Raw genomic sequence first — 56,801 nt, forward strand, 5'->3', positions numbered from 1 at the left:
ATATCTGGCGGGCCGAAACGAGAGAATAAGAGAGAGGTCTAGCGTAGGGCAACAGCAAGGGCAAAACCAGGGGCAAAACCAGGGGCAAAACCAGGGGCAAAACCAGGGGCCGCTACCTTCATAACTATTTTGTAGACATGTTGTTTTATAGTGCCTCCTTTCAGTCACCGATTACCCATTTCTGATTACCCGTGAATGCCGCAAAAAGGTGGCTGAAAAAGGCAGTAACGCAATGGGTTACTCGGTACACCTGGAAACAGCAATGAATGGAGCTATTTCGGCCTCCTATTGGGGTGTAATTCGGCGTTCATTTGTCAGCGCCTGCGGAGTCGACCTCCTGAGCGCGTTGCGAAAGCTGTTACGAGTCAAAAAAGCAAGCAGTACCAGAGGTGGACGACCGCGCTTTTTTTGCTATACTGCTGCGATAATGGATGAAATGAGAGCTGACTGGCCATGCAGACCCTTTTTCCACTATTTACCCAAGTAGATAGCCTAAGCACGTCACCCATTAGTTGAAAACGGACTAGTTGCTCCGGTATTCTGCATGCACTTATGCGGACTTATGCGGACTTGCGTGGGCTTATGCGTATTTATGCGGACATTGCAAGTTGTAAAGAAGACTAGTCACTCCGCTACTGGCTGCTTGCAATGAAAAAAGTCATCTCCCACCAGATTTTACGCGCGGCCCTCGATGTGTTCACCACGGAGGGCTTCGCTGGCACCACCGCCCAGATTGCCCACGCTGCCGGCGTAGGAACGGGAACCTTGTTCCGGTATTTTCCCACCAAAGCGGGGCTCACCGCGGCGCTCTTTCAGGAAGTGGAGCAGGGCCTGGAAAATAGACTGGTCCCTGGCCTACCCCACTCTACCCCGCCGGCGTGGCTCACGCATGCCTCCCAGGGCCGGCTCTGGCAATATTGGATGCAAGCAGCCCAGCAAGCGCTGACTTACCCGGCCGCATTCCAGTACTGGGTGCTCTATCGCGCAGACCCGCGGGGGGCGGTGGTGCGCACGCACGCGGCAAACCGCGTAGGCTGGCTGGCCCGGGTGGCCCATGCGCTCACGGAATATCAGGACTGGGGGCAGCCGGACCCCGCGCGGCAGGCTTTGGCCGTGGCCCAGTTTGCCGGGCAGTGGGAAGCCACGCTGCACTACTTACTCACCCGGCCCCCCCTGCCCACCGCTGAACCGGCTCCGGCGGTGCTGGAGCGGGCCTTTCGGAGTTGGTGGCGGGGGCTGGACCTGTAGGATAGAATAGGAAGAGAATAGTGCCAGCATCCCATAGGCTAGCCTCAGCCTTTTCACCCCTTTTTTGTAGTCGCGTGACCCCTTTTTTGTAGTCGTGTAGCACTTGAGTGTAGATATAAAACTCGCATTTCCAACACACTGAAGTCCTTTATCAGTGAATGCGACTACAAAAAAGGGGTCGCGCCCCTCCGAATAAACTGCTGAAATGTAGGACAAACTTCCCCACGACAGCATATTAGCTTGCATTTGTTCTTGTCCAAAATTTTTTCAAAAAAACTGCTTATAAACTAGCTGTTTATTTTCTTTAAAAGCTTTTAGTTAGTTTACTGGTCGCGTAACACTTTGACTTTTAATTCCCCCAGAGCACACGCGACTACAAAAAAGGGGTCACGCGACTACAAAAAAGGGGTCACGCGACTACAAAAAAGGGGTCACGCGACTACAAAAAAGGGGTGAAAAGACTGAAATACGACTACAAAAAAGGGGTCACGCGACTACTTTGTGAAAAAAATGTAGTCGCGAGAGGGCGTAGGTCGTATTTTTGATAGAATTCTACCTTTACTCTCATGGAAGTTCACCCCGCTCTGACTCCGCAACCTTTGGTTGTTCAGCATAATGCGCTAGTCAATGCACGCTTTGACTTGACTACCAATGAAGCCCGTTTGTTCATGGCTTTGCTGTCCCGGGTACAGCGCCATGACACTGCTTTTAGCAAGTGCCAGGTTACGGTGCGAGAGGTGATGGGCGGTACGGCCAGCAAAAACAGTTACGAGCAAATGCGGCGTATGCTCAAGGATTTTGGCGGGCGCACTTTAGTCGTTGAACAGCTAGGACAGGATGGTAAATTGCAGAAGCAACCAAGCTTTACAGTTTTACCACTATTAGCTTATGCTACCTATGTCAAAGGTGAGGGATTAATCGAAGCCCAATTCAACGACTTACTTCTCCCCTACCTGCTGCAGCTACGCGACAACTTCACCAAGGCTCAGCTGACGGAACTGTTAAAGCTTAAAAGCGCCAACTCGTACCGTATTTACTGGCTATTACGCGAATACGCTAGCTTTGGCAAGCGAATCATCAGATTAAGTGAGTTAAAAGCTATTTTAGGATTGGAGCAGGAATACGACCGCTTTAATAACTTTCGGGCTCGGGTCTTGGAGCGTGCCAAAGCGGAGCTGGCGGAGACAGACTTGCCATTCACATACGAGGCAATCAAAGAAGGGCGCGAAGTCGTCGAAATCAAATTTCTTTTTCCTCCTGCTTCTAATCAGGCTATAGCTACTGAGGTATCGGTGCCAGCCTGGCAGTCTGCCCTGCTCTCCATCGGTGTTTCGGTGAAAAGCTTAGCAGCCGTAGAGGCTCGGCTGCAAGCAGGCGAATACGACGAGGGATACGTGCAGTTTGTGCTTGATGCCGTGCGAAAGCAAGTGAAAGCCGGGAAAATTAAAAAGGAGGGTGGCGCCGTTTTTAAAGCCTTGGTGGATGGCTATCTCCTCGACGACTACCGCAAAGCGCAGCAGACACCTGCTTCGGCTATCGTAAAAGCTAGCCCTGTACTCAGCGCTAAGCGGAAAAGACTCCTTAGTGCTCTGGAAGACGCTTATACTAGTCAGAGATTCATTAAAACGGCGGTCATCTACACGGACGAAACCCGGCCAGTGGCTATTGCTGATGTGCAGGCTACCATTGATGAGTTGCAGCGGCAGTTGCAGGCATTGGAGAACTGACCGTACTCAGTTAGTGCAGTGAGCAACGTTCTTATGTGTAACACGAGTAATACCGGTAACACTATTCACGCTTGGTAGCAGGCTCTGCGTTGAATTTGTGAGTGCTTCACCAGCGCTATAGAGTTGCTCTATCGCGCCACTGTCGGGTACAAAGCCAAAGGGCGGTCCGCGTTGAAGATGGCGCCTTCCTTAGTTATGGAGGAAAATTTAGTCACAATGGCGGTTCGTGGCAGTAGTGCTAGTAATACATTATTACTGGTGTTACTAATGTTATGCGATAACATTTACTCGCTGGTACGATAGACTACTATGTGCGAACCGTAATGCTACAAAGACTGGCCATTACACAGTGCAGGCCCAAGCCAACACGCAACTAGATTTGGTTTACTCAATGAAGGTTGCGTGGTAAGGGCCAGCAGAAGTAATAAATGTCCAGCTTTCTCACCAATAGAAAGTAACACTAGTAACATCAGTAATAATGGTAATAATTATAAGTGCTGTAATACAAGTAACACTGATGTGGTGTAGCTTTGCAGTATGGGTAAGATTATCGCTTTTACAAACCAAAAGGGGGGAGTTGGCAAGACCACTTCTGTTGCTAATATTGGAGCCGGGCTAGCACGGGCCGGACACCGGGTATTACTGCTTGACCTAGACCCGCAGGCTAATCTGACGAAAGGCTTAGGAGTGATGGACGCCGAGCAGAACGTGTATGGTGCCTTACTAGGGGAGTACGCATTACGCGCCTACACCCTGCGCGATAACTTGGCTCTGGTTGCTGGCTCACCGGCTCTTTCCGGTTTTGAAAAAGTAAAGGGCAACGACCTAGACCGTGAGTTTTTGCTCAAAGACTTGCTGGCACCCGTCCGGGAGCGGTTTGATTATGTACTGCTCGACTGTCCACCAGCATTAGGTTTGATTACCCTGAATGCTTATGCCTGCGCCGACATGCTGTTCATCCCCCTAGAGGCCCAACTGTATGCGGCCGATGGGCTGGAGAAGGTGCTTGACTTAGTAACCCGAGTGCAGCGTCGGGTCAACCCCGCCCTCACTATCGGAGGCATTTTCTTCACACGCTTTGATGGACGTAAAGTGCTACGACGGGAAACAGCAGAACAACTGCGGGCGCAGTATCCTGGGCTTATCTTACAGCAGGCAGTACGCGAGAGCATTGCGTTGAGCGAGGCTCCGCATTTAGGGCAAGACATTTTTGCCTACGCTCCCGGTAGCGCCGGTGCGGCTGATTACCAGACTCTACTGGAAGAAATACTCACTCGTTAAAAGTATCGTTAGCTATTCAAGCGTTCCGCGACATTCGTTATGGCCAAAACTTTCAAAAACGTAACTCGCCCAGCCGATGCGGCTGAAATAAGCAAACCTATTTCTGAACGGGATTTTTTTGATTTAACCACCGAGCCTATACGAAAGCAGAACCTTGAAGACAAAGAGGATTCGGTAAACACAAGCAATACCCACAACACGGATAATAGTGATAACACCAGTAACACTGGTACGATCACACCTTCTGTGGAAGAATCTGCTGGAGTACGGCAAACTTTCGTGCTGAGTCGTGGGCACTTGGAGCAACTACGCGACTACGTTCATGCCCGCCGAACGCAGGGCGACGTGTACTACTCGCAGAAACAAGCATTGCAAGAGGCACTAGAGTTGCTGTTCGCTACTGCGGCGCCCGCGCCGCCGCGGCCGGCCCAGGCCCGAGCCCGGGAGCAGGAACATCGGGACCGTATTCAGCAAGGACACCGGGGTAAACGCTGACCTGACGCTCGAGGCAGACCGAAGAGGTTCAGTCGTAGCGCCATCTTGCTTTGCAAATTATCTCATCAGCAATGGCAAGCAGAACTGTTTCAATCTATCCCTTTGAGCCATTCTACAATAGCGGGGATTTATCATGCACCGCGAAACCCCATTTTTGTAGTCGTATGGCGTGAAGCCGAGTTGTTGACTCTACCAACCGCACCAATCCTAGTCAGGGTAGAGATGACTTAATTTGCAAGGTAATTCATTGTTTATCAAAATTTTGCATATGGTTGGCATTACTGTTTGACGCTTTCAGATTTTTCAGATACTGATAGCGAATAAAAAATGACTGCTGCATAAAGTAGATTTTTACTTCGAAGGTGTTGCAATTCCCTGAAGTAATTACTGATAATCATTGATTTGTCGTACGCAAGTTTGCCGGGTATCATCCTGCTTGCTACTATAAGACTACAAATTTGGGGTCATCTACTCACGAGGGGAAGCAAGAGGATAGTTATGCGGGGGGGGGGGGGGAGAACGAATGCTATTTATCTCAAGCGGTTGTATAACGCTAGTATTTGCTGCCACTTTCCTTACCTAGGCAAGGAAAGCTTCTCTGTAAGAACTGTTTCACAACTACTTGAACGAACGGAGTAGTATAAAACGAGAGTATAAAAACAGAGGAGAAATTAATAGTAAATAAAAGTATATAATTTCTTAATTTTATACTTTTATTTACTAAATCATGGAGCTAGTATTATGTGCTGCTTATAAGTGATGTGTAGCGTATTGCCACTTATATTTGAAGCTGGTACAACAGTTTCATCCAGCGCTTATGTCTACGACTAGCCGCGTTAGCGGTGTGCAGCTTACGCTTCCCACCGATTTCATTCTAGAAGAGGCTACTGCCTCATCAGCAACGGTACGCCGCTCCCGGCCTGGGCGTGCGTTTGGTCCGGTCCCTATGCCTATGCCAGCGGCTTCCACTGTTCCCGATGCGATGGCGGAAGCATTTGCCCGGCAGGAAATGATTCTGGTAGACCATGTGGCTATCACTTCTCCGCTACCTACTGCCGCCCGGCGCGGGGTAGGGGAGGGGACGCCGACGTTAGAGGTAGTAGTCCCCCTGGCTGAGCAGGAGGATGCGGCCATCCTATTGGAACAGGATGGCTTTTATTCCTGGCATTTCGAGCCGAATCCGGCCGTCGCTTCGCGGCCTGGTCGCCAGCGGGGAGCTTCACCTACGCGTCAGGTGCAGTTGCGCATTCCGCTGAGTGCCGCCTTGCCGGAGGCAGCGCCTGACCAACCCACACGCCGCGGGGTTGTGGGAGACTTCCTGCGCGGCAAAATCAAGGCCTTCATCTACCGCTTTGCGGCCCGCGTCGTGGTGGGCCAGGCCGTCACGTTTCTGGAGCGCAATGTGCGGCGTGGACTGGTGCACATTGCCAGCCTGAACCCGGCGAACTGGACACTGGTGGCCAATCCTGCCGGATTGCCGCTCCCAACTGGGCGACCGGCCCGGATTCTGCTACTTGTACACGGCACGTTTAGCAGTACGGTAGGGGCCTATACGGCGCTAACGGCTACCCCCTGGGGGCAGACCTTTCTGACGGCCGCCCTGAATGACTACGACCTCGTGCTGGGATTTGACCATCCTACCCTTAGTGTGGACCCACTGGAAAATGCCAGTGACCTACTTGCCGCCCTGCAGACTATTACGTGGCCCGCTCCCCCGCGGGTAGACGTGGTTGCCCACAGCCGTGGGGGATTGGTGTTTCGCTGCCTGGTAGAGCACCTGCTGCCGCTGACCAGCTTTACCTGGCAGCTGGGCCGGGTGGTATTTGTGGGAGTGACCAACGCAGGAACCCTGCTGGCCGCCCCAGCGAACTGGCAGGCCCTGGTGGACCTGTACACGAACCTGACCGCCGCCACCTGTCAGCTGCTGCGTTTAATGCCCCAGGCCACGGCCGTAAGTCTCGTGCTGGAAGAGTTGGTGCGCAGCCTGGGCGCCTTCGTGAAGTACTGTGCCACGACTGCCGTCACCGACCGCCTGGCCCCCGGGCTGGCGGCTATGGAGCCAGGAGGAGAGTTCATCACGCGCCTCAACGAGGAACAGCCCCGCCAGCCCACCATTGCGCAGACCGATTACTGCGCCATCACCTCCGATTTTCAGCCCCAGGTGCGCGGCGGCGTGCACGAGCCGCGGGAACTACCCGCTCGCCTGCTCCAGTGGCTGGGCAGCAGTTTTATGGGAGCCCTGATGCAGGAGGCCAATGACCTGGTGGTCCACACTGCCTCCATGACACAGTTGGACGCCAGCGTTGGCACGTATTTCAAGGATGTACTGGCCTTCGGCACCAACCCGCAGGTGTATCACACCAATTATTTCGTGCGCCCGGAGGTGACGAATGCCCTGACGCGCTGGCTGCGCCTGCGTGCTCCCCAGCCCCCACTTACTCCGACTGAGAAGCGTCAACGGAAACCTGCTCCCAAGTCCACTCCCGGGCCGGGCCGCGCCGTCGAGGCTGACCTGCCCGCCTCCGTAGATGTGGATGTTTGTTTGCTGCCCGCCACGCTGCTCGTGCGCGAAGCCCTGCAGCTGGTCCAGACGCAACATCCCAGTTACGTTATCGTGCAGCAATCGATGGACGAGGGCCACCGCGAATTTGCCTTTGCCACTGAGCACTTACTGGCGCTTCCCAAAACGGCAGCGGGTCGTTCGCTGGCCGACGCCCTACACCTGGCACGCACGACCCCTTCACCGGTGCTGACCCCGGGTACTGTTCCCGATACCTTACAGCCCCTGCTGGTTCCGCAGGAGCAAGGCCGACGGCACACTACCGGCCCTGCTCCTGAAGAGCTGCCTATCATTGCGCAGCAGGGCCGCTCAACGGGAGTAGTACCGCCGCTGGCATCAGGGGCCGACGGGCCAGCTTTGGCAGCCCTGGCCCGTAAAGTAGCGTCGCCCCGTCAGGGTGCCGACGAGGTGCTGCGCCGCCGCTTGCTGCCGTCGTTTCTGGCGGAAGAAGCGGGGCAATCCTCTCGGGTGGCCCGCCAGCAGCGGCTGGGTTTCTTCGTGGGGGCCGACCAGGTCGTGGCGGGTGCTGGCAGCGAAGCGCCCGCTACGCCCCGTCCCCGTCCCACCCGGGCTGCCCGCCGCCCCACGCCGATGCCTGCGCCGTGTCATTTCCGCGCCGAGATGGAGCAACAGGTACTGGTCGGCCGACCGGCCGTACTAGAGGTGCTCGTCGCGCGCGAGGCCCTGGCGTCGGTTGGCCACAACGGCGCCGACGCTGCCCAGCTGGACGTGCCAGCCGGCGCCCCGCTCACCGTGCAGATACTTCCCAAGGTGAATTTTGAGTGGGTCGAGCCGGTCGACCAGTACACCCGCACCGTGGAAGCGCCCACACCCGGCGCGCCGCAGTCCCTGTACTTCACCCTGCGGGCGACCCACACGGGCGAAGGAGAGGTTTGGGTGGTCGTGCGCCAGAATCAGGTTCCCCTGCTCACGCTGCACCTGCGGCCGGAAGTAGTTACGGCGCGCAGTACTGCCGCGGGCCGGCGCACCCAGGCCGAAGCCCCCGTTACGCCCGCCGCAGCCCCCACCCCGGCGCTGCACCAACTCGTTATCACTGAGCGCCGCAATGGCAGCCAGCTCAGCTATCACTTCCAGCTGCAGCTGCCCGACCTGGGCGTACTGCAGTGGGGCGAAACCCAACCCTTCGCCGGAGACCGGCAGGCGTACGTGGCCCAGCTCTACCAGGAGATTGAGCAGCGCTGGGTGAGCAGCCACGCCGACGCAACCAATTTTGCCGCCGAATTGCAGGCCCTGGGGGGAGTTCTTTTTAACGAGCTACTACCAGCCGACCTGCAACGAGTACTTTGGCAGCACCGGGCGGCTATCCGCAGTATTCTGGTGATTGCCGAGGAACCGTTCATTCCCTGGGAGCTGGTTTGCCTGCACGAGCCGGGCCGCAGCCTGACAGCGCAGGCACGCTTCTTCGGCGAGCTGGGGCTGGTGCGCTGGCTGCACGCCGCCGGCTGGCCCCGCCAGCAGCTGCGGCTGCGCAAGGGCAAGCGCTACTACGTGGTGCCGCACTACCCGCACCCGGATTACGTGCTGCCCGGAGCCGAAGACGAAGAAGAGTTCTTGCGCAATTTCCTGCACGCAAAAGCAGTGTCGCCCACGGCCCAGAGCGTACGCACGCTCTTGCAGCAGGGCGGCGGCATCGACCTGCTGCATTTTGCCTGCCACGGCGAGGCCAATGCCGCGAACATTGCCAACGCGCAACTACTGCTGGAAGGGCGCCTGGAGAATGGTGCGTATTTGCCGGAGTACCTGGGTAGCACCATTGTGGCACAGTTTACTGATTTTGGCTCCGATACGCCGCTTGTCGTGCTGAATGCTTGCCAGGCGGGGCGGCTGGGGTATCAGCTCACGGGCGTGGGTGGGTTTGCCCAGGCCTTTCTTTCGCGTGGGGCAGGCGCATTCCTAGGCTCGCTGTGGGCTATCGGGGATGCCTCGGCCGGCGCGTTTAGCCAAGCACTCTACGAGGCACTATTAGCTGGCCAGCCGCTCGCTGAAGCCGTAACCACCGCCCGACAGCGTGCCCGCGAGGATGGCGACCCCACCTGGCTTTCCTACGTGGTATATGGGCACCCCTACGCCACGGTTGCGACGACCTGAATGGTATGACTGACGCACACTTCACACCGGTGGCAGATTCGGCACGACCAAGTCCAGGTCGCGCACGAGCAAGGTCAGGAACCGGGCATCGAACCCCGGGGCTCGGAGCAGTTGCTGGCGGAAGCGGGCCTGGGCCAGGGCGCGGCGCAGTGATGCCCGTAAGGGGGTAAAGACGTTTATCAGCAGACAGTAGAAGGCCGTATGCAGGTCGGTAGCGTCAAACACCAGTTCCAGGATGGGCGTTTGCTGCAGCAGTGCCCGAGCCACCCACACGTACTTGGGCAGGGCGGTGGTCAGCAGGCGCTCCAGCGGCGCTTCGGTGACGGGGCGTGTCCGCCGCAGCTCGTCCTTGTAGTCGTTGCTCAGGGCCAGATACACGTCCCACACCACATCTTCTGCAGCGGGCACTGTATCAGGCGAGAGCAGCTGCTGAAACAGCGCTACCTGCCGGTAGACTTGCTCATACGTAATGCGAACCTGAGCCGTAATGGGCACAAACATGCTGTAGAGCGAAGCTCGCCGATGAGTCTTCCAGCGCTTAGCAGTGGCCCAATTAGCATCGGCCGGCCAGGGCGTCACCAGCGTGCCGTCGTTGGCAAAGGAATAACGGGCGTAGGGACCCATCTGGTCGTCGTGGGCGTAGAGCCGGTCAATCGCGTGCGCGACGAGCGAAAACTCCGGGGAGGCAGGTACCGGGGTGGCCGCCAGGCGGTAGCCCGTGACCGTCACGAGGTGCCCCTGTTGCGGGTCTTCATCGAGCAGGACGAACAGCAGGATGGGTAGTCCCAGCCGCAGGTAGGCGTATAGAAAGCCCTGTGCCCCGCGCAGTTGCTCCCGCAGCTGTTCTTCTACACTGCGTTCCTCGTCGGGCCACTCTTCCCAGCGCTGGCGATACGTGCGCAGCTCCGTGACTAGGCCCACGGCCTGGATAGCCTCGCCGATTTGCGTCTGGTCGAGCCCGGCGCTGGGAAAGTTACGGCCGTGGCGGTTGAACAGGGTTCGGGCGGCGGCCGTAATTTGATAGGGCGAGGGTAGGGGAGTCTGGAACAGGCCCGCCGTTCGGTGGAACGCCATCCACAGGGCCGTGGTGGCACAGGCGCTGACGTTGCTATCCTGCTCCTGAAAGATAAGCGTAGTTATTTCCAGTTGCTTGCCTAGCAGATTAACGCCGTAAGACCGGCCAACCGGATAGTGACGCCGATTGGCCGTGGTGGCCGGGTAGGGCCGCAGCAGGGTTGCCCCGATTTGGCGGGCGGGCAGGGGCTTAACCACTACGTAGCCCAGGTAGGAAGCCCAGAGTTCGGTGCCGACGGCCGGGTCTGCCAGGGCAGCCAGTAGGTCGGCGCGCGCAAACGCGTGGCGGAAGAAATGCACCCGGGTACACGTACGAGGGTAATCGCGGAAACCGCGCGCGTAATAGTCGGCGTAGTCGTCGAGAAAGGACTGGCTGAGGTAGGGTTTCTCGACGACGATGGTGGCCGCATGCAGGCTTTCGCCCCCACTGCCCAAGTACTCGGCGAAATAGTGAAAATGGCGCTTGCGCCGCGTCGACGCCGCGTCGACCCACTCGTTGCTGAGCACCACGGCCAGGGCATCGGGGGAGTACGGCAGAACGTCAAAGGCAATAGGCGTAACCACAGACGCGTGGGAGTAGACAAGGAATAAAAAACGCCCCACGGATGAGGCGCTACGAAATACTAAAGAAAGATAGAAGCTGAACCGCTAGAGTCGGGCGCGCACTTTGAGCCGGTCGCGTTCTACTTCGGCTCGCTCGATTAACCGGTCGGCCTGACGAACAATCTTCGCAAGCTGGTCGCGGTGGGCAGCACTCTGGAAGCGCGCTTGGTCGCTGCGAAATTCCACCACAAGAGTTGGGGGAGTGAGAGCTGGCATGGCATGATGATTTAAGAAGGGAGGACAAATATACAGCGTGTTGCGCACAACAGCGTTTCACTACTCTGCTGCATAGCCGTTACGCTGTGTACGTAGTCCCTTCCAAAAGAGGTCAAGCATGAATCCAAAAGCCAAATCGGGCAAACTGGGCGCCCGTCCACCACACGCGGCCCCCGTACTGAAAATTCTGTGCCCCGGCCTGACTCATCAGCGGCGTGGTCACACGCTCGCCCACGCGCTTGGCCCGGTGAGCGCTCGTCTCGGGCACCACGGCGACGATATGGCCCGGGGTATTCAAGTCCCGGCGCTGGGCACAGATGATGCACACCTGTCCGCTGTTGGCCGCTTGTTGCACCTCAGTCAGGTCTACCGAGCGACGCCAGCCAAAATCCGGCCCGAACTCGTCCAGCCACTGGTAGAGGCTGTTGGCATTAAGCTCCTGCACCGTCGTACCGTAGGCGGGCTTTACCGCCTGCCCCGCCGCCAGGACTACCAGCGCCTTGCGCGTCCACCACACGCGGGGCAGGTAGGTACCGGCCAGGTGGCAGTAGTCGTGGGCGTAGATGTTGCAGAAAGTCCGGCCGGCCCCGGGGGCGTAGCGCGCCGAGCGGTCCACGGCCAGGTAGGCAATGATGCTGCCCAACTGCTGTGCTTGGTCGGCTGGCGTAGGGCCGGGCCGCCCCGGCTGATTGGCCTCCGTCAAATCGAAGACCCGCGCCCCGGCGCTGGCGGAATTGCGGCGAACCGGGCTCGGGCTGGGCAGGCGAGCCTCGGGAATATTGGGCAGCACCACCGGCGGGGACGGTACTTGCTGCGGGCTCGTCAGGCGCTTGAGGAAACTAGCTTTGGCGAAGCCCGTGACGGCCGTTCCCTGCACGTCAGCCTGTACCTGCAACCAGCCGGCGGCCGTCGCGGGCGCCAACTGGCGCACGGTCTGGCCCTGGCGCAGGCGGGTGAGGATATTGCGTGGGTTGACCTTCGGCGCGGCGCGTAGGTTCAGCTCCAACGGGAGCACTTCGTAGAGGATATCGGCCATTGGGGAGAGGTGTCTGAAGGTAGATGCGGTGTACTTCGCAGTGAAGGCGGACACGTGGGGCTAGTGACGACATAGCCGGTAAGCGATGATTTGCCTTCGTCGCTTGGTTGACTACGGCAGTAAAAGAAGCAATCTGACTGCTTGTTATCGTTAAGCGAGCGAATCGTAAGCCTTGGCCAGCCGTTTGTCATAGTTGAAGGCTTTATAGCCAGCGCCATTGTAGTAATAGGCAAACACGCCCCAATCCTTTTTCTTGAGCGCGGCCGCCATCACTGGCTTGGCTTTGATAAAGCGAAGCATGGCGGTGAGTTGATTAGCCTCGGATTGCCGGAACGCCTCGACCATCGCCTCGACACTGGCGTACCCGCACACCTGGTGATTGAAGCCCATCATTTGCGGCAGGCCCCAGCTCGTGGCCAGGTCGGCCGTGTGCTTGTCGATGCGGCCGGCGGCATCGAACGCCAGCCGCTCTTTGACCTGTCCTTCCACCCCATTGGCCTGCGTCGCGACCCAGTCATTGACCAGCGCGGCCTGCGCTGGCGTGGCTGCCTGCTTGGCCACGGCCGTAGAGGCTGCCGTGATAGCCGTCGTCAGCGCCTTCGGCAACAGCCGCCGAAACCAGCTCGGCTCAAATTGAATCAGCAAGTAGCCGGTGGTTTTATCGTAGCCGCTACCACCGGTTTCCACTTTGATGACCGCGCGAACGGCTCGGGGCTCAAAGCCGGCGGCAGTCGCCGCCGCCGTCAGTTGCTGGGAAGTGAGTTTCTGGCTCATTGCAGGTAAAGAGGTAGGCACTGAATACAGCGGCTAATATAGGTGGTAAAGCGTCTGGAAAAGCAGCTTGACCTATTGAGTAGATAGAAAGAGGGAAGTAGTGTTTCGGTCACTAGTGTAATCGCCAGTACGGCCCTTTGCCTGCGCTCATTAACTTTTCCGGGTTCTGCCCATACTATCCTTGGATGGCGAGCGTTTAGAGCCGTACTTGCGCCTCCATCATCCGCTTTTCTTCCCGCTGTCCCATGGAACCTTACGATACGCTACGCAGCCAACTACAAACTCTCATCAGGACCGGCGGGCAAGGGGGCAAAACCACGGCGCAGGATTTGCGCACGTTTTTGAGTGAGCTCCTTGATGTGCTGGAAGCGGATACCGATGCGGTGCAAAGCGTCAATGGTAAAACGGGGGTCGTGGCGCTGCAGCCTAGCGACCTGAATCTGACCAACTATAGCAAGGCTACTACGCAGACCGCGTTGGGGCAGGGCGACACGGTGCTACAGGCCTTGGGCAAGCTGGAAAAGAAGGCCGACGATGCCATCCTGACGCAGATTGCTTACGTGCAGCGGGCCGCCCCAGACACGACGACCAACAAGGTCCGCTTCGATAAAAACGCCCACTATGCCCGGACACTCACGGCGCTAACGGCGGCCCATTTCGTCTCGCCCAACGACCCGACCAACGTAGCTGGTATCACCGTGCGCCTGCAATATAATGGGAATACGGCGCCGGTGTTTCCTGGTAATTACGTGTTGGTATCCGGGGCATTTGTGACTATCCCGCAGTACACTAACCATGAAACGGTGATTTACCTGACGTTTATTCCGGCAGCTGTAACCGGTTCGGCCTTGGTGGAAGTGACCATTTCTCAGTATACAACTTAGGTCATGGCTTTTAACGTAAGCACTATCCGGCCCCTGTATCCGGTTATCAAGTTGCTGCTGGCACCGCAGACTAACATCACAGCGGGCGGTCTGGGTCTGTTTTCCAAACAACCCAGCCGTACAGCCAAGACGGTCTACTCGGATGGAACGGTGCAATGGCACCGGCAGAATGTGGCCAACGTCGGGATTGCCGGCAAAGCATTTGCCGTCGCCGAGCCGGGACGCTACCTGGAAATGTACATGCCGGGACTGCCCTCGGACATCATCGGCTTCGATAGCCGCGGCACCAACCTGCTCAGCATTAACAGTGAGGAAGTCGGCACGTTAGATTTTCGACCGTACCCCAACATCAATAGCTGTGTGCTATACTCGATGCCCTTCCGCAAGGTGCTGGGTAGCTTCAACGGGTTCGCCCCGTTTTTGCGCTTTAATAGCGTCAGCGCCCCACTAGATTTAAGCGAGTGCCACGCGCTGGGGGGCATCAACATGCCCGCTATCACCATCACTGACCTCGTTTTTCCGCCGGCCGCCACGAACCAAGGCATTTCCAGCATCGTGCTGGGGGAAATACGCATGGTGAATAAGGATTTCGTCATCCCGGCTTATCCGGCCCTTATCAGCCTAGATTTGACGACCAGCCCCTACTTCAGCCGTCTCAATACGCTCGACCTGCAGGCCGTGCCCACCCTGGTGACGGTAAACGTTAATGGCACGGGGCCGAAAGACATCCTCTACACAGCCGCCAACTACGCGGCCCTGACGACGTTGAATCTGCAGAACAACCGGCTGTCGACCCGGACGGAGCAAGGCGGGAACTTCTATGGTAATGATACCGATACGGGCTTAGTGGCACTGGTGCGCAATTCATTGAAGCTACATATTCTAAACTTGTCTTTTAGCGGGCATGGTGGTGCCGAATTTGCGGCGCTCGTCGATGCCCTCTACGTAACCCGGACCTCACGGCCCGCGACGACCAGCCGTACGCTAAATCTGGCGGGTATGAGTTTCCCCTCTTTTTATCCTTCGTTCGCGGCCACCGACCAACCCAATGACAGCATTGTGGACCTGGCGACCCGGCAGAAGCTGGCGGCGTTGTTGCGACGGAATTGGTTTATTAATTACAACCCACCGCGCGGCACGCTCAGCTACGATGCTACCGTTGGGGCCACGGTCGTACAGGTAACTTTCCCGACGGAACTAGCCATCGACTGCTGGGCCGTGAATGACATTGTTACGCTCTCTAGCCCAAATGCTGCCGGCGCCCTCACAGCTGGTAATTACCGGGTGGCTACTACCTCGCCAGGGGGCAAGAGCTGGCATCTGGAAGCCGTGCCCGGCACCCCAGCTTTGGTAGTTCCTACCAATCAGGGGGGCACAGCTACTGTCGATAAGCCACTGAGCTATCGTTTCCGCTGTGGCAGCACGACGTATACGGATACGTCCCTCAGCAGCTGGAAGGCCATCAGCCAAGGAGTTACATACATTAGTCCCAATGCAGTGACGGATACCCGGGAGTCGGGCCTCTATCAAACGATGTGCATGGGTGCCATCTCTTTGACCTTGGCCGGGCTGCTCAATGGGAATTATATTGCCCGAATGCACTTTTACGACGATGAAAGTATGAGCAGCAGTCCACGAGTTTTCAGCGTGAGCTTCGATGGTACGACTGTCTTGACTGACCTGAACATTCGGGCGACCGTCGGTTACCGAACGGCCTTGCAACAGGAAGCAGTGATTACAGTTACTAATAATCAAACGGTACTGTCCTTGCTAGCGGGCACTGGTACACCCATACTGAGCGCAGTAGAACTCATTCGGGTGTTGTGACTTTATCTGAACACTGGCCTTCTATACTGAGCAGCGCCAGAATCGGAAACGCTGCCGGGCGTAGCCTGAGAAGCTGGTCTCGCCGAAGGGGTAGTACTCCTCCCGGCTCACCTCGCCCCCGCTGGCATCGGTCTGCCCGGCCGTGCTGTCTAGGTGGTCGGCCAGCGGGTAGAGCTCGGCTGGCCGCTGGTCGCCCAGCGCATCCCCGCTGCGCCGCTGGTACAGGCGGCTCTGCCCGTCGAGCACGGCCACCGTGGTCTGTTCCGGACCGGGTGTAGCGTTGCTGACCTCATAGCGGTGCTCGAAGCCGCCGTCCACGTACACGGTGACCTGCCACGTGCCGGCGCTGGTTTGCACCAGCTTCTTCGTGCGCTGCCCGCCCGCATCGTAGAGGTACTGCGCCAGCACCGTCGGCGCGGTGTTAGCCTGGCTCGGACCGGTCCAGGTGACGTACTAGCGCAGGCGGTTGGCCCCGTCCCAACTCAGGTGCCGGCTGCCATTCCAACTCAGGTGCCGGCTGCCATTTTCTTGCACGATATTGTCCGCTTTGTCGTGCTTGTACTGCACGGCCGAGCCCGTGCCGAAGCTGACGTGGTCGAGATAGTTGCGCCCGGCCACGTAGCTGAACGTGCGCGTGAAGCTGCTCTCTGACGAAAAAGCAGATTAACAAAACGCGAGCAAAGACCTGTTAACGGATATATCTATTTAATTCTTATTAGTTCTTTGCTAGCATATCCAGATATTGCACTGTTTTCATTCATGGATATATTGTTTAAACTCGAAATTGCTTCTTTGGTACCGATTGCAGCTAAGGCTTTTATGCACTTTCTCGCAAGCTGATACGTATCATCATAAGCTAGGTACTCAAAGCGCTTTGTAGCTGTAGCTGCTAGATAGGGTATCGAAAAAGGATCTTTTAATTGCTGCAGATAATGCGCGATAGTTTCATGACTAAAATGCCAATCTTGGAGCAGCAACTCACACAACACCTCCGTGTTTGCTTTTGAAAACACATTGTCTTGCGTTAAAAAGTACAAAGCATCTTCTAGGCGTTCAGGATTGTGCTCGACTAAGCTTTTCTTTAATTCGAGATTTATGTCCATTTGAAAAAAATAAAAATGATTTAACGTGATTAATTAATTCTTCTGAAAGAACTTATATTGGAATTAAAAATTTCAAGGGCTTTTCCGTTCCCAAGACCAATATTCACTTGATGTCCTTCGAATTTGAAGAATGCGTTACTAGTCTTCCAATTCTCGCCAACTAGGGGCATGCTTTTATATGGGTTTTTAACAGCTGCATTGCGCACCCCAATTTTTTCAAATTCTGCAACAGTACCAGGGTTCAATTTAAATTCCACTAATACTCCATCGTACGTTGCTGCATATTCACTTGTGCGAGAGAGAAATGTTTCTGTACCCGCAGGCATTTTTCCTGTTTTCATGAGGATTTCGTACGCCTCTGCTGTCATAGAACGATAAAACGTCTCGACTGTTTGTGGTGCAGCTTTAGTAAAGACTTCAGTTGTAGCAGCAATCGGGCCAAGGCTTCGCGAAGTACTTGCTCCTACTTCTAAAGATAATGCTCCAACTCTTTCAGCAGTACTAGCTACGCGAGCCCCTCTTAATACCCAAGCAGTATAGAGCATTTCAACGCCTATAGAAGCCCCCTCTGTTAAAAGAAATAAAGGGACTTCACGCGCAGCTGCAAAGTTGGTGGCCACCATCCCGTTAGGGTTATTTGGCTCACCACCTGCCATCAAGGGGTCCGTACCAGCACCAGCTTTCATCGCAGCATCGTATCCTGCTTGCTTGTTAAATTCAGCCTGCAATTGAGAGGAAGGCGCCTGCGAGATTATAGCATCATTAGCTGCTGAATTTCTATAAGACGCTAACTTATTCGCAAGGGAAGTATTATGAGCAGCTGGCTTTTGAGCAGTTGACTTCACACTACGGTGCTGCGACAATGGCTTTGTTTGGTCTTGCACAGTCGCAGTTGACGGTCGTAGATTTTGGGTGCCCTGTGCTTTCCCCCCACTATTAGTTGCGCGCTGCTCTTCTGCGCCATCCAAGTCAGTGAAGTTTATAGGCTTATTACCCGCATACTGATAAGGCGTATAGTAGGTATACTTCGCGGCTAGTGGGTCCACAGAAACAAACCGGCAAATCCACGGCGCATAGTAGCGCATGCCGTAATAATAGAAGCCGGATTCCTCATCGAGTTCCTTACCGCAGAAACGGAAGCGCTGCCGGGCGTAGCCTGAGAAGCTGGTCTCGCCGAAGGGATAGTACTCCTCCCGGCTCACCTCGCCCCCGCTGGCATCGGTCTGCCCGGCCGTGCTGCCCAGGTGGTCGGCCAGCGGGTACAACTCGGCCGGGCGCTGGTCGCCCAAGGCATCCCCGCTGCGCCGCTGGTACAGGCGGCTCTGCCCGTCGAGCACGGCCAGAGTGGTTTGTTCAGCGCTTATCGTGGAGCTGCTGACCTCGTAGCGGTGCTCGAAGCCGCCGTCCACGTACACCGTCACCTGCCACGTGCCGGCGCTGGTCTGCACCAACTTCTTCGTGCGCTGCCCGCCCGCGTCATAGAGGTACTGCGCCAGCACCGTCGGCGCGGTGTGGGTCGGCGTTGGCCCGGTCCAGTTGGCGTACTGCCGCAACTGGTTAGCCCCGTCCCAGCCCAGGTGCCGGCTGCCGTTCTCCCGCGCGATGTTGCCCGCCTTATCGTGCACGTATTGCACCGCCGGACCGGTGCCGAAGCTAACTTCTTGCAGATAGTTGCGCCCGGCCACGTAGCTGAATGTGCGCGTGAAGCTGTTCTGCCCCACGTGCTGCAGCTGCGCGATGTTGCCCAGCTTGTCGTATTGGTAAAACTGCCGGTAAAAGCGGGTGCTGTCTACCCCCTCCGTGCGGGTGCTCTCCTGCCAGGGGCGGCCGGGCGTGGGCTGGTTCTCCCGCCCGGTGGCTTCGAGCAGGCGGTAGAGCGCGTCGTAGGCAAACTCGCGCGTGAGCAGGTCATCCCCTTGGACGCCGCGTCCGGTGCCGCGCTCGGTCATGCCCACGATGTTGCCGGCCAGGTCGTAGGCGTAGCTCGTGTCCTGGCGGGTGCTGCCGCTGAGCGGGGTGAGCGTGTCGCCCGTGGCCGTATACTTTTCCGTGCGCAGGCGCCGGAGACGGAAGTTGACCCGGTCGTAGGCGTAGCGCGTGAGCAGGCCGTTGCCGCGGGCCAGCAGCAGGCGCTGCCCCTTGGCATTATAGGCCACGTGCGCCACCAGCAGCTGGCCATCCAGCGCGGCCTGCGCCAGCGAGCCGGCCCGGTTGTAGCTCGGCAGTAGTACTGCGCGCGACTCACTGCGGCCCGGCTCGGCCGGCAGGGTCATCCGGGTAGGTCGGTTCAGGGCGTCGTATTGGGCCGTAGTCTGGTAGGAGCGCGGCGCCAGCCGGGCCTGGGCCGGCGTTTCCCAGTTCGGGTCAGCGGCCGGCTGGGCGAGGGCGTCCCAGTGCGCGTTAGTATCGGCGGGCAGGGCGGTCCACCCGGCGGCGGCCCCGCTGGCCCAGGCCGCGGTCAGGTCCTCGTCGCGTACCACGCGCCGCACTTTGTCGAGCACGTTGCCTTTAAAATCGCAGGCCGTCACCGTCAGCAGGCCGGCCTCGTCGTAGTGCCGGGCCACCTGCCCGACCAGGTTGGTGGCCGGGTCGGTGCCGTACACCAGACGCTGGCGGCGGGTAGTACGTTCGCCAGCCTGGTCGCGGGTCCAAGCGTCGGCTAGGCGCCCGAGCTCGTCGTAAGCTTGCAGCTGCAAGGTGCCGCGCTGCAGGTGCCAGCTGTGCAGCGGCTGGCCCGCCCCGTCATACAGCAGGTACTGCGTGCCGCCGTCGAGGTGCTGCGTGTAGAGAATATTGGCTCCTGGGTCATCCTCGCCGCCTTTTGGGCGCAGGTCGTAGTGGTGGATAAACGAGTCGCGTCCCAGCGCATCCTGCACCCGCGTGCGGTTGCCCCGCAGGTCGTACCAGAACTGCATGACGACCTCTTTGAGCGGGCCGCCCGGCGTGGTGGCCTCCAGGCGGTCAATGGTCTGCACCACCCGGCCGAGCGCATCAAAGCGCGCACTCTGCGGGGTGTAGCGGTGCGCAGCCGCAGTCCCCGGGGCACCCGCCGGGTGCGTAAGCTCGGCCAGGTCGTTGGCATCGTAGGTGTACGTTTCCCAGGCCGAGGGTAGAAACTCCTCCAGGTAGTGCTGCCCGCGGGGGCCGGGCGTGCCATGCACGACCCGCTGCTCGGTGCCATCGGGGTTGAGGGTGCGAATGGCCTGCCCCCGGGGATTGTAATAGAGCCGGGTGCGCTGGCCGCGGGCCGCCGCTTCGGCCGCCACAAAGGCGAAATCCTGCGAAAAGAAGGGCTCGTACTTCTCCACGACCTGGCCCTTGTTGTCGTACACCTGCCAGCCGCTGACGACGACGTGGAAGTGTCCCGCCGCGACGCGGCGCCCCACGGCGGGGGCGTTAGGGAGCCCCGCCGTGGCAGGCAGGCCGCTGTCGCCGAAGGCTGCGTCGCCAAACAACACGTCTTCGGCCTGGGAGCGGGTTTGCAGCAACCGGCCGAAGCCGTCGCTGTACTCGCGCTTGACCAGTGTATCATCGGTGCGCGTATCCAACGGATGCCAATGGGTCTCGCGCTGAGTGGTCTGCACCCAGCACGGCTGGCGGCGGCCATCAGTAAAGGCGTGAAAGTTGTACGTCAGGGTCGTGCTGGGCACGTAGTCCGGTACGGCAGCCGAACTGGCCGCCTCAACTTTTACATCGCCCTCATTGGCGCCAAACTTCCCTAGAATACCCGTTTTATAGAGTAACCCCAGGGGCGAGAAGCCATAAGCCGTGCGGTTCAGGTTGGGGTCGGTCACAAGTCGGGCCTGTAGCACCCGATAGTCGTAGCGAGCCGTCGTCTGGTGCCCCAGCGCATCGGTCGTCGTCACCGGCAGCAGGGCATAGCCGTCGTAGCTCACGCGGCTCACCCGCGTTTGGGGGGCACCGCCAGCGGCTACCTGGGCCAGCGGGTCGAGCATGGCCTGCACCAGGCCCCGCGCCACGGCGGGCACTGGGGAAAGCTGAAAGTCGTACTGCCGTCGCTCGGTGTTCTGGTAGTAATGGTTTACTTCCTGGCCGTTAATTGTGAGCGTTTCCACGTGGTAACCGGCGCGTCCTTGCGGATACGTGGCCTGGTAGGCATCGCGAAATGCCTGCGGGTAATCACTAGTCCAAACCAGAGGCTTCTGCAGCAGGAGCGGCGTGCCTCCATATGCCCGCGTCAGCAAGTCGCTGGTCAGCAGTAATACCTCCGACCGGGTCAGCGCCCCATAGCTGCCAAGCTCCCCAATGGAACGCCCCTGGAAGGCATCCCCATCATAGTACTGCCGGGAGCGGCCCAGCAACGCTACGGCCAGGGTTGCAAACTGGGCTGGGTTGAGCGCCCTGGCAACCAAGTCGGGTAACAAGAGCCCGGTTGGTTTTACCTCGTAGGAGGTGCTTTCACTACCGCGGTCTACCAGATACAGGTCAGCACGGTCGTAGGTATTCCGACTGGCCATAGTGGTAGTGGCGTAGCCGGCGTACTGGCTGATACTTACCGATACCAGGGCATCCGTCACCGGCTGGGTGCGGTTCCAGGTACGAGGCAGCGCCACGCTGAGCTGGCGACGGGCCTGCCCGTAGTTGTCATAGTCCCCAGTGTAGGACACCTGCGTCATCGGGTCGGTGCCGCGCTCCCACTGCGTGGTGCGCTGGGCCAGCCCGTGAGCGAAGAAAATGGGCCGTTCCGGCTGCCGAGCAGGCGTGGTCGAGGGGGGGGCGAACGCCAGCACGACGTCGCCACTGTCAGGCTGCACCCGCAGTACCTGCGCCACGCCAGTTAGGCTTTCGGTTACGGTATAGGGCCGGTCCTGCCGGGCAGTACCATCAAGGGCATACAATTCAGTGCGCAGGGTGCTGCCGCGCAGGGTGCGGAACGCATCGCGGCGGTGCCGCCGGGGCAGGCTCCGAATCAGGTCGGTCATGCCCGCCGGGCGTTGCATTAGCGGTACCTTCTGCCCATTCGCGGGCAGTATAGTCAGGTCTACCTCTTGCCAGTACTCATTGCTTAAATCCAGCTCCTCCCACTCCCCAAACTCATCGCCCACCGGCCCCAGGTGAAACCAGGTGCGCGTTTCCAGCGGTGGCGAATAGTACTCGGCCGCCACCGGCAGGTTCGTGCGCGGCGGCACGCCCAGCACCGGCCCGGTCTCAAAATCCACCGGGCTGAAATCAGCCGCGTCGAAATCACCCGGCAGCGGCACCAGCGGCAGGCCCGTGGTGGTGGCCAGCAGGCCCGCGCTGTTATAGTCCTCGAACGACTGCGTGTCGCGCTGGTCCACCCGCCCGAAGCCCCGGAACTCCCGCTCGCCCCCGTCCCAGTAGCCGTGGTGGTAGCTGTACTCGGTGGTCATCTTGCCCCCCGAAATCTGGTCCACCACTTCCACGTGGCTCACCACCTGCACCGGAAACGGTAGCGGCGTGCGCCAGCGCGTGGCCGGGCGCTGAGCATCGGCTACGTAATACTTGGTGGAAGGCGCGTAGCCCACCCGCGTGAGCGCCCCCATCTGGTTATCCATCTGGTTCAGCACGTACGGCTTTACCCGGCCCGTCAAATCCAGGAACAGGTACTGCTGCGCCCGGCCCACCGCCGTGGCATCGCGGGTCCAGAGCACGCCAGCCACGCCCGTACCCAGTAGGTCGGTAATGCGTACCGACGAAGCATCAGTCAGTGGCGGCGTGCCCGTGATTTCCAGCGGGGCCGACCAGCCATTGCCGCTCTGGTTGAGCCACAGTGTAAGCTTGTTGTTCTGGATGTAGAGGCAGTCGTCAAGTCCGTCACCATCTACATCGCCGAAGAATACGTGCGCCGGATTGTAGCCACGTGGCAGCACCGGGCTGTTACGCATAGCTATGCGCTGGCCCCAGCGCCCGCGACCCAGGTTGGGCCAATACTCGATGCGCCCGCTATGCACCATACACAGCGCCTGCAGGCCATTGCAGAGGCGAGCCAGGCGTACGCGCGGGTCTTGGAAGCTCACGGCCGGAAAATCCTCCAGCGTGCTTTTATTCACCTGCTGCACCTCGCCGAAACCTTGCTCGGGGTCATTGTAGAAGTACTCAAAGCGGCTGCCGTTGCGCAGCACGTCGGTCACGCCGTCGCCGTCGAGGTCGAGCAGCTTTACTTCGGGGTCGGCGAAGCTGAAGCTGGGCCGTTGCTTATACTTGTGGAACGCCTTTTTATCCCACAGACCGGTGAAGCGCAGGGGAAAATACCCGGACAGCCCATCGCGGTTCACCAGCAGGTCGGCCGTGCCGTTGCCGTTGGCGTCGAGCAGCTGCACATCCGGGTCGGCCAGATGCAGGCCGCCCGGGGCGTTGGGCATGGAACGGGGCAGGTCAAAACGACCATTTCCCAGATTCTTCCAGTAGCGGGCCACGCCGCCCCCGAGCTGCACGATGTCGGGCAGTCCATGCCCGAACACGTCGATGAGTTCCAGCTCCGGATTGGCCAGCGAGGTACTTGGCAGCTCGCCTTCCACCGGGAAGAAGCGCTGCAGCAGTGGCGCAAAGGTGGAATAGCCGAACTCCAGCGGCGGCATCTGTTCTGTACGGTCATCCTCATCCACTGCGGTGAGGTCGTATCCCATTACCTGCACCTGGTGCAGCAGCGAGACGCCGTTAAGCGGTTGCGGCTGGGCTGGCGCCCGGTCCACATACGTCAGGGCGTAGGTTTTCACTGTCACCCGGCTAGGGGCGCCTACGTAGCCGTGCGGGTTAGCAGCATCGATATGGGTGTAGCCGGGGTACTCATGCGGATTGGGCATGGGCCGGTCGGCCACCTCAGGATGCGTGAGCGTGCGAATGGCCGTGCAGCGCTGGGTCGTGCGTTGCTCGAAGCCGCTGCCATAGTCCGAAAACGGGTCTGGGCGCGTCTCATAATCGAACTCAGCACTGACCAGATACTTTTTCGGGGCACTGGGCGTCGCATTGCCGTAGTCCACGTAGCGAATGCGCCGCAGATAGGTCTGCTCGTACTGGTGAACGCCAGTGGTGGCGCGCTCGCGGGTGTAGTCGTAGAGTATGTCGTTGCCGAACAAATCCACCGTGCGCGTCAAGTGCCAGGCGAAAATATTCCCCGGGTGCAGCGGGTCAGCGATGATGGCTTGGTTGTCTGGATTAGCAGCGGGCTGACCGCCTTCTCGCTCTAGCACGGGCACGGTTTCAGAGCCGTAGAAGCTGCGCAGCCCATCCTTGCTCCACACCAGCCAATAGTCGTAATACTGCTGGGCGTCGTCGTGGTAGCGGTAGTGCTCGATGCGGGCAAATAGCCCCTCCGTACGGGGCCGGTACTGCACCTTATGGCCGGTGCGGCCCACCTCCGTCAGCTTCTTGCGTACGATGGGCACCAAATCCTCGGCTCCAGAGAGGATGAAGACGTCCTGGTCGTCATCGTAGCGTGGAATGCCCTTGCTGGTCTTGCGCGTCACGCCCGGCACGCTCAGGTTCCAGCCCAGCCCGAAGGCCGAGTTGCCGTTACCCGTGCTATAGCCCAGTGTCAGCTCCGGCTGGAAGCCATTGCGGCCCGGCGGCAAGGCAATCGGCACGGAAAAGTTGCCGGTACCAGTGAACAGGTCAGGCGAGAATTTCTCGCCTAACCCGCCCACGGCTCCGCCACCCTTGGGTAGCGAAATGGCACTGGCGCCGGACGTATTGCTCATGACAAAAGATTAAGAAGCAAGGTAGGCAGATTATCTTAGCAAGAGGTAGCGTTTATACTAGCGTGTAAGTTGGTGCGGTACCTTCCACCTCCAGAATTAAGTACAGGTCATTAACCTTACCTTGGTCAAAGCGAGCTTTCAAAGCAGGCGTAAATCCTACGTTCAACTCCCAATCGCCTGTTGGCAACGTGTTGATTAGAGAGATAAGTGCTCGCGCATTACCTGTTGCCAACGGGCCGTTCCCGGCCCCAGTGCGAGTGCTAATAAGCCCATACTGATTCGTACGGGAGGGAACAACCGCATTGCCGCTACCGCTACGGCTAAGAGAGATATCAAGGCCGCTGCGGTCCGTAAACTCGTCGTCGAGGGGCGCGTCGAGGTAAATGGAAACGGAGCGAATGGTGACCTCCCGCAAGTTAGTCGGCAAATCAGCTGCGGTGATACTAAAGCGAGCGACATATCGGTCATCCAAGGCCAAATCAGCAGCGTGGTGCAAATCATACCACTGGTCGGCAAAGCGATTACGGAAGCTGAACGCTACCATTTGCTGCCGCTCAGCTTCCATGCCTTTGACCACTTGCTGGCCGTAGTCATAACTTTCCAGCGCCGTGTACTCTAACGTAATCAGTACATCGGCAATGGTGGTAAAGTCAAGATTACCATTGGCAGCAGGCTGTAGCGAGAATACCCACGGCACATCTACGCCCGTGCCTTCGAAGGGATACAACAGCTCATTCGCTTGCTGCTCCAGCTCAAACAGCCCCGTAGCGTTGATAGGGGAAGTCAGGCTCACCGACTCAGCGGGACGCGGTAACGTCAGAGTCTGGAATGGCGTGCCGCCTACGACCACCCGGGAATTTCCGGCGGTGCTGAGCTTGGCCTTGATACCATCGGTGGGAGGCACGAGCGCGATAACTGACGTACGTACCCGTCGGATAATGCGCAGGTAATGCCCTGGGAAATCCTGGTCGAAACGTGTTTGTGGGATAGCAAAGGGCAAGACCCCAGTTTCGCGAAAACGCACAAATTCGGTCGGGAAGTCCTGGGCCAATGACACCGTCTTGGTCAGTTGGAGCTTGCGTCGGTTGGTTTCGAAAGCGTACTGGTCGAGGCGAGTCAGGTCTTGTAGCAGGCGGATGGAGCCAGTCAGGCCCTTACGGTCCACTGCGGCGCTTACGGCGCTGGGGTCCATCACCGAGGAACTGTCAGCCGGGGGGGTCCAGTAATCTTCCTGTACCATCCCCGCTGGTACCTCCTGACGCTCGAAGGCCAGCTGCAATTCTGCCGTACGAGCTGTGGCCGTGGCCTGCTGTAAGAAATAACTGTAGGCCGACTCCAGTACTTGGCTCATCCAATCGTAGAGTTCAGCGCTGGTAAACTTGGTCGTCAGAAAGTTAAGCAGTACTTCCGCATGGTCAAGTTGCAGTTCTGAGATGCGTTTTTCTTGGCCCACAATACGCATGCGGTCCTCGGACAGGTGAATTTGCTGCTGGCCGATTTCGATATCTTTCGAGGCCTGGTTGCGCAGGAAAGCCCACTCCTGCATGCGGCGCTCATTTGTGGCCCGAAACTGAGCGATTTGGATATCTGCCCTTGCATTAGCAACCCCAATGCCAGCCACTGCAGCCCACATGGAGGCTGCTTGATAGACACCTGCCAAGGATTCCTTTCCATATGCTGCGGTCGCAACTACTCCGATTGCACTAGCAGCAGCATTGAGAGAGGTCTGGATTATGGAGTATGTGTTCTCCGAGCTAATCGCGTCGAGTAGGTCTTGTTCGAACTGGATTATGCCTTGGTCCAACCACTCGGTATACTGGTTTTCCATTAACTCGCTTCGTTGCAATTGCAACTCCGCTAAGTCGATGCTGTCTTCGGCCTCTTTTGTGCGTAAGTTTTGTAGCTGAACGCTAGCCTTATTAACTGCGATGTCCTGCCGGGCCTTCAACAGATTATATGCCTCCGAATCTCGCTTCTCCAGCGTCGATAGCAAGGAAGATTCAGCCTGTTGGGCTAGCGCTACCAGTTGCCGCGCTCGCTCAATGATGTATACGTAGCGGTACTGCGTAGCTGGCACTACCAAACGCCCACTGGTCGAGAGTTGGCCATTCGCACCAATTACCGGCATGCCACTGGTTGTATCCGTCGGAGCTGCGTAGGGGTCGAGTTCACGCTGTAGGCCCGCAATGTTGCGGCAAGTGCGGATTTTATAAAGGTTCAATTCTGCTTGTAACAACAGCGCGTAAGGTACTGGATTAGTTGGTACACAGAAGCTGGCATTATAAAAGGGCACAAATGGCCGCGTCGTTCGTAGCGCTAACTGTAACTGAAGCTCAGGCGGATATACGACCCCATCCTCAAAGTTGCCTTCGACCTTCCTGGCTAGCCAGGAGTAGTTACTCACATTCGTCTGCTCCTCAACTTGCCTGGCTAGTTCGATTTGCTTGGCCAATGCCATAAACCGCTCCTGCACTTGCTTGGCCAGCATCTGGCTGCTAGCATCTGTTTGCGTGGTAGTAGGCAGACCTGGACGCTGCTGGGTAGGCAGCGCCATTGCGCTATCAGTACTGCCCTGCGTATCGCATAGGGTTTCATACTTGCCAATGAGTGCCCCTAAGTCCGCATTTATAAGCGTCCAGGCAGCATTAAACTGGGTGGCCCAACTACCATCACCACGCGCTTGACTGAAAAGCTGAATAATGCCAAGTCTGGGCGTATCGTTAATGGTTTGTTGCTCTAGGATATTTAGAATTACTTGACGCTGATTAACAGCGGCGAGCAAGTCCTTCATAGCCTGCCATTCAGCAGCCCATGCAGGCACCACTAGCACATCCAGCTGGTTCAAAATTGCATAGCAATCTTGCACGTCGAAAGACAGGATATCCTGGCGCAGGGGCTTTAGGGCCAATTCGTACAGGCTGCGGGCCCGGGAAACTGACTCCACGGTATCGCGCGTGAATTCACTGTCGGCATACGCCAGCAAGCAACGCACCACGCTCATCACCACAAATTGCAAGTGCGCATTGGGGCGTAAACTGGCGACGCGATACGGGTTATCGGCCTGGGTAAGCCAGGCCAAAGCGGTATCGAATGTGTCTGTACCAGTGTTCCCCAGCGTTGGGAAGATGATGCGCCCAGCATTAGGGACACCAGCGGTAGCTATTCGAGTGTAGTCATACACTAAGCGGAAATAGCGCAATGCCTCTTCATAATTCCGGCTACGGCTTAATTCCGTTGCCAGGAGCACTGGCAGACTATAGTAGCCCTCGTTCACCAGATTGCTCACGAAACCGGCAGTATTCAACCCAGTGAGAGCAGCTAACGCAGTACGACGCTCATTAAGCGTATCCGGTGACAAGGCATTAAGCAGCGAGGGTAAAACAGGCAGCGGCTGGTGCAGAGTGCTATAGCTTCCAGCAGCGCGTTTAATAGTAGTCTGCCCTATTGAGCCAAAGTTACCTGGTGCATAGGTTGCGAGAACCTCGTAGGGAGTATAGGCGCTAGCGGTTGGGCTAGCAGTATAGCCACTGCGCAGCAGCGGCCCGACGTATGCGTAGTAGGCGGTCCTAATATCGGTGATAGCAGCAGCAGTACTGACTACTGTGTTGCTCGTACCCATAGACACATGAGGGGCGTTCGAATAGAGTGCTATCTTATGAGTAGCATTTCCCACCCGGCTAGAGCCTGATGTTATATGATTAAAGTAGATTTCTACCGAAAAACTCTGAATGCGCGACAGTTGACCAAGGGAATTAGCCTGTGTTGCTACTTCGGTGATGCGGCTACCGACTGGGACTAACTGATTTTCAAGTGTAATACGTTGGTTGGGACCATCACTGGTAATCACACCATTGTCAGTAAAAGAAAACGTGTTACGCCTCAGAAGTTCTCTTATAGCACCAGTGAAAAATAAATCATAAAATACTGGATACAAATTCGTAGCGCTCGGAAACAAGTTTTTAATGTGTATGTATATGGCTGCAGGAGTAGCGGATGGTAGTTGCAGTTGACTGCTGACAATCGGCTTAGGCGATTCTTCAGTCAAGTCTATGGAAAATGTAGTAAAAAAATTGCTTGAGTATTGGCTAATTTGTAAGCCGGAACTATAAAACACCTGGGTGATACTGGTCCTCACACAGGACAGTAATTGTATTTTTGCTATCAGGTAGAACGGCTGGGTCCTTTCATAGCCAACACCTGTTCCTTGGGCATCAAGAGCTACCGAGAAAAGGTCAACATTATAGATAGGCCCTACTACTTCACCCACTCTATACCCTTCCGGATTATCGATAGTGGAGTCTGATGTGTTGAATGAAAAGGGGAAAGGAGCCTCCGTAAAAAGGGCTTCGCGGTAATTCCGGATACCCGTAACGATAGGTGGCCAGGTTTCATCAATGCCGCCGGCAACCAGGGTGTTGTTAGCCTCCAGCGCTCCTTCCCCACTTACTGCCAAGGTGGTGTACTCATCGTCCCAGGTAAGCGTTTTCAGGTTCAGGCGCTGAAAGGCTAGGGATAATACCGTTGGCGTAGCAGAAATCGTGGTTTTTTGTTCTTCGCGAAGAAGCACAAAAAGATACGCGTACCGCTCTCCCGCACCCGTTTGATAAGTGGCTGCTCCCGCAAGGCTTTCAATTTTAGCTTCGCCAGGCAGACGAAGCCAGTTAAAAGACTTTTCCGTTGGCAGAGCATCCGCTAACTGGTACATATTAGCGTATGCCGCGCGACTGGCCGACACCGCGAATTGCAGGCTTACTGGCTGCTGGGTAGTCGTGGTTAGTAACCCTTCGACTCTGCTTGCTTCCAGACTGGTTTGCAAGGACGCACCTACTCTAAGCGAAGCAACCTCCGTAAGATACAGGTTATATTCTTCCACGTAGCGGGCCGCATTTGCTGGCGTAACCGTGGGCCGTTGCCGAATATTACCAGCGATTTGCTGAAACATTGGTGTCTGCCCTATCCGCAACGTTGGCAACAGCACGTTTTGTGGATACAGGTACAAGAACATGAGCGAACGCCAGCGCTCATAGCTACCTAGCCACTGCCAGTCGTTTTCAAAGCTGCTGAAGGAATTAGTCAGCGTCAAGCCTGGTATTGCTGCCACTAGCCCACTGCGTTGCGCGAAGAACAGGCGTTGCATGATATCGATGCCCTGTGCTACCCGGGTTGTGTGCTGGCAGCAGGCAATTTTGAAGTCCAGCAGATACTTTGCGCTCAGACTCTCCGCCTTGGCTTCCCGAGAGGCCGTTACGCTCGGTTGGGTCACCTTATAGTCCAGCAGTACGTCCCGTAGCAAAGGCAGGTACTGGTCTTCTATGCTCTTAACCGCTTGCTGTTGAATATCGGCGGTGGCTTGAGCCTGTTCGAAACGGGTTGCGAGGTTACGCTGCCACTGCCGCCGCTCACGGGCCGCGCTCCGCCACGGTAGGCTTGTCAGGGGAACAGGCTCGGTTTGCGGCTCATGAAAATACAGCGGATTGAGATACACTCCCTGTGCTACTTCTTCCCTTTGCCAATCAGCATACTGACGGATTTTCTTCACCTGCACCAGTAAATGCAGGAGTGCTGGCAATTGGTCAGCATTGGCGGCACCTACTTGGTCGATGAGCAAGTCCAAGGCTGCGCCAGTCAAATTCAGTCGTAGCAAAACAGCCGCTACGTCCACATTTTTGTGCAGCTGCCGATACAATTCCTCCAGAGCAGGCCAGGAAGTGCCGATTTGTGAGGCAACCAGCGCCTGATGGGTTTGCGCAGGATTTAACCAGGCGGCATGCAACTCATCATACCAATCGTTGACTTGCTTTGCCCTACGATTATATAATTCGAATGCCGGGTTTAAGAACGGCATTACTGCTGGTGGAGTAAGCGGCGGGCTCAATACATTGCGACTCCTCTCCCCAGCCTGCCGGAAATCCCCTGCCACTAATTGGTCGGGGTCGATAAGGGGGCGTTGCGCAGCTTGGCGTAGAGCAGCAACCCACTTCGTGCGAGTAACCACCGAGGCGCGCCACTTGATTAGCCGATGTTTGCGAGTGCGGTAGAGAACGGTGAACGGGTCAGAAGCAACAGATTCCGGGGCACTATGCTCAACCTGCAGCCATGAAACGTCCTCTACTCCTAGCGCGTCCTCCATTCGGTAGGGCACTTGATAAGCAATGACGCGCTTCCATCCCAATGCTAGAATACCAGCCATTTCCAGCCAGAGCGCGTCGGATGGTGTCGTTAACATTTGGCTGCGCAATGCCATCAGGCGTTCCGCTTCCGCTGGTCTCAGTGCCAACGTTTGAGAAAAGAATAGTACGGCAGCGTCGTGCGCAGGGCTAGTGGCATCCTGGTAAGCAATCCACTGGTTCTCCAAAGACACGCTTGGTAGGCTGCCCACTACGGTAGGATTAGCCCGATAGGCGTACTCTACCATGGTGTCAGCACGTAGGGAAAGGTCATCAATACCTACCCCACTAGCTGCGATAGCCGCCTGCTTCTTTTGGAGCTGGGTTTTGCGAGTTCCCCATAACCGGGCCGCTTCATCACCGAAAGTGCCAGGGTCGGGCAATTCCAGCGGCGTACTTTCATCAGGGTCAATACGTGGGATATCAACAGCCGCAATGCCGAACTCATCAGCCCTTATTTTATCCCAGATACCTTCTTGTGGCTCATGAATTGTCGTCTGAAACCACTTGCCGCTAATAGTGATACCATGAGCAGCTTCTTCGTCAGCCCATACCTGAGCAAACGTTTTTTTAAAGGTCTGTCGCAGAATTTCGAAGGCTTCCTGTTCTTCGGCTGCTGTAAGGGCGGTCGTCGGCGTACCGGTCTCGCTCTTCTTCCAAAGCGCATATAAGCGGTCGAAAGCAGTCCGTGTTAACCCTAATTCCTTCAGCGCAGCGGTGGCACCATTTACCAACGCAACATCAGCGGCTTGCAGGTTTGCCTGGATGCGAGTAATTAGCCCGGACCCTGGGAGACTGGCATAATCACTGGGCGTTACTTTCCAGGCTTGTTTTGGATAGGTAGTTGCGTTGTTCCAAGCGGGATACGTTCTCGAATTAGGGTCAGTCAGGCTGTCCATCAAGGCCCCAAGATAGTCTACCGCTTGTTCTTGAAACGATTGGCTATCTAGAAAAGATAGCCGGTGCTGCCAGATGCGATAAGCTGGATTACCAGGTGCGCCCAACAGAGGCATTGGTGCTACTGGCCGGAAATCATCTGGTCCTAGTACGTCAGGGTCGATGATAAAAGGCAGGTCACTGTTCCATTGTTGAACTGGAGCAACTAATTCCGCATCCGCTTGCTGCCATTCCGCAGCAAGCGTTTGCATGCGCCAAGCAGTTATAGCTGGCAAAAGCGATACCTGAAATGTTGTATCAGCGGCCGTGACTGGATTCAACGTGATAACCACCGAACCTTTTAGGTTGCTGCTGTGCTGCGGGTAGAGGATAGCCGTGAATTTGTTGACCGTGCTACCTCCGGTGGCAACAGTGCCGGCAGCTACAAAAGTGCCTCGGGCGACGACAGTATCCTCTGACTTTTCATCCTTGTAAACGACAACCTTGTGTCTAGGGGAAGGCCGGATGTCGATTTGTATCTCTACGAAGAGTGTCCCATCCTGCCCAGTATTGAGCGCCCAGTGTAACTCCTGAAAACTCCAACGGACAAGCTGAACTGCCGATACAGCACTAGTGAGTAAGCTACCCGTCGATAAGGGGTCACGGGCAGTGCTGGCTAAGCCAAATATCTGCTCTAAGTCGTCCTCAATTGTATCTAAAGGCCGAGTATTAACCAATGCACCAGCTCCAAATCGGTCCTTCAGCGTGTTGAAGGCCGATACCGGAAGCTGCAGCCGCTTGGCCAATGATATCCGGGCAGCAATAGCCTCATCATTAGTGCCTAGAAAAACTCCCTGTAACTCTTTGGTACTGGTGCCACTGCTTTGGAGCAGGGCTTCTAGCACGGCACCCACGTAGCTTTTTCCATCGGCGAATGTCAGGGCTCGCCCAGGGGTAAGCCGAGTGCGCCAATACTTCTGGATGACTTCAATAGCTAAGCGATACTGGCAGACTTTCTCTTCGGCGTGCTGGCAACTCACGGCCAAGTCGCATAGCGATTGCAAGAACGTGGTTTGCAGGAAATCAGGGCTAACTTTTTGACCAGCAATAACTGTACGAAGATTGGTTTCCGCATACTTCAACAAAGCGGCAAGGTAAGCTGTGGGGCCTACTGCGCTACGGCATGCCGCACAATCGCATTGCTGTCCTGCCTGATAAGAGGTAGGAAGAGCTGGGGTAGCTGGGTTAAATTGCGGATTGACAGCCCCTGTGAATGGTTCATATTGAAACTTTTCAGCGGCAGGGGGCGAAAGCTCCCCGGTAGTATCGTCATCCAGCAGGGCTATTGTCTCGCCATAGGAGGCGTTTTCGGCGGCAGTAAATAACCCTATTGCTTGTGTCAGAGCATCTACCGCTACGGCTTGCTCGTAGAATGAAGCGGTCTGCAACCGCAACGTATCGCTTAGAGGTCCGGCATTTTCAGCAACGAGCAACTGCACCAGTTCCTCTCTGGACACGCTGGTTAGCAGCTGCTGCGGAGAAAAAAAACCTTTATCCAGAAGACGCTCGTTGAATTTTGAATCGGTTGAGACAACCTCGAATTGCGCTAACCCATCTAGACGACGGGCGGCCATGTGTTCAGTCGGCTCCGTTAAACTAAGTCCGTCTTGATTGAGCAAACCGCCTACCCGTCGGATATCGGCTAGCTCAACAATACCTTTATCGTTTAGATAAGCCTTTGAATCAGCCGACAATAACGCATACTCATCCAGAGCCTGCACTTGCTCGGATAGCAGGAGTGGTAGGTCATTTGATAAATCGCTGATTATGCCTAGCGGAAAACTATCCCCTGGTTGCCACTGATAAGGAATTGATACGTGCGGCGGCGAATCAAATGACTGCCCTGGGGCGAACAGATGGAGCTTACCCTTTATAAGCAGTGGCGTTATCTTGTCCTGGCTGTCTATTTGATAAATCAGGCGCAGACGCATGGGAAAACTGCCATCTGAGGAAGTGTAAAGCTCCCCTAATATGATTTCCTCTGTCTCACTTAGTATTTGGGTAAGGCGAATTCCAGCATTATATATCGGCTTGGCTTCTAATCCAGTCAAAAAAGCCCATACGAGCAGTTCAGGCGCAGGTGAAGGCTGTTCCGCCTTGCTACTTGCTTCATAGTCTGCCAAAAAACTAATGATACTGCTTTGAAATGCCTGGGCTAAAGCGTAAGTAAATGGATGATTCGACGTAAGACTTTGGCTTAGCTCGGCCACCAGCGTTTCTGGATTCGCCGCATTATCTGCTAGCCGTTGTATCGCCGTAGCAGTTTGACCGGGAGCGAGTAGCTCTAGCAAAGCTTGAACCCCGCTTTGCTCAAAAGGCACTTTGCTGAGATACGTGCTTAGGGTAAGCGCTGGCGTGTAATTCTCCTCAATAACCTGAGCTGCCAATTCCCCTAGTTGCTGAATGGCAAACGTCAAGTAAAACGTATTGCTGATAGGCGAAATTTGTAGAGCAAGCTTATTGAGTGGCATAAGTGCCACATCATGTAGTGAAGCAAATGAACTGCTTGACTGAATTAGTCCGAGCAGCTGGGCAAAATTCTCGTGTGCGGGCTCGCCAATAGCTGCATAAAAAGCAGCTAAGCGCTCCTCTTGGTCAAGTATTACTTGACCGCGTGTTTGTAGTGCTTGTAATGCTAACTGCCAGCGCGTTGCAAAAGCTACAGGGTCTTTTGACTGATATAACAACTCCGCTGCATCATCGCTAACGCTACTGTTACGAAATTGCTCATAACTGATACCAGCTTTATCTAGACTTGCAACATAAGAGACAGCGAATGGCTGTTCTGGTAGAGAAAAGCTATCGATAAACTCTTGTTTGGTAACTGCTGACTCTCCGTGTTCTTGAAGAAATGAAAACCAAGCTTCCGTAAGAGTTGAATTATTCTTCGTCAGGACATAACTAGGCAAAGGCTCAAGCGCTAGAAACTGCATGAACGTCAGTGGCTGACCTTGTTCAGCAAAATAATTTCGCACGAACAGTGCTACACTCTGTAATGATTCGGGAAGAGCGGCAATGAACGTTGACCAGGTTACCATGACAGATGCGATAAAAGGAGTAAGGATTACAGAAGCACAGAAGTAGGCCTCAACGTGGCTGGCATGGGCTTTTGTTAAAGTCCGTATTTTCCAGAGAAGTTGCTGACAGTAATTCGTGAGCAAGTAACGACTTTTTCTCAACAGTAGTATGTCGGTTCGAAAAATATATTTGGCAGGCTAGAAACAATGAAGCTGGACCGCAGAGCGGCTACGATGAAATCAGGAATTTTAGAGCGGATAGAGTTTGATAAGCTTTCCTTATCAAACCTTATTTAATCAATTTGGGGGTACCTTTGCGAACTGCCCGTTGCGGGAGGATTACACCTTATAGTATAGGTCGCCGTGGACTCCCTACCTGTTGCCCCCACTGAAACGCCGGCGTCGTTCCTGCCCGCCCACCTCACCGAGCCCGCCAGCCGCTACGTCGAAGCCGGCCTGCGCGGGGCCCCCAACACCCAGCGCGCCTACGCCGGCGACTGGCGCCGCTTCACGGCTTGGTGCCAGCTGCACCAGCTGGCCCCGCTGCCGGCCAGCGTCGACGCGCTGGCCGGCTTCCTCACCGAGCTGGCCGAGGCCGGCAAGAAGGTGGCCACCGTGCAGCGCCACGCCGCGGCCATCGCTAAGGCCCACGAACTGGCCAGCGCGGCCTCGCCCACGGCCGACTCGAAAATCAAGGTCCTGCTCAAGGGCATCGCCCGGGAGAAAAAGACCCGCATCCAGCAGGCCCCGGCTTTTTCGCTGGCCAGCTTCAAGCGCACTATCCGGGGTATCGATGACGCGACCCTGGCCGGATTGCGCGACCGGGCCTTACTGCTGCTGGGGTTTACGGGAGCGTTCCGCCGGGCCGAGCTGGCGGCGCTGAATATCGAGGACCTGCGCTTCGACGAGGAAGGACTGATTATTAACTTCGACCAGAGCAAGACCAACCAGACCGGCCAAGCCGATGAAAAGGCGGTATACTATTCACCCGAGCTGGCCACCTGCCCCATCCGCTCGCTGCAGGCCTGGCTGCGGGCTAGTGCCCCGGACCGGACGACGGGAGCGGTATTCGTGTCCTTGCGCAAGGGCCAGCGGCTCACCGAGCGGCGGCTCACACCCGAGCACATCAACTTGATTACGCGACGCTATCTGGGGGGCGACTATACGGCCCACTCGCTACGGGCGTCGTTCGTGACCGTAGCCAAGCTCAACGGGGCCGACGACTCGGAAATTATGAATCAGACCAAGCACAAGACCAGCGGGATGATTCGCCGCTACACCCGCCTCGATAATGTCCGCCAGCACAATGCCGGCAAGAAACTGGGATTGTAGATTTCACAAAAGTGAAAGTCAGCTCCAGCTTTTCCCCGCATCCCAATAGTTTCGCAAATTTTATACTACACTAATATCTTGGCAGAATTTCTTAATTGCTGGATTGCTACTAAAATCCTCCCGAACCGCCTTCAAAAGTGACTCTATTGTGATGTCGCCCGCTCCGCCTTGAGCCAAACGCTCCAGTGCCGCAAACCACTGACTCTCGACGGAGCTGCTGTTGCTCAAAAACCCCACTTTGCCGCCAGCCCGCTTCCAAGCTCCGCTGCTTTCGGTGGGGCCTGCTTCGTACAATTCGGCCAGAACCTTTGCTACCCGGTGCCGCCACCCGGCGTTATCGAGCGGAGGGGTAGCAGCCGGCACAAAGGCCGCCGTAACAACGGCATGGGTTTCTATTGCCAGACTCTTTGCATTTTCAGGTTGGGGGAACGTCTTGGCCAGCTCAACTAGCATTCCCGCTAGAAACGTTGCCGCGTTGCGGGCCGCCAACGGTTGGCTGCCGCCGGCATCGGCGGCAGCTTTGTCTTCCAGCAAATCAGAAATGCCCCGAATTACAATGCCTTTTTTATGATGGGCGTGTATCGGCGCCAAAAAGCCGAAGCCTTCCATCTCAACCGCCAGGGCCTGGCTTACGGCCTGATTGATTAGCTCATACGTAGCCGAGCGCTCGGAGGCCACTACTTTTTCTCCTGCTGCAATGGGCTTGACTTCGGCCTTAAAAGTGCCGAGTCCATCGTCTATTCTATGCTGCCAGGAAGCCTCGCGGGCTATCGACTTCGCCAACGCCGTCAGTTCGTAGTTGGCGGGATAAGTGCTTAGGCGAGGCTTGTAAACGTCACCGGCTTTGCCGCCCTCGTAATGAATCACTTCCGAGGAAATAACGACATCGCCGATAGCGACGTCCTTTAGCCCTCCCGCTACGCCCACGAAGAAAATGTATTCGGGCTGGAAGAAAGTCAGTGCTCTTTCCGTTTCCTGCGCAGCATTCACGTTCCCAGCACCCGCCTCTACCACGGCTACCGAAAAATTGCGGGTCCCCGCCGCAAACGTGCCTCGCTTGTATATAGCTCCCGTTACATGCCTGACGGACTCGGTGTCCGAAAGGAGCCGCGCTACGGCGTTAAATTCCAGGGCCAGCGCGGTGATAATAAGTAGGTCGGTTTTCATTTTGGGTTAAAAAAGATGGAGCAGGCGCTCCAGGGAATGTAATTCTGGATTGTTTTTGAAATCTCCACGGGCCGCACGAAGCAGGCTGGCTGCCGAAACATATTTGCCACCGCCGCCGTGCCGCAACAGCCGGATGGCAGCGGCCCATTGTTCGCCACGGCTTTGGGCATTGGTGAGCTTGGTTACGTCGCCGCCGGCTCGCTTCCAGATGTTGTCCTGGTCCGGCCCTCCCCCATACAGCTTGTTCATCAACACTTCCAGCGCATTCCAAGCGTCATCTTTGCCAACTTGGTGCTCAAATAGTTTGTAGTTGAAAAACTTTTCCAACCAACTGAACAGGCCCACACATTCGCGTAGCGCTGGTCGAAAATCGTCGTTGTACCTGGCTTTATCCAGAATAGCATCGGCGGACAGTTTCCATCCGTGCAGCGCGACAAACTGCCCGAGCTGCACCGCCGCCACCCCGCTCACGGTGCCAAGATTGCGGATGTAGTCTTTCAAATAATTGTCCGTCAGGTTACTCAAAACGGCATTTACACTTAGCACGGCCGCTAAATCGTTGCGTTGCTGCGCCAAAAAATTGGTGATGAATTCGATAGTTCGGGCCTGCTTCACCAAAATGGGGTCGGCAGCGCCTTCCCAGCGGCCCGCCAGGATTTCCCCAACGAGGGCATCAAGCGTGGCCGTGACAAATTTGGGCTGAAGCGCCGCGGGCAGCTTGTTCCACAAACCCGCCCGCTCGGGCAAATGCAGCACGTTGGCATAGGTGGAGGCCGCAATCAATTCCAGCGGGAGCTCCTCGTTGGCTTGCCCGGTGGCCACGGCTCCGAGAAAGACCTTGATGGTTTCCGCCGGTTCGCGCAAGCCAGCAGCAATTAACCGGGTCTGCCGCAACGATTCCGCCCAGATGGTGCGCCAAGGCTGCTGGCGCACATCCATTGGCGCTAATAGGGCCGGGGTGCGCCCACAAGCCTCGCCCGCCAATTGCAACAATTGGTGGCTCGGCAGTTCAACTGCCAGCGCCACCAACTCTTCGTCCGCAACTTTTGCGGCCAGCCGGCTTACGCGGGGCGATGCCGTGGTAGTAACGTGCCGCTCGGCTTTCACTTGTTTGCGCAGTGCCTCCGCGGGCTGGTAGGCCGCGGCAACCGCCGCCGCAAACAAATCCCACCAGCTGCGCCCCGCGCTAAAACCGCAAACGGCATCCGCGACAGTGGTCGTTAGCGATGCCGGCACCGTCTTGCTTAGCAGGCCCTCCCATTCGGGCGTAGCTGGCACGTGGCCTAGCAGGTAGTCCCGGGTTGTGGCGGCCTGCCCGATGCCGAGCCACACCACGCGGGCAACCTGCGGGGAGCCGACCGCCACGGTTTGGGTGAATGCTAACAGCGCGGCCTCCCGCCACCAGGATTCCATGTTAGCCGGATTTTCATCGGCCAGGTAACCCAGCAAGTTCTCCTGCATGCCGGCATCAGGGGAAACGGTCGTGACTACCCTGGCCACCACTTGCCCAACCGCTTGCGCCAACCGTTCTGCCTGGGGAAGAAACGGCCCGATGGGCACGTTCCGCAAGCCTAGTGCCTGCTGCTCCCCGCCCACTGACAGCGCGCTGGCCAATGCCTGCACTACCTGCCACTTAAAGTCCAGGGCTTTGTCGGGGGCCGGCTGCAGCTGCCGGATGGTTCGCAGCAGCGCCAGAAGTTTGTCGGCGTCTGTGCCCGGCAAGTTCTCGGTTTGGGCGTAAGCACGCTGGCAAAGTTTCAGGCTCCTGAACGAGTCCGGGATTACCTCAAGCCTTTCCATAAATCCTCGAAAATCATCGCGCTGACTGCCATCCAGCAAGAGCTGCTCAATCGGTGTAGCAGGGGCTTTTGTTGGTTCGGCTTCCAGCTTGAGTACCGCCGTGCCCCGCCATTTGGCCGCCAGCTCATCGGGCACGTTCACCAGCAGCGGCAACGCGTCCTCGGCGGCCGGGGGATTGAACCGGATGCCCCAGCTTAGGCCGGCCCGCAGCGGGGCCGGCAGGCCCCGCCAGAGGGCTTCGAGTAATTTTTGGAAGCGGTTTGGCTCGCTCATTACAAAAACCGGCGCAGGGCTGGCCTGGTCTACCAGCTGATTAAGAACGGCCAACCAGCCTTCCGGAACGGAAGTGACTGGTTGGGTGGACGGCCCCGCCGTTTCCGGGAGTACCAGCGGCGCTAGATGCGTGGGCCGCTCGGCCATGGGCGGGGGCTCTGCCAGCAGCAGGCGCAGCACCGACGCCAGGTCGGTCAGCATCGGCACTCGCTGCAACGGCAGCAGCAGCACGTGGGTGAACACCATGCCCGACCGGGCCACCGCCGTGTCAGCCCATGTGCGGCAGATTAAGTAGTATTTTTCGTGAGCCGTAGCGGCTAGGTAGGGCTGCAAGGCAAATCCGGCCGGTAACGCCCCCGGCCGGTCAGTGAAAGCCGACAGGAACGGACGCAGGCTGCCATCGGCCAGGCTACTGGCCAGCTGGCCGTGCGAGGTGCCCCCAACCGCGCCAAAATAGGCTTGATGAATTTGCAAAACGGAAGGGTGGATAGGGTCAGAAGGTGATGAGCTGCGTCAGGTCAGCATCGTGCGCCCCGGAGGGCAGCACCACGTACCCCGCGGTTTCGGGCCCGTTGGTCATAAATTCGTCGTCGGACTTGTCGGGGTATAACGTTCGGCCCAGCGACGATAACCCGCAGACGCGCCAGTTGCCTGGTGCCCACACCGTTTCCAGAAAAGTCGCCACAAACGGCAGCCGCTGCCGGAGCTCTGCCAGCGGCTCCACCCCTTCGCTTGCCAGTCCCAGCGTGTCCCAGCATGAGAGCGCTACCGTGAGCCGGGGCGTGCGCACGGGCGTTAGCGGCGACTGGCCTTTGACAAACAACATCATCTGCAGCAGCTCGATGTAGAAACCCGGCTCCGTTAGCTCGGCTTTGGACTGGGCTTGCGCGGTGCGCGCCTTCAGGTCTTCCAGGTTAGCGAAGCCGCGCGTCGTGATGTCTTCTAGCTCCGGAATTCCATCGGGCCGAATTAGCAGCAGCCACTCGTCGGCCTGCGTTATCAGCTCGTGCCACCGGCTCGAAACCAGCCGGTCGCTCACCAGCCCGCGCACCTGCTCGCCCCCATAGTCCGGAAAGGCAAGGGCGATTTGGGTATGGGCGTTGGCCACCACAAAGTTGATTTCTTTGTTGAGTCCACTTTCGGTGTGCCCGCCCGCGCGGCCTTGCACCAGCCGGTCAATGATGGCTTTTATCACCGTTAGGTCGGCCGGAGCCGTCACCATGCGGTAGGCGCTTTCGCCGGCATCCAAGCGGTGGTAGAGTTGGCCCACGAAGTGCGTTTTTCCGGCGTTCGGGCCGCCAATTATCAACAGGTGATGCGACTGGCTCATGCTAGCACGCTGCGACGCAGCAAAAATAAATCATCGGTATCGGCCAACGGCACCGGCGGCTGGGGCCGGCCGGGCGTGTGCCGCAGGGTGTCCAGCAGCCAGCCCACGGCTTGCAACACCTGCCCGTGCCACTGCTGTTCCTCGTCGTGGTTCACGCTCACCGCAAATTCGTGGTAGTGCTGCGGGGCTTTGCTGCGCAGGTGGGCCCGTATCTTCTCGCGCATTGCCGGCCGCGTGTTCTCCACGTCCGATTTTGCCCACACCAGCCCCAACGGCCGCGCGCCCAAGTTCACGACCAACCGGTTGGCCACCATCTGAATGTTGGCGCGGGTCTCGCCGGCCTCCGCGCCGGCCAGCTCTTCGCAGTCCGCAAACAGCAGGAACCCGTCCCCGTGCTGGTGTATCCACGCAGCGCCTTCCGCGTTTTTCGCCAGCTCATTGATGCGCCACTCGTTGAACCACTCCCCTGGGGCATCGGCAAATACCACATCGAGCAGCGCGCCCGCCTCGTCTTTCAGGGCCAAGTGCAGCAGGCCCGGCACCCGGCCAGCGTTGCGGCTGGTGTGCGGCGGAAAACTCACGAGGTTAGAGCCGTCTTTGAATGTTAGAAACCCCGCTAGTAATTCCCATCCCGGCAAGGTGTAAGAACCCGCGAAGCGGTAGTTGGGGATAGGCTGCCCGCGGCGCAGCAAGGAATAGAGCAGCGCCAGAAACGTCGTCTTGCCCGCGTTTTCCATGCCCGCCAATCCAATCAGCAACACCCGTGAGCGGGCGATGAGCGGCTCCAGGTCTTTCTGGCCCATGGCGCTGCCGGTCCAGCTCACGCGCTGCCCGTCCAATTCCGTGGCCGAGGGCTCGGCCCGGCCGGCTTCGGCCGTGTCTTGGTCGCGCGTTAGTTGCGGGCAGGCGCCAAACGGCCGGCAGCCGTCCTGGCACTCGTTGTCTTCCGGGTGGCAGTTGGGGTTGGCACAGCTAAGCGGCATCGGCTTTTTGGATAAGGCGTTCCGTGAGCAGGTCGTGCAGTACCAGCACCGCCAGCTGCTCGGGCGAGGCCTGTACCTCGGCCCGGAGCCCCGTGGCCGCAGTTAGCTTTTTTAGCGTCTTCTGGCCCTGAATTACCTGCGCCAGGAATGCCGTAAGAGTGGTCCGGGTGCCGCAGTCCGTCATGGTGGCTAGGTGCGGGGCCAGCAGTTGCTGGTGCGCGTCGTTCTCGAAAGGGTCCAGTAGCTCGGGCAGCGTTTGACTAGCCGGTGCGGCACTTTGGATGGCGCGGTAGGTATCGGTCAACAGGTAATCGACGCTGACCGGCGTCACCTCGGGCAGCAGTTTGGCCAGGTCGATGGCCATTACCACCGGCAGCACAGCCGCGTCAATCTCGCGGTAGCCTTTGCGCAGGGTCGTGGAGTACAGCGTTTCCTTCCACCAAAGCAGCTTGCTTCGCTGCTCAACTGCCAGAAGCGACTGAAACGACTCTTTGAATGTCTTGGTCAGCGAAGCACGTACGCTGTTAAAAAACTTGTTGATTTCGGCTTCCAAAGATTCTGTCGAGAGTGATTCGCCAAGATTCTGAACAGTTTCCTGAATAGCTTCCGCTATACCAGCACTTGCGGTGGAAGCATAATGCGTACCCCATTGGCTATTAGCGTTGGAATTTTGAACATAGCTGTAATAACCATTTTCGTCCCCTCCAATGGCTTCTTTAAGAGCTGTTTCCAATGAGGCTGTATCGACTTCTGCATTACCTAACTTAAACTCCTTCAACTTGAAGGTTTCCAGTGCAGGTACGGTAGGTACCGAAGCCAATGCCCACTCCCTGGCAGCTTCATTCTCCACATCCCCCCCGAACTCTTGCAAAATCCGGTCAATAATGGACTGCTCGCTTCCAAAATGCACAAATTGAGCATAGCCGCTGGCTGTGTAGTAAATGATGCGGCACAGTTTATCGCTTTCCGTTCCCAACTGGTATAGTGCGCTTAGCATTATCCCGCGCAAAATACCGCGTGGGGCTTCGGGGTATTTACCTTCCACACTGCCCCAGTGTTTTTTTAGTAGCTCGTAAGTGGCCACAATGCGCGGGTTGTCTGTCGGAATATCAGCATCGAGCGCCGCCAATGTGTAACAGCGCACCTCGGCCGGCGAGTCTTTCAGCACCGCCACCAAGTCGGTTACAGCGGCGCTTAGCTGCTTCACTCGGTCGTCGTTGTCTCCTGTATCGAAGAATTTTGCGCGCAGCCAATCGTAGAAAATTTCGTTGCGTTCCATGGATAAAGAGCGAATTTTGCTAAAACTGTGATACTACACTACCTAAAATTGCCAAACTACGTTTTCATCTGGCCCCCTTACGCCGAATGTCGAATGGTTTGCACAAAGAAAGCAGATTTTCTGTCTGAGCGCACGAGAGAGTCTATGTCTTACATTCGCAGCTTCTTTGCTGCCCTCTTTCCATGCTCACGCCCGAACAGCACGCTCGCCAGCTCATCGATGCCCAACTTGCCGCCGCCGGCTGGGCGGTGCAGGACGCCAAGCAGGTGAACCTGGGCGCCGGCCCCGGCGTGGCGGTGCGCGAGTACCCCACCGCCTCCGGCCCGGCTGACTACGCGCTATTCGTGGACCGCAAGCTGGTGGGCATCATCGAGGCCAAGAAGGAAGGCACCTCCCTCACGGCCGTGGCCGAGCAGACGGCCCGCTACCAGGCCAGTGCCACCAAGCACGCCCAGCGGGTGGCCGAGCAGCTGCCCTTCGGCTACGAGGCCAACGGGCAGGAAATACGCTTTGCTGATGCGCGCGACCCGGAGCCGCGCTCCCGGCCGGTGTTCGGCTTTCATCGGCCCGAGACATTGCGCGACTGGACCCGGCAGCTGCACACGCTGCGGGCCCGGCTGCGGACGCTGCCCGCCGTGAACACGGCCGGGCTGCGCGACTGCCAGATTGAGGCGCTGCGCAACCTCGACGTGAGCTTGAAGGACGACCGGCCGCGGGCGCTGATTCAGATGGCGACGGGCTCGGGCAAGACGTTTACGGCGGTGTCGTTCATTTACCGGCTCATCAAGTTTGCGGGGGCCAAGCGCGTGCTGTTTCTGGTGGACCGGGGGAACCTGGGGCGGCAGACTTTGCAGGAGTTTCAGCAGTACACGGCGCCGGATGATGGGCGCAAGTTTACGGAGCTGTATAATGTGCAGCACCTGACCTCGAACCAGCTCGATACGGTGAGCAAGGTCACGATTACGACCATTCAGCGGCTGTATTCGATGCTGCGAGGCGAGGCGGAATTTGACGCGGGCAATGAGGAACGGTCGGGCTTTGAGCTGAATGCCGACCTGCCGCAGCGGCCCCGCGAGGTGGCTTACAACCCGGCCGTGCCGCCGGAGGGCTACGACTTCGTGGTGATTGACGAGTGCCACCGCTCCATTTATAATGTGTGGCAGCAGGTGCTGGAGTACTTCGACGCCCACCTCATCGGCCTCACGGCCACGCCGGCCAAGCAAACCTTCGGCTTCTTCAACCAGAACCTGGTGATGGAGTACAGCCACGAGCGCGCCGTGGTGGACGGCGTGAACGTGGGCTCCGACGTGTTCCGCATCGAAACCGAAATCACGCAACGCGGCAGCCGCGTGGAGAAGGGCAGCGCCATCAAGCGCATGGAGCGCCAGACCCGCAAGCGCCGCTGGGAAACGCTGGACGACGACCTGGTTTACTCGGGCATCCAGCTCGACCGCTCGGTGACGGCGCCCGACCAGATTCGGACGGTGCTGGAGACGTGGAAGGCCCGCCTGTTTACGGAGTTGTTTCCGGGGCGCGAAATCGTGCCCAAAACCCTGATTTTTGCCAAGAGCGACCACCACGCCGACGAAATCGTGGACCTGGTGCGCGAGGTGTTCGGCAAGAGCAACGAGTTCTGCAAGAAGATTACTTACGCGGCCGAGGAGAAGAGCGACGAGCTGATTAAGCGCTTCCGCAACGACTTCCATCCCCGCGTGGCCGTGACGGTGGACATGATTTCGACCGGCACCGACATCAAGCCGCTGGAATGCCTGCTGTTTCTGCGCGACGTGCGCAGCCGCGTGTACTTCGACCAGATGAAGGGCCGCGGCACCCGCGTCATCGCCCCCACCGACCTGGAGCAGGTGACCGCCGACGCTGGGGCCAAAACCCGCTTTGTAATAGTGGACGCCGTGGGCGTGACCGACTCGGAGAAGAGGGACACTGAAAGCGCCGAGCGCCAGCCCGGCGCCCTGGGCTTCGAGAAGCTGCTGCACGCCGTGGCCCTCGGCAACCACGAGCCGGCCCAGCTGCGCAGCCTGGCCCAGCGCCTGGCCCGGTTGGACCGCCAGCTGACGCCCGACGACCGCGCCGCCGTGCTGGCCGCCACCCAGGGCACGGCCACCGTGCAGCAGCTCGCCGCCCGCCTCTACGACGCCGTGGACCCCGTGCGCCAGGAGGCCGAGGCCCTGCGCCTGGCCACGGCCGAAGCCCAGGCCGCCGGCCGCCCCTCCCCCGCCGAGCCCGACGAAGCCCACTGGCAGCAGGCCGAGCAGGCCCTGACCGAGCGGGCCGTGCACCTCTTCGACGACCCGGCCCTGCGCCACCTGCTTACTAAGGTGCACGCCCAGCACGACCTCGTGATTGACCTGGTGAGCAAGGACCGGGTGCTGACGGCCGGCTTCGTCGGCGAGCCCACCTCGCCCGCGGCGGCGCGGGTGGCCCTGGCCCGGCAGCGCGTGGGCCAGTTCGAAGCCTTCATTGCGGCGCACAAAGACGAAATCACGGCCCTGCAGCTGCTGCACAACCTGCCCTACGCCCGCCGGGCCGTCAGCTTCGAGCAGTTGAAGCAGCTGGCCCTGGCCCTGCGCCTCGACAACCCGCAGCTCACGCCCGAGCACCTGTGGGACGCCTACGAGCAGCTCGAAAAGGCGCGGGTGCGCGGCGCCGGCCCCCGCACCCTGCTCACCAACCTAGTGAGCCTCGTGCGCTTCGCCCTGCACCAGACCGAGACGCTCACGGCCTACCCCCTCACGGTGGAGGAGCGGTTTGGGGCCTGGCTGGCCAAGCAGGAGCAGGCCGGCCGCGCCTTCACGGAGGAGCAGCGGCGCTGGCTGGGCATGATGCAGGAGAAGGTGGCCACCTCCCTGAGCGTGGAGGCCGAAGACTTCACCCTGCCGCCCTTCGTGGACCAGGGCGGCTACGCCCGCGCCCGGCAGGTGTTCGGGGCCGACTTGCAGGCGCTGGTGGATGAATTGAACGAGGCGCTGGCCGCGTAGGAAACCTTAGAAATGGAAGAGAAACAGGAATTGCCGCAGGGCTGGGTTTGGACGCGGATTGGTGAAATAGCGCCTACAAGTAGCGGAGGCACACCAAGCCGAAGCAACCCCTCATACTTCACCGGAAATATCCCGTGGATTAAATCCGGCGAGTTAGGCGACGGCTATGTAGTCGAGTATAGTGAGTCTATTAGCGAAGCTGCTTTGGCAGGCTCAAGCGCCAAGCTTTTTCCTAAAGGCACGCTGTTGATTGCGCTTTATGGCGCTACAGTTGGGAAAGTGGGCATTCTCACAATGGACGCCGCAACCAACCAAGCTGTTTGTGGCATATTCCTGCCGGAGTGGGTAGAACTCAAATTTGCATTCAACTACTTATTCTCGCTTCGTCGGGAATTTATTGAACAAGGCAAGGGCGGGGCCCAACCCAACATCAGTCAGGATATAGTTAGGAATACGCCCTTTCCCCTCCCGCCCCTGCCCGAGCAGCGCCGCATCGTGGCGAAGCTGGAGGAGCTGTTCAGCCGGCTCGATGCGGGCGTGGCGGCCGTGCGCCGCGCCCAGGCCCTGCTGAAACGCTACCGCCAATCGGTGCTGCACGCGGCCGTGACCGGCGAGCTCACCCGCGCCTGGCGCGAGGCGCACCCCGCCCCCGCCGAAACCGGGGCCGCCCTGCTCGCCCGCATCCGCGGCGAGCGCCGGGCGCAGTGGGAAGCCGCCCAGGTTGCCAAGCGCGGCGGCCAGCTCCCGCTCAACGATGCCTGGAAATCGAAATATGTAGCGCCTCCAGGCCCCGAAACATCTGGATTGCCTGAGTTACCCGAAAGCTGGTCCTGGGCCACGTTTGAGGAAATAAGCGAACGGGTTACGGTTGGTTTTGTAGGCTCGATGAAGGATGAATACGTCGACGAAGGCGTTCCCTTTTTGCGCTCGCAAAACGTGCGAGAGAATAAGTATAGCCCGATAGGACTCAAGTACGTTTCGCCAACTTTCGACGAAAGCATCAGTAAGTCGAGGCTGGAGCCGGGTGATGTTGTTGTGGTCCGGTCTGGCAGCGTTGGAACCGCGTGTGTTATTCCGGATACACTTCCAGCAGCCAACTGCTCGGATTTGGTAATTGTGAAGCAGCCCAAGGTGCTGCCTGAGTATTGCGCCTATTATATGAACTCCGTGGCAAAAGCCCGAGTGAACGCGCAAAAAGTCGGTGTTGCATTGATACACTTCAACACACAAGCACAGGCAGCCATGCCCTTATCGATTCCACCCCTGGCCGAGCAAGCCGAAATCGTGGCCGAAGTAGAGCGCCGCCTCACCGTGCTCGATGCCCTGGGCCAGACCCTGGCCGACGAACTCAAACGCGCCGAGCGCCTGCGCCAGAGCCTGCTACACCGGGCCTTCACCGGCCGCCTCGTGCCCCAGGATGCCACCGACGAGCCGGCCGCCGCCCTGCTGGCCCGGTTGCGGGCAGGCGCGGCGGTGCCGGCGAAGGCGGCTAAGGGCAAGCGCAAGGCGAAGGCCGAACCAGAATCGAAACAACTTTCCATCAAGCTGTAGCCACAGCTCTCATTCCACCCCCACTGCATGAAAGGCAAAATCAACCGCACCAATTGGCTCAACCAGCTCGACGTCGTGAACTGCGGCGAATTTCACAGGCCTCAGGTCGATAATGAGGTGTATGCCTGCCCGGCTAAGGGGGGCGCCTACTCGCACAAGCGCTGCGAATTTCTAGGTATGTATTGGGGCAAATCGGTGCACCGCGTAGGCCGCATCCTGGGCATCGTTGATGTCCACCCGCTCAATGCGGCCCTTGACCGCGTGTGCTGGAACAATGCCGACCCGGCCACGATGGACAACCCCGCCCTGATAGACGAAGCCCGCAAAAGACTACAGGCCTGCTTTCCCAAGGAGAAAAAGGAGTTTCACCAAACGCCCCACCGCGTGTTCGTGCTGGATGAGCTAACGGAAACCGATTTTCGCAAAACCAGCCCCGGCGGCATGTTCACCTCCAAGATGTACTTCGACGTGGACCGCTACCAACCTACCTCCACGGCTAACCTCGCCGCCACCCTCCAGACCAAAACCTGGGCCGAATACGGCCGCTAACGATGGCCAAGCCCGCTTCTTCCGCCCTCGTGGCGTTGTGCCTGTTGCTGGCCCCGTTGCGCGGGCTTTGCCAGAGCTACTCGTCTCTCCGGTCGCACTTCGTGGACGCCCTGTTCAGCGATGATGCCGACCGGTACAAGCATGATATAGAATCATTCATCCAAGACCCCGAAAACGCGGCGCAGAAAGCCGATGCCGAAGCCCTGCTCTCCACCTTCAAGCTGCTGAACGACGCCACCAGCGAGCAGCCCTACGTGTGCCGCTTCAGCCAGGCCATGCGCGAGGTGGGCCTGACCTACAGCGCCGCAGCCACCACCAACCCCTACCTGCAAATCCTCAAGGTGCACGTGAACGGCCGCTACGTGGTGATACTGAAAAACACCCATCGGCAAAGCGGCTACATGGCCTACTTCACGGGCGCGTCGCTCGACAAAACCAGCACCTCCCGCATCAGCCGCGGCATTGGCCCCTACAGCTGCGCCCGCATGACCCGCACCGACAAGCCTTACAAGTACGCTTACGCTGGTGCCAAGAAGAACGAGTTCAGCTTTGAAGAGCACATCCCCTGCCCCTAGCCAGTCTCGTTCGCAATCAATTGCTTCTGAATAAATGGGAAAAGAAATTAGCTTGTTCTCGGGCTACGACCAATCCGAGAACCGAACCACCAATTACTGCCTGCTTATCCTGCGCATGCTGTACCAGGAAAATCCCCGGTACTTAGCCGAGGCGCTCAGCGGCGTCGTTCCCAATCAAACGGGCTTGCAGGTCGGTGTACAGTTTCGGCAGCAGGTTTCGCGGGGCAACAGCGTGCCGGATGGCATCATCACCCAACCGGGCTTTTCCATCTACATTGAGACCAAGAACTCCGATTGGTTTTATGATGCTCAACTCAAAGACCACCTCAATGCCCTTAGTCAAGAGTCGGCCAGCGTGAAAGTGCTGCTGGCCCTGGGCAAGTTTGAGGGCGAATACAAGTCGCGTTTCGCCACCATTATCGACGCCTGTGCTACCGAGCACAACAACCAGGTTCAGTTCGCGGCCACCACCTTCGAGACCTTTCTAGCGGCCCTGCGCATTCCCAACCTACCGCCCGCCCTGGTATCAACGGTCGACGACTTTCAGCAGTACCTCAACGAGAGCAACCTGCTGCCTAATTGGAAAGGCTACATGGATGTGGTCAACTGCGCCCGAGAATCGGACCGGCTGGTAGCCGCCGAGACCTATGTGTGTCCCGCCGCTGGGGGCAGCTACAGCCACCAGCGCTGCGAATACCTGGGCATGTACTGGGAAAAAGGCGTTTGGAAAATGGCCCGTGTGCGCGGCGTGGTCGACGTGTACCCCGACGGGACTTCTCGCGTGCTTTGGAAAAACGAAGAGCACCTGACCAACGAGGAGCTGCAACAGATTGCGCGGCAAAAGTTTCATCAGGCCTACGAAGACGACATTGATTGGGAAGCCCGCGTGTTCGTGCTCGACCAACTCCATGACACCGGCCTAGAGAAAGATACCTGGGGGCCGCTTCGAGGCAAGCAATACCTCTACATCGGCGACGTACCCGGCGACACGATGGCGGAGCTAGCCAAAAACTTGTCGAACGAATCCTGGGGCGACTTACAAGAAAATTCATAAGTAGCTGAGCTGACCAGCACGACTGAGGCTAAGCGCCGAGACGGAAGTTCAGCTAAAGCCTGCAGAATTAGTAAACATTCACGGCAGCCAAGCTGCATAGGTCGCCTAAGGGTTACCGCAAAATTGATTTCTCTTCCTTGAACCAGTAAGCAGGTCTACTTCTGCCCTCTTATCCCTTCCACGATTCATCTATAAACGCTTTGCTAGTATCACTTAAATTCCCGTCGCAGCGCATAAAAATTGAGTATGTAACTATGAGCTGGCGCTACCGGGAAGTGTACTGGAAGGAGGTAACCATGCGCGTACGTCGCACTATTGGGGCAACTAGGGTAACTGACCCGGCGACCGTTCGTGGCGTTCTGGATAGCATTTTTGACTATATGCTGCAGCAGTTTGAACAGGTAGTGTCCAAGGCCGTTGGAGACGTGAGCTTTCTGATGTTTGTACATCGCATGCATGAATCCTCAGTACTTATTGCAGACCTGTTTCATTCCGGTGATAAAGGAGTAAAGACACAACTCACCGAAGCGGATTTTAAAGAATTACCCGTCGTTCGCCGTGTTCTTAAGTTGATTATGGAGGCTGTTTTGCCTGACCAGCTTGAGAAGGCAATCACAATGGAGCAGCTTATGAGCAGCAAAACATCGCGCAAGCATGTGCCATTGCTAGAAGAGCTTCTCTACCTGGGTTTACAAGTGATAGAAGCCAAAGAGTTTATCAACATAGCCTCCATGTTTGAGAAGTCGATTGCGCTTGTTTCGACCTGGAAAGCATTATTAAGTATTCGGACTGCATCTCCCTACCATCACATTTTTGACACTGTTCAACGTGACATTGCGGCGTACCCGAATGTTGAATACGAACAAGTAAATGCAGAACTAGACGCAGTTCTACACAGCGCCTTTGGGTGCAACCTGACCGAAGTTCAAAAATATATGCCAGGGTTGGGCACGGGTATTATTGGCAGGGATGAATTCTTGAACGAGTTGGGCTTTGTGCATGAACAGTTTGAACTTGTGCGTCCTTTCTATGCCGGCCTAACACTAAGCGCTGCGAATAAGCTACCGCTGATTGAGTCTTTTAAGAAGATGCAGACTAACAATCGTCTCATCTATCGCCCTTTTATCGAATTCAACGACCAGAACGGCAATACTTACTGGCTGGTTGGTTCAGGCAAGACTCTTGAGAGCATTCGTGCTCTCCAAACTAATGCGCTGCTGTGGGGCCAATTACCGCCAGAATGGACCTCTAACGAAGAAGTGAAAGCATTTGTAAAAGACTTGGAAAAGCGTCGGGAAGCCCTCATGATTGAGCAACTCATCGAACAGTTAGTTCGCTATGGGGTAACGCATGACAATTCCATTACTAGCTTGCTGGGCCCCAAAAATCAGGGCTTCAACATCGTTAAAAAGGGGCCGGGTGAAATTGATATCATTTTTCTTGATGAAGCAAGGAAAGTGATTTATGTCTGCGAGTGCAAGAACAATCGTCCGCGGTTTGAAGTGTTTTATTGGAAGTCGGAGTACAAACAGTTCGTTGAAAAATACGAGCCTCAGCTAGAGCGAAAGCATAGCTGGATTATTGGCCACAAAGACCTAGTACAGGGCCACTTTTCCCAAAAATTCAGGAAAGAGTTTGATTTCTCCGGGTGGGCTGTTGAGGGACTTTTCTTGCTTATGACGCCTTCCTTTTATAAGTATGACGGTTCTTTCAAAGCCCTGACTGTCGTAGACTTTGAGGAGTTCTTGGACAATGATTTTGTCTATGATTATCCGGTTTTGGGATTTCAGAGGAGTGACGAATCAACTTACACCATTGAGTATCCATACTTCAAGAATGTTCATCGGCTGATTGCTGAGGGCGTTTTATGATTTTTCTCCTGCTATAAGTAGGCTCTATACATAGTCCCACAACTGACGGCGCCAAATACATTCGTCGCTACTATTGCTACCTTAATCTCGCTTTGTTTCATATGCGCCAACCAACTCTCAATGCCACCGCCCAATCCCTCGTACAACGCGTGTGGGGCTATGCCACCGTGCTCCGCGACGACGGCGTGGGCTACGGCGACTACGTCGAGCAAATCACTTACTTGCTGTTTCTGAAAATGGCCGACGAGCAGGCCGGCGCTCCCAATGCCCCGGCCGTGCCCGAAGGGAAAGACTGGACCAGCCTGCGCGCCCTCGAAGGCGACGCGCTGGAGGTGCAGTACCGCCACATCCTCACCGACCTGGGCAAGGAGCCCGGCATGCTGGGCGTCATCTTCAAGAAGGCTCAGAACAAGATTCAGAACCCGGCGCGCCTCAAGCACCTGCTGGCTTTGATAGACCGCGAAAATTGGTCGGGCCTGGGCTTCGACGTGAAAGGCGAGATTTACGAGGGCCTGCTGCAGAAAAACGCCGAGGACGTGAAGGGCGGCGCGGGCCAGTACTTCACCCCGCGCCCGCTCATCCAAGCCATTGTGGAGGCCGTGGCCCCCACCCCGGGCCAGACCATCTGCGACCCGGCCTGCGGCACGGCGGGCTTCCTGCTGGTGGCTCGCGACTACCTCGTGGACACCTACGGCCCGGAGATGGACCGCGAGCAGCTTAAGTTCCTGCGCGACCACACCTTCCACGGCACCGACATCGTGGACTCGGTGGTGCGCCTGGCCGCCATGAACCTCTACCTGCACGGCGTGGGCTCCACCGAAAGCCCGGTCAAAAACCAGGACTCCCTCCTCTCCGACCCCGGCGACCGGTACGACTTCATTCTGGCCAACCCACCCTTTGGCAAGAAGAGCAGCATCACGGTGATGAGCGAGGAAGGCCAAACCAGCAAGGACACGCTCAGCTACGAGCGCACCGACTTCGTAGCCACCACCAGCAACAAGCAGCTCAACTTCGTTCAACACATCTATACCATTCTGAAGGTGGGCGGCACCGCCGCCGTGGTGCTGCCCGACAATGTGCTTTTTGAAGGCGGGGCTGGCGAAACCATCCGCCGCAAGCTCCTGCAGGATTGCAACGTGCACACGCTGCTGCGCCTGCCCACCGGCATCTTCTACGCCCAGGGCGTGAAGGCCAACGTTATCTTCTTCGAGAAGCGCGCCGCAGCCGAGCAGGCCCAGACCCGCGAGCTATGGGTGTACGACCTACGCACCAACCAGCACTTCACCCCCAAAGGCAACCCGCTCACGCTTGCTCACCTGCAGGACTTCATTGCCTGCTACGGCAAGCCCGGCCAACGCGCCCAGCGGCAGGAAACCGAGCAGTTCCACCGCTACGACCTGCCCCAACTCCTGGCCCGCGACAAGGTGAACCTCGACATCTTCTGGCTGAAAGACGACGCCTTGGAAGACAGCGCCACCCTGCCCGCTCCCGACGTGCTGGCCCTCGAAATCACGGAGAACCTACAGGCCGCGCTGGCGCAGTTTGCCAGCATTGCTGAGGAGCTGGAAGTGGAAGCATAAAAGCCACGACCCCTACAACCACTATCATCGGGCAAACCACTACCATACTCACTCAAATCATGTCGGTCACATAGCTCCGGAATTCAGCATTTGCTGCGCTGTGTGACCGACGTGATTTAGACGAGCTATTCCAGGGCAGTTCTTTTTCATGATATTTCTTTGAGCATCTCAGTGTGTAACGTAGGCAATAAAGCGGCACGACGTTTTGCAGGTTGTAATTCAACCTTCACTATACGTAACCCACCCAACCGGCCCGCCCAATCGGCGGCACTTACGCTTTCGCCGGGCACCGAAACCGGCGGCTGGTTGTTCCTCCCAACAGTACCTTTAGCTATTCTTGCTTGCGTTTCCGCTGATGGCTTCCCAACTCCCCCACACTCGACTCGGCATTGAGCCCGAAGGCATCGATTTGTTGCCCGTTCACTCCCGCCCGCTGATGCCCGAGGAAACCGAGCAACTGGCGGCTCTTCTTGCGCAATAGCGCGCCAAAAATGACGCGAACCCGCAGGTCGTGGCGTTACGCAAACAAGTGGCGCTTGACCCAGCCTTGGCAAAGTGGGGGGCTCGTCATGGCACCAGCCGCTAGAGCCAGTCCTGTTCGACCGAACCAACCGACCGCAGCAATTCGGTCACCCTCCAATACAGACGTTGCCCGATGAAGGCTCGCTATGGAACGCGCAACGGGCGACGACTGCGGGTAGCATTCAACCTGCGACGCCTTTTCCAGGCCAACTACGCCAACAACTGCCGCTGCGTGACCATTTTTCGCGCATTAGCACCCCTCCCCGCAGCTGTAGGAAGCGTAAAAAGTCGTTTGCAGGGCTATTCATTCGCTGAAAACAGGGAGAATTCACCCTGAAAACAGGGTGAAAACCCCTTTTCGCAGTTGTGAAATCGGGAGAATTCACCCAACTTGCCGGAGAATTCACCCGGAAAACAGGGAGAATTCACCCCGTTTACTGCCATTGCCCCTCTTCAATATGCCTTATCTTGTCGACCCGCGGCGCACCGTCACGGTTAATCTGGACCCGGCCGAGTACGCCGACCTGGCCGAAGATGCGCTGCAGGCTGGCTACGCCTCCGCCGGCACCTACGCCAAGGCCCTGGTCTTGCACCGAGGCGAGGCCCCGCCCCCCATCCCCGACCGCCGCCGGGACGAGCGCTACGCCCGGCTGGAAGGCAAAGCCGAATGGCTGCTGCTGCAATACGAGGCCTTGAGCGAGCAAGTGCGCGGGCTGGGCCACGCGCCGGTGCTGGCGCCCCTCCCCGCGGACGGGGAGCTGCCCCGCAGTCGCCCGGCGCAAGACCGGGCGGTAGCCGCCGCCGTGGCAACTGCTGTCGCCCAGGAAGCGCGCAAACGCACCCAGTTGCAGGCGCGCTACGACCGCCTCGTGGCCCAGCTGGCGGAGTCGGATGCTCCACTAGCGGCGGCGAACCCAGCACAGGGGCCCACGCCGACGCCGGACGGCCGGTAGAAGTTTGTCGGCGCTGGCCCACCCGAACGCCCGCTACCGCCACCTGAGCGCTGTTCCTTTTTCCGAACTATATGAAACGCCTTCCTCCTGCTCCTGGACCGCGCCCGTTGGTCCCGTTCCCCCTCCCCCCACACGCCGAGGAGCTGGCGTCTTCCGCGCCCCCCGCGGCGGGTTCCACTGCCCCGTTGCCCGTGCTGCCCGACGCGTTACAGCTCACGACGGACCCGGCGAGCAGCCCCGCGTGGGCGTACCCCGTCGACGGGTACCAAGAGTGGACGGCGGTGCAAGGCTGGGAAAGCTTGCACCAAGGACTACAAGCCTTGGCGCGGCATCGCGAGGCCTTGCGCGCGGCCATCACTGCGGCTGAAGCCGCGGCGACGCCGACGCCGGCGCACGCCGCGACCCTGCAAGCTCACCGCATGCAGTTGCATATCGCCTGCGCGAAAATCGAGGCCCTGAGTTGGGCCGTCGGCCTGTGGCAGTAAGGGTATATTACTGCCACAGGCCGATGGCGCGGCTGCGTAGCGCCGCCGATAGAAACCGCGCCCGCCGGTAGGCAGGCAGTAACCTCGGAAGGGTATTCGCTCGCTCAGCCGTATTTTTACGCGTGCTCGCCGCCATTTGCGGGCGGGCATCTACGGATGGCTGACTCGGTTTACTCTCCTTCACCGGATGCCCCGGCCCCCTACGTCACGGACCCGGCGGCCCTGCCGGGACTGCTGCGCCAGTTGGTGGCGGACCTGACCGACCCGGCGGTGAGTTACTTGCTGGGCGCGCACTTCTACGAGCGCACGAACCACCCGCGTGCCCGGCATTTTCCGGCCGTGTTTGCGCTCCGGCAGGGCGAAGTGTCCCACGTGGAGGTGGGACCGGATTACATCGCCTTTGATACCGATTTTGTGCGGTACCCGGAGCAGGGGGAACCGGGCTACCCCGGCCCCTGGCCCGATGCGTTCCGGGCGACGGTACCCTTCGCGCAACTCTACCAACTCTGCCGGCTGGTGCTCTCGCCAGCCGAATAGGCTATCGCCGAAGTGAACTACGGGGCCGAAACGGTTAGGTACTACAACGCAGCGGTGCACCAGAACCACCCCACGCCCGCCGATATTAATCATGCGTACGCGGCGGCACCGCCTACAGGGGAGCACCCGCTTGTCGCCGTGCTGACAGCTGTCGAAGCGGGCCTGGCCAACCCTGACAACCACTACGTGGTGAACACTACGTATTTCGATGGCCCGAGTGGCCCGGTGCTCCTGGGCATGCTACACCTGAACGCTCATACGGTGTGGGATTTGTGCATCGCAAAGGATTCCTTCACGTGTTCGGTCCTATTGCAGCCGCAAGCGCGGCAGCGGGCAACCGTGCACGTGGGCTTCGCGCAGGTATGGCAGGTCGTGCGCAGCGACTCTCCGCAGGTGGACTTAGAAGACCTAGCGGCCGAGGACCTGCTGTACGATGCGCCCGACGTACTGCGTAATTATGCCCAATCCGGCCGCCCAGCCTAAGTCGACTCTCCCGATGGAAGCACTCCTCATTCCCCGCCACCCGTTTGACGAGCAACACCAGTCGCAACTGGCCTTGTTGCACAGCCTGCCCGAAGCGCTACGGGCCGACCACGCCCGTTTGTTTCGGCTCGGCAATGCCGCTTTTCGCTACCAGCAGCAGGCCGAAGGGGAAGTAACCGAAGACGATTTTCAGGATTGGCTCGTTGGGCTCCCGGAGAAGATGCGCGCCGCGATGGCGCGCGAGGGCTTTGAGAAAAATAAAACCGCCTGGCCCGTTCGCCGGCACGCGCTCGAACGACGCGATAAAGGCTACGACGCCTTTATGCAATCGGTCTTATCGGCCGAAGATTGGGCCTATGAGCAGTCGTTACGCCTAGCTGGCGAGCAAACCGCAGCCTAGCTTGATTGGTCTTGAAAAGCCACTATATGCGCCGCACAGCTGGCAACCTTGGCTGCGCAGAAGGAGTTTTGAAGCGGGTTTGAAACCCTTTCAAAACCGCTTCAAAACTGTTTTCAAAACCCCTCTGCACTACCTCTCCGTGTCAGGATGACGGGATTCGAACCCGCCTCCTGCCAGCACCTGGCTGGCTGCTGGACCACCAGCTCCACCCTGTTTCTTCAAAGATACGGCGCCAGTGCCTTCTGCTGCTCCCCTGCAGGGGCAAAACCAGGGGCAAAACCAGGGGCAAAACCAGGGGCAAAACCAGGGGCAAAACCAGGGGCAAAACCAGGGGCAAAACCAGGG

At 57.8% G+C, this 56,801-nt stretch carries 33 protein-coding genes and 1 tRNA gene; 20 read left to right on the top strand and 14 right to left on the bottom strand.

Annotated features, from left to right (window positions below):
- Positions 1-648 precede the first annotated feature (648 nt).
- The 5 genes from Q5H93_RS23465 (at position 649) to Q5H93_RS23485 (ending at position 9,420) form a co-directional block, all read left to right on the top strand.
- Positions 649-1,248 (top strand): TetR/AcrR family transcriptional regulator, encoded by a 600-nt coding sequence (locus Q5H93_RS23465; protein ID WP_305009171.1) that lies wholly within the window; start codon positions 649-651, stop codon positions 1,246-1,248.
- 566 nt (positions 1,249-1,814) lie between these two features.
- Complete coding sequence (locus Q5H93_RS23470; protein ID WP_305009172.1) at positions 1,815-2,975, top strand: replication initiation protein; 1,161 nt, start codon at positions 1,815-1,817, stop codon at positions 2,973-2,975.
- A gap of 537 nt (positions 2,976-3,512) precedes the next feature.
- Complete coding sequence (locus tag Q5H93_RS23475) at positions 3,513-4,256, top strand: ParA family protein (protein WP_305009173.1); 744 nt, start codon at positions 3,513-3,515, stop codon at positions 4,254-4,256.
- 39 nt (positions 4,257-4,295) lie between these two features.
- On the top strand, positions 4,296-4,751 hold the full coding sequence (locus Q5H93_RS23480) for a hypothetical protein (RefSeq protein WP_305009174.1): 456 nt from the start codon (positions 4,296-4,298) through the stop codon (positions 4,749-4,751).
- Positions 4,752-5,703: 952 nt separating this feature from the next.
- Positions 5,704-9,420: a DUF7379 domain-containing protein gene (locus tag Q5H93_RS23485; protein WP_305009175.1), complete on the top strand. Its 3,717-nt coding sequence runs from the start codon at positions 5,704-5,706 to the stop codon at positions 9,418-9,420.
- 21 nt (positions 9,421-9,441) lie between these two features.
- On the opposite strand, the gene Q5H93_RS23490 is transcribed toward Q5H93_RS23485, so the two are convergent.
- The 3 genes from Q5H93_RS23490 to Q5H93_RS23500 all read right to left on the bottom strand — a co-directional run bounded on the left by Q5H93_RS23490 (position 9,442) and on the right by Q5H93_RS23500 (position 13,123).
- A complete protein-coding gene (locus Q5H93_RS23490; RefSeq protein ID WP_305009176.1) occupies positions 9,442-11,058 on the bottom strand; it encodes a hypothetical protein in 1,617 nt (538 codons plus the stop codon).
- Positions 11,059-11,425: 367 nt separating this feature from the next.
- Complete coding sequence (locus tag Q5H93_RS23495; RefSeq protein WP_305009178.1) at positions 11,426-12,349, bottom strand: hypothetical protein; 924 nt, start codon at positions 12,347-12,349, stop codon at positions 11,426-11,428.
- A 150-nt stretch (positions 12,350-12,499) separates the two neighbouring features.
- Positions 12,500-13,123, bottom strand: a complete 624-nt coding sequence (locus Q5H93_RS23500) for an N-acetylmuramidase family protein (protein ID WP_305009179.1) — start codon at positions 13,121-13,123, stop codon at positions 12,500-12,502.
- A 245-nt stretch (positions 13,124-13,368) separates the two neighbouring features.
- Here Q5H93_RS23500 and Q5H93_RS23505 point away from each other — a divergent pair, with 245 nt between their 5' ends.
- Both Q5H93_RS23505 and Q5H93_RS23510 read left to right on the top strand, forming a co-directional pair.
- On the top strand, positions 13,369-14,007 hold the full coding sequence (locus tag Q5H93_RS23505) for a hypothetical protein (RefSeq protein ID WP_305009180.1): 639 nt from the start codon (positions 13,369-13,371) through the stop codon (positions 14,005-14,007).
- Between the two features lie 3 nt (positions 14,008-14,010).
- Positions 14,011-15,834, top strand: coding sequence for a malectin domain-containing carbohydrate-binding protein (locus Q5H93_RS23510; protein ID WP_305009181.1), 1,824 nt, complete (start codon positions 14,011-14,013; stop codon positions 15,832-15,834).
- A 21-nt stretch (positions 15,835-15,855) separates the two neighbouring features.
- Here Q5H93_RS23510 and Q5H93_RS23515 read toward each other — a convergent pair whose 3' ends face one another.
- The 5 genes from Q5H93_RS23515 to Q5H93_RS23535 all read right to left on the bottom strand — a co-directional run bounded on the left by Q5H93_RS23515 (position 15,856) and on the right by Q5H93_RS23535 (position 34,880).
- The gene (locus Q5H93_RS23515; protein WP_305009182.1) at positions 15,856-16,242 is read right to left on the bottom strand and encodes a hypothetical protein; all 387 of its coding nucleotides are present in this window, start codon (positions 16,240-16,242) and stop codon (positions 15,856-15,858) included.
- Between the two features lie 45 nt (positions 16,243-16,287).
- The gene (locus Q5H93_RS23520; protein ID WP_305009183.1) at positions 16,288-16,452 is read right to left on the bottom strand and encodes a hypothetical protein; all 165 of its coding nucleotides are present in this window, start codon (positions 16,450-16,452) and stop codon (positions 16,288-16,290) included.
- An 83-nt stretch (positions 16,453-16,535) separates the two neighbouring features.
- Positions 16,536-16,937 (bottom strand): hypothetical protein, encoded by a 402-nt coding sequence (locus Q5H93_RS23525; RefSeq protein ID WP_305009184.1) that lies wholly within the window; start codon positions 16,935-16,937, stop codon positions 16,536-16,538.
- 29 nt (positions 16,938-16,966) lie between these two features.
- Complete coding sequence (locus Q5H93_RS23530) at positions 16,967-24,616, bottom strand: SpvB/TcaC N-terminal domain-containing protein (RefSeq protein WP_305009185.1); 7,650 nt, start codon at positions 24,614-24,616, stop codon at positions 16,967-16,969.
- A 52-nt stretch (positions 24,617-24,668) separates the two neighbouring features.
- On the bottom strand, positions 24,669-34,880 hold the full coding sequence (locus Q5H93_RS23535; protein WP_305009186.1) for a Tc toxin subunit A-related protein: 10,212 nt from the start codon (positions 34,878-34,880) through the stop codon (positions 24,669-24,671).
- A 219-nt stretch (positions 34,881-35,099) separates the two neighbouring features.
- Here Q5H93_RS23535 and Q5H93_RS23540 point away from each other — a divergent pair, with 219 nt between their 5' ends.
- On the top strand, positions 35,100-36,068 hold the full coding sequence (locus Q5H93_RS23540) for a site-specific integrase (protein WP_305009187.1): 969 nt from the start codon (positions 35,100-35,102) through the stop codon (positions 36,066-36,068).
- A 60-nt stretch (positions 36,069-36,128) separates the two neighbouring features.
- On the opposite strand, the gene Q5H93_RS23545 is transcribed toward Q5H93_RS23540, so the two are convergent.
- The 5 genes from Q5H93_RS23545 to Q5H93_RS23565 are packed head-to-tail and all read right to left on the bottom strand — an operon-like array spanning position 36,129 to position 42,900.
- Positions 36,129-37,235, bottom strand: coding sequence for a 5'-methylthioadenosine/S-adenosylhomocysteine nucleosidase family protein (locus Q5H93_RS23545; protein WP_305009188.1), 1,107 nt, complete (start codon positions 37,233-37,235; stop codon positions 36,129-36,131).
- 6 nt (positions 37,236-37,241) lie between these two features.
- On the bottom strand, positions 37,242-39,782 hold the full coding sequence (locus tag Q5H93_RS23550; protein ID WP_305009189.1) for a GAP1-N1 domain-containing protein: 2,541 nt from the start codon (positions 39,780-39,782) through the stop codon (positions 37,242-37,244).
- 19 nt (positions 39,783-39,801) lie between these two features.
- On the bottom strand, positions 39,802-40,638 hold the full coding sequence (locus tag Q5H93_RS23555; RefSeq protein ID WP_305009190.1) for a TRAFAC clade GTPase domain-containing protein: 837 nt from the start codon (positions 40,636-40,638) through the stop codon (positions 39,802-39,804).
- Positions 40,635-41,621: a TRAFAC clade GTPase domain-containing protein gene (locus Q5H93_RS23560; RefSeq protein WP_305009191.1), complete on the bottom strand. Its 987-nt coding sequence runs from the start codon at positions 41,619-41,621 to the stop codon at positions 40,635-40,637. Before Q5H93_RS23560 ends, Q5H93_RS23555 begins: the two co-directional genes overlap by 4 nt.
- A complete protein-coding gene (locus tag Q5H93_RS23565) occupies positions 41,611-42,900 on the bottom strand; it encodes a GTPase-associated system all-helical protein GASH (protein WP_305009192.1) in 1,290 nt (429 codons plus the stop codon). The genes Q5H93_RS23560 and Q5H93_RS23565 overlap by 11 nt, the downstream gene beginning before the upstream one ends.
- 182 nt (positions 42,901-43,082) lie before the next feature.
- Here Q5H93_RS23565 and Q5H93_RS23570 point away from each other — a divergent pair, with 182 nt between their 5' ends.
- The 12 genes from Q5H93_RS23570 (at position 43,083) to Q5H93_RS23625 (ending at position 56,456) form a co-directional block, all read left to right on the top strand.
- Positions 43,083-45,896: a type I restriction endonuclease subunit R gene (locus Q5H93_RS23570; RefSeq protein ID WP_305009193.1), complete on the top strand. Its 2,814-nt coding sequence runs from the start codon at positions 43,083-43,085 to the stop codon at positions 45,894-45,896.
- Between the two features lie 12 nt (positions 45,897-45,908).
- Positions 45,909-47,447 (top strand): restriction endonuclease subunit S, encoded by a 1,539-nt coding sequence (locus tag Q5H93_RS23575; protein WP_305009194.1) that lies wholly within the window; start codon positions 45,909-45,911, stop codon positions 47,445-47,447.
- A 27-nt stretch (positions 47,448-47,474) separates the two neighbouring features.
- Positions 47,475-47,996, top strand: a complete 522-nt coding sequence (locus Q5H93_RS23580; protein ID WP_305009195.1) for a hypothetical protein — start codon at positions 47,475-47,477, stop codon at positions 47,994-47,996.
- 2 nt (positions 47,997-47,998) lie between these two features.
- On the top strand, positions 47,999-48,571 hold the full coding sequence (locus tag Q5H93_RS23585; protein WP_305009196.1) for a hypothetical protein: 573 nt from the start codon (positions 47,999-48,001) through the stop codon (positions 48,569-48,571).
- A gap of 34 nt (positions 48,572-48,605) precedes the next feature.
- Positions 48,606-49,625 (top strand): hypothetical protein, encoded by a 1,020-nt coding sequence (locus Q5H93_RS23590; protein ID WP_305009197.1) that lies wholly within the window; start codon positions 48,606-48,608, stop codon positions 49,623-49,625.
- A 254-nt stretch (positions 49,626-49,879) separates the two neighbouring features.
- Complete coding sequence (locus Q5H93_RS23595; protein WP_305009198.1) at positions 49,880-51,496, top strand: hypothetical protein; 1,617 nt, start codon at positions 49,880-49,882, stop codon at positions 51,494-51,496.
- Between the two features lie 101 nt (positions 51,497-51,597).
- Positions 51,598-53,076 (top strand): class I SAM-dependent DNA methyltransferase, encoded by a 1,479-nt coding sequence (locus tag Q5H93_RS23600; protein ID WP_305009199.1) that lies wholly within the window; start codon positions 51,598-51,600, stop codon positions 53,074-53,076.
- A gap of 980 nt (positions 53,077-54,056) precedes the next feature.
- Complete coding sequence (locus Q5H93_RS23605) at positions 54,057-54,551, top strand: hypothetical protein (RefSeq protein ID WP_305009200.1); 495 nt, start codon at positions 54,057-54,059, stop codon at positions 54,549-54,551.
- Positions 54,552-54,742: 191 nt separating this feature from the next.
- Entirely contained in the window at positions 54,743-55,036 is a 294-nt protein-coding gene (locus Q5H93_RS23610) for a hypothetical protein (protein ID WP_305009201.1), read from the top strand.
- Between the two features lie 156 nt (positions 55,037-55,192).
- Positions 55,193-55,573, top strand: coding sequence for a hypothetical protein (locus Q5H93_RS23615; RefSeq protein ID WP_305009202.1), 381 nt, complete (start codon positions 55,193-55,195; stop codon positions 55,571-55,573).
- A gap of 138 nt (positions 55,574-55,711) precedes the next feature.
- Positions 55,712-56,056, top strand: coding sequence for a hypothetical protein (locus Q5H93_RS23620; RefSeq protein WP_305009203.1), 345 nt, complete (start codon positions 55,712-55,714; stop codon positions 56,054-56,056).
- A gap of 13 nt (positions 56,057-56,069) precedes the next feature.
- Positions 56,070-56,456: a hypothetical protein gene (locus Q5H93_RS23625; protein ID WP_305009204.1), complete on the top strand. Its 387-nt coding sequence runs from the start codon at positions 56,070-56,072 to the stop codon at positions 56,454-56,456.
- Between the two features lie 142 nt (positions 56,457-56,598).
- Here the strand turns inward: Q5H93_RS23625 and Q5H93_RS23630 are convergent.
- A tRNA-Pro gene (locus tag Q5H93_RS23630) sits at positions 56,599-56,669 on the bottom strand.
- Between the last annotated feature and the right edge of the window lie 132 nt (positions 56,670-56,801).

Origin of the sequence: Hymenobacter aranciens (assembly GCF_030580865.1) — a bacterium.
In the GTDB taxonomy this organism is placed as follows: Bacteria; Bacteroidota; Bacteroidia; order Cytophagales; family Hymenobacteraceae; genus Hymenobacter; species Hymenobacter aranciens.

Coding starts and splice junctions, on each gene's coding strand:
- Q5H93_RS23465 (WP_305009171.1), top strand. CDS start 649: ATGAAAAAAGTCATCTCCCACCAGATTTTACGCGCGGCCCTCGATGTG.
- Q5H93_RS23470 (WP_305009172.1), top strand. CDS start 1,815: ATGGAAGTTCACCCCGCTCTGACTCCGCAACCTTTGGTTGTTCAGCAT.
- Q5H93_RS23475 (WP_305009173.1), top strand. CDS start 3,513: ATGGGTAAGATTATCGCTTTTACAAACCAAAAGGGGGGAGTTGGCAAG.
- Q5H93_RS23480 (WP_305009174.1), top strand. CDS start 4,296: ATGGCCAAAACTTTCAAAAACGTAACTCGCCCAGCCGATGCGGCTGAA.
- Q5H93_RS23485 (WP_305009175.1), top strand. CDS start 5,704: ATGCCAGCGGCTTCCACTGTTCCCGATGCGATGGCGGAAGCATTTGCC.
- Q5H93_RS23495 (WP_305009178.1), bottom strand. CDS start 12,349: ATGGCCGATATCCTCTACGAAGTGCTCCCGTTGGAGCTGAACCTACGC.
- Q5H93_RS23500 (WP_305009179.1), bottom strand. CDS start 13,123: ATGAGCCAGAAACTCACTTCCCAGCAACTGACGGCGGCGGCGACTGCC.
- Q5H93_RS23505 (WP_305009180.1), top strand. CDS start 13,369: ATGGAACCTTACGATACGCTACGCAGCCAACTACAAACTCTCATCAGG.
- Q5H93_RS23510 (WP_305009181.1), top strand. CDS start 14,011: ATGGCTTTTAACGTAAGCACTATCCGGCCCCTGTATCCGGTTATCAAG.
- Q5H93_RS23525 (WP_305009184.1), bottom strand. CDS start 16,937: ATGGACATAAATCTCGAATTAAAGAAAAGCTTAGTCGAGCACAATCCT.
- Q5H93_RS23530 (WP_305009185.1), bottom strand. CDS start 24,616: ATGAGCAATACGTCCGGCGCCAGTGCCATTTCGCTACCCAAGGGTGGC.
- Q5H93_RS23545 (WP_305009188.1), bottom strand. CDS start 37,235: ATGAAAACCGACCTACTTATTATCACCGCGCTGGCCCTGGAATTTAAC.
- Q5H93_RS23555 (WP_305009190.1), bottom strand. CDS start 40,638: ATGAGCCAGTCGCATCACCTGTTGATAATTGGCGGCCCGAACGCCGGA.
- Q5H93_RS23560 (WP_305009191.1), bottom strand. CDS start 41,621: ATGCCGCTTAGCTGTGCCAACCCCAACTGCCACCCGGAAGACAACGAG.
- Q5H93_RS23565 (WP_305009192.1), bottom strand. CDS start 42,900: ATGGAACGCAACGAAATTTTCTACGATTGGCTGCGCGCAAAATTCTTC.
- Q5H93_RS23570 (WP_305009193.1), top strand. CDS start 43,083: ATGCTCACGCCCGAACAGCACGCTCGCCAGCTCATCGATGCCCAACTT.
- Q5H93_RS23575 (WP_305009194.1), top strand. CDS start 45,909: ATGGAAGAGAAACAGGAATTGCCGCAGGGCTGGGTTTGGACGCGGATT.
- Q5H93_RS23580 (WP_305009195.1), top strand. CDS start 47,475: ATGAAAGGCAAAATCAACCGCACCAATTGGCTCAACCAGCTCGACGTC.
- Q5H93_RS23585 (WP_305009196.1), top strand. CDS start 47,999: ATGGCCAAGCCCGCTTCTTCCGCCCTCGTGGCGTTGTGCCTGTTGCTG.
- Q5H93_RS23590 (WP_305009197.1), top strand. CDS start 48,606: ATGGGAAAAGAAATTAGCTTGTTCTCGGGCTACGACCAATCCGAGAAC.
- Q5H93_RS23595 (WP_305009198.1), top strand. CDS start 49,880: ATGAGCTGGCGCTACCGGGAAGTGTACTGGAAGGAGGTAACCATGCGC.
- Q5H93_RS23600 (WP_305009199.1), top strand. CDS start 51,598: ATGCGCCAACCAACTCTCAATGCCACCGCCCAATCCCTCGTACAACGC.
- Q5H93_RS23605 (WP_305009200.1), top strand. CDS start 54,057: ATGCCTTATCTTGTCGACCCGCGGCGCACCGTCACGGTTAATCTGGAC.
- Q5H93_RS23615 (WP_305009202.1), top strand. CDS start 55,193: ATGGCTGACTCGGTTTACTCTCCTTCACCGGATGCCCCGGCCCCCTAC.
- Q5H93_RS23625 (WP_305009204.1), top strand. CDS start 56,070: ATGGAAGCACTCCTCATTCCCCGCCACCCGTTTGACGAGCAACACCAG.